This is a genomic window from Paucibacter soli, assembly GCF_037482845.1.
Classification (GTDB): Bacteria; Pseudomonadota; Gammaproteobacteria; order Burkholderiales; family Burkholderiaceae_C; genus Paucibacter_B; species Paucibacter_B soli.
This window is the reverse complement of record NZ_JBBHJW010000014.1, coordinates 54430-106110: the sequence shown is the minus strand read 5'-3', so window position 1 is coordinate 106110 and position 51681 is coordinate 54430. Positions and strand designations below refer to the sequence as shown.

The 51681-nt window shown below is 65.5% G+C and carries 51 protein-coding genes and 1 tRNA gene; 16 read left to right on the top strand and 36 right to left on the bottom strand.

Annotated elements, in window-relative coordinates:
- Both WG898_RS24055 and WG898_RS24050 read right to left on the bottom strand, forming a co-directional pair.
- A partial coding sequence (locus WG898_RS24055; RefSeq protein WP_339605310.1) for a calcium-binding protein occupies positions 1-1775 on the bottom strand: 1775 nt, incomplete at its 3' end.
- Between the two features lie 477 nt (positions 1776-2252).
- On the bottom strand, positions 2253-3518 hold the full coding sequence (locus WG898_RS24050; RefSeq protein WP_339605309.1) for an IS256 family transposase: 1266 nt from the start codon (positions 3516-3518) through the stop codon (positions 2253-2255).
- 57 nt (positions 3519-3575) lie between these two features.
- Here WG898_RS24050 and WG898_RS24045 point away from each other — a divergent pair, with 57 nt between their 5' ends.
- Positions 3576-3887, top strand: a complete 312-nt coding sequence (locus tag WG898_RS24045; RefSeq protein ID WP_339605308.1) for a hypothetical protein — start codon at positions 3576-3578, stop codon at positions 3885-3887.
- Between the two features lie 236 nt (positions 3888-4123).
- Here WG898_RS24045 and WG898_RS24040 read toward each other — a convergent pair.
- From WG898_RS24040 to cysS, 6 genes are all read right to left on the bottom strand, one after another.
- Positions 4124-4216: transfer RNA gene (locus tag WG898_RS24040), tRNA-Ser, on the bottom strand.
- A gap of 69 nt (positions 4217-4285) precedes the next feature.
- A complete protein-coding gene (locus WG898_RS24035; protein WP_339605307.1) occupies positions 4286-5554 on the bottom strand; it encodes an aspartate kinase in 1269 nt (422 codons plus the stop codon).
- 121 nt (positions 5555-5675) lie between these two features.
- Positions 5676-7004, bottom strand: a complete 1329-nt coding sequence (gene tilS / locus WG898_RS24030; protein ID WP_339605306.1) for a tRNA lysidine(34) synthetase TilS — start codon at positions 7002-7004, stop codon at positions 5676-5678.
- A complete protein-coding gene (locus WG898_RS24025; RefSeq protein WP_339605305.1) occupies positions 6973-7944 on the bottom strand; it encodes an acetyl-CoA carboxylase carboxyltransferase subunit alpha in 972 nt (323 codons plus the stop codon). The genes tilS and WG898_RS24025 overlap by 32 nt, the downstream gene beginning before the upstream one ends.
- 110 nt (positions 7945-8054) lie before the next feature.
- Positions 8055-8708: a DNA-3-methyladenine glycosylase family protein gene (locus WG898_RS24020; protein WP_339605304.1), complete on the bottom strand. Its 654-nt coding sequence runs from the start codon at positions 8706-8708 to the stop codon at positions 8055-8057.
- Entirely contained in the window at positions 8708-10081 is a 1374-nt protein-coding gene (cysS, locus tag WG898_RS24015; RefSeq protein ID WP_339605303.1) for a cysteine--tRNA ligase, read from the bottom strand. The genes WG898_RS24020 and cysS overlap by 1 nt, the downstream gene beginning before the upstream one ends.
- Before the next feature lie 206 nt (positions 10082-10287).
- Here cysS and WG898_RS24010 point away from each other — a divergent pair, with 206 nt between their 5' ends.
- From WG898_RS24010 to WG898_RS23990, 5 genes are read left to right on the top strand one after another with little or no spacing between them, the layout of a single operon-like run.
- Positions 10288-10806, top strand: a complete 519-nt coding sequence (locus WG898_RS24010) for a tetratricopeptide repeat protein (RefSeq protein ID WP_339605302.1) — start codon at positions 10288-10290, stop codon at positions 10804-10806.
- 36 nt (positions 10807-10842) lie between these two features.
- Positions 10843-11400, top strand: a complete 558-nt coding sequence (locus tag WG898_RS24005; RefSeq protein WP_339605301.1) for a peptidylprolyl isomerase — start codon at positions 10843-10845, stop codon at positions 11398-11400.
- On the top strand, positions 11397-11900 hold the full coding sequence (locus WG898_RS24000) for a peptidylprolyl isomerase (RefSeq protein WP_339605300.1): 504 nt from the start codon (positions 11397-11399) through the stop codon (positions 11898-11900). Before WG898_RS24005 ends, WG898_RS24000 begins: the two co-directional genes overlap by 4 nt.
- Complete coding sequence (locus WG898_RS23995; RefSeq protein ID WP_339605299.1) at positions 11893-12657, top strand: UDP-2,3-diacylglucosamine diphosphatase; 765 nt, start codon at positions 11893-11895, stop codon at positions 12655-12657. Before WG898_RS24000 ends, WG898_RS23995 begins: the two co-directional genes overlap by 8 nt.
- Positions 12657-13424 (top strand): M90 family metallopeptidase, encoded by a 768-nt coding sequence (locus tag WG898_RS23990; protein ID WP_339605298.1) that lies wholly within the window; start codon positions 12657-12659, stop codon positions 13422-13424. Before WG898_RS23995 ends, WG898_RS23990 begins: the two co-directional genes overlap by 1 nt.
- Positions 13425-13436: 12 nt before the next feature.
- Here WG898_RS23990 and clpA read toward each other — a convergent pair whose 3' ends face one another.
- On the bottom strand, positions 13437-15758 hold the full coding sequence (clpA, locus tag WG898_RS23985; protein WP_339605297.1) for an ATP-dependent Clp protease ATP-binding subunit ClpA: 2322 nt from the start codon (positions 15756-15758) through the stop codon (positions 13437-13439).
- Positions 15755-16123: an ATP-dependent Clp protease adapter ClpS gene (gene clpS, locus WG898_RS23980; RefSeq protein WP_339605296.1), complete on the bottom strand. Its 369-nt coding sequence runs from the start codon at positions 16121-16123 to the stop codon at positions 15755-15757. Before clpS ends, clpA begins: the two co-directional genes overlap by 4 nt.
- A gap of 212 nt (positions 16124-16335) precedes the next feature.
- Between clpS and WG898_RS23975 the strand changes: the two genes are divergently transcribed.
- Positions 16336-16587 carry a cold-shock protein gene (locus WG898_RS23975; protein ID WP_285232740.1) on the top strand — a complete coding sequence of 84 codons (252 nt, stop codon included), beginning with the start codon at positions 16336-16338 and terminating at the stop codon, positions 16585-16587.
- 91 nt (positions 16588-16678) lie between these two features.
- On the opposite strand, the gene icd is transcribed toward WG898_RS23975, so the two are convergent.
- The 4 genes from icd to hemN all read right to left on the bottom strand — a co-directional run bounded on the left by icd (position 16679) and on the right by hemN (position 22409).
- A complete protein-coding gene (icd, locus tag WG898_RS23970) occupies positions 16679-17932 on the bottom strand; it encodes an NADP-dependent isocitrate dehydrogenase (protein WP_339605295.1) in 1254 nt (417 codons plus the stop codon).
- A 16-nt stretch (positions 17933-17948) separates the two neighbouring features.
- Positions 17949-20186, bottom strand: coding sequence for an NADP-dependent isocitrate dehydrogenase (locus WG898_RS23965; RefSeq protein ID WP_339605294.1), 2238 nt, complete (start codon positions 20184-20186; stop codon positions 17949-17951).
- Between the two features lie 122 nt (positions 20187-20308).
- On the bottom strand, positions 20309-20995 hold the full coding sequence (locus tag WG898_RS23960; protein WP_339605293.1) for a sulfite exporter TauE/SafE family protein: 687 nt from the start codon (positions 20993-20995) through the stop codon (positions 20309-20311).
- Between the two features lie 4 nt (positions 20996-20999).
- Entirely contained in the window at positions 21000-22409 is a 1410-nt protein-coding gene (hemN, locus tag WG898_RS23955; RefSeq protein ID WP_339605292.1) for an oxygen-independent coproporphyrinogen III oxidase, read from the bottom strand.
- A 180-nt stretch (positions 22410-22589) separates the two neighbouring features.
- On the opposite strand from hemN, the gene fnr reads away from it, so the two are divergent.
- Positions 22590-23324, top strand: a complete 735-nt coding sequence (gene fnr / locus WG898_RS23950) for a fumarate/nitrate reduction transcriptional regulator Fnr (RefSeq protein WP_285232745.1) — start codon at positions 22590-22592, stop codon at positions 23322-23324.
- Positions 23325-23346: 22 nt separating this feature from the next.
- On the opposite strand, the gene WG898_RS23945 is transcribed toward fnr, so the two are convergent.
- From WG898_RS23945 to WG898_RS23880, 14 genes are all read right to left on the bottom strand, one after another.
- Positions 23347-23571, bottom strand: coding sequence for a hypothetical protein (locus WG898_RS23945; protein ID WP_339605291.1), 225 nt, complete (start codon positions 23569-23571; stop codon positions 23347-23349).
- 90 nt (positions 23572-23661) lie between these two features.
- Positions 23662-23916, bottom strand: a complete 255-nt coding sequence (locus WG898_RS23940) for a hypothetical protein (RefSeq protein WP_339605290.1) — start codon at positions 23914-23916, stop codon at positions 23662-23664.
- A gap of 31 nt (positions 23917-23947) precedes the next feature.
- Positions 23948-25405 (bottom strand): cytochrome c oxidase accessory protein CcoG, encoded by a 1458-nt coding sequence (gene ccoG, locus WG898_RS23935; protein WP_339605289.1) that lies wholly within the window; start codon positions 25403-25405, stop codon positions 23948-23950.
- A 24-nt stretch (positions 25406-25429) separates the two neighbouring features.
- Positions 25430-26344, bottom strand: a complete 915-nt coding sequence (ccoP, locus tag WG898_RS23930) for a cytochrome-c oxidase, cbb3-type subunit III (protein ID WP_339605288.1) — start codon at positions 26342-26344, stop codon at positions 25430-25432.
- Positions 26341-26517: a cbb3-type cytochrome oxidase subunit 3 gene (locus tag WG898_RS23925; protein WP_339605287.1), complete on the bottom strand. Its 177-nt coding sequence runs from the start codon at positions 26515-26517 to the stop codon at positions 26341-26343. The genes ccoP and WG898_RS23925 overlap by 4 nt, the downstream gene beginning before the upstream one ends.
- 9 nt (positions 26518-26526) lie before the next feature.
- Positions 26527-27150, bottom strand: a complete 624-nt coding sequence (gene ccoO, locus WG898_RS23920; protein ID WP_339605286.1) for a cytochrome-c oxidase, cbb3-type subunit II — start codon at positions 27148-27150, stop codon at positions 26527-26529.
- An 18-nt stretch (positions 27151-27168) separates the two neighbouring features.
- Positions 27169-28608, bottom strand: a complete 1440-nt coding sequence (ccoN, locus tag WG898_RS23915) for a cytochrome-c oxidase, cbb3-type subunit I (protein ID WP_339605285.1) — start codon at positions 28606-28608, stop codon at positions 27169-27171.
- Positions 28609-28650: 42 nt separating this feature from the next.
- Positions 28651-28833 carry a cbb3-type cytochrome oxidase assembly protein CcoS gene (gene ccoS / locus WG898_RS23910; RefSeq protein ID WP_339605284.1) on the bottom strand — a complete coding sequence of 61 codons (183 nt, stop codon included), beginning with the start codon at positions 28831-28833 and terminating at the stop codon, positions 28651-28653.
- 4 nt (positions 28834-28837) lie between these two features.
- A complete protein-coding gene (locus tag WG898_RS23905; protein ID WP_339605283.1) occupies positions 28838-31195 on the bottom strand; it encodes a heavy metal translocating P-type ATPase in 2358 nt (785 codons plus the stop codon).
- 39 nt (positions 31196-31234) lie between these two features.
- Positions 31235-32638: a sensor histidine kinase gene (locus WG898_RS23900; protein ID WP_339605282.1), complete on the bottom strand. Its 1404-nt coding sequence runs from the start codon at positions 32636-32638 to the stop codon at positions 31235-31237.
- On the bottom strand, positions 32628-33329 hold the full coding sequence (locus WG898_RS23895; protein WP_339605281.1) for a response regulator: 702 nt from the start codon (positions 33327-33329) through the stop codon (positions 32628-32630). Before WG898_RS23895 ends, WG898_RS23900 begins: the two co-directional genes overlap by 11 nt.
- Before the next feature lie 81 nt (positions 33330-33410).
- Positions 33411-33992 (bottom strand): superoxide dismutase, encoded by a 582-nt coding sequence (locus WG898_RS23890; protein WP_339605280.1) that lies wholly within the window; start codon positions 33990-33992, stop codon positions 33411-33413.
- An 82-nt stretch (positions 33993-34074) separates the two neighbouring features.
- Positions 34075-35376, bottom strand: a complete 1302-nt coding sequence (gene xseA, locus WG898_RS23885; protein WP_339605279.1) for an exodeoxyribonuclease VII large subunit — start codon at positions 35374-35376, stop codon at positions 34075-34077.
- Positions 35377-35505: 129 nt separating this feature from the next.
- Positions 35506-35769 (bottom strand): hypothetical protein, encoded by a 264-nt coding sequence (locus WG898_RS23880; RefSeq protein WP_339605314.1) that lies wholly within the window; start codon positions 35767-35769, stop codon positions 35506-35508.
- On the opposite strand from WG898_RS23880, the gene WG898_RS23875 reads away from it, so the two are divergent.
- The 7 genes from WG898_RS23875 to WG898_RS23845 all read left to right on the top strand — a co-directional run bounded on the left by WG898_RS23875 (position 35756) and on the right by WG898_RS23845 (position 40470).
- Positions 35756-36397 (top strand): MotA/TolQ/ExbB proton channel family protein, encoded by a 642-nt coding sequence (locus WG898_RS23875; RefSeq protein ID WP_339605278.1) that lies wholly within the window; start codon positions 35756-35758, stop codon positions 36395-36397. The genes WG898_RS23880 and WG898_RS23875 overlap by 14 nt on opposite strands.
- The gene (locus tag WG898_RS23870) at positions 36394-36816 is read left to right on the top strand and encodes an ExbD/TolR family protein (RefSeq protein WP_339605277.1); all 423 of its coding nucleotides are present in this window, start codon (positions 36394-36396) and stop codon (positions 36814-36816) included. Before WG898_RS23875 ends, WG898_RS23870 begins: the two co-directional genes overlap by 4 nt.
- Before the next feature lies 1 nt (position 36817).
- Positions 36818-37852, top strand: a complete 1035-nt coding sequence (gene lpxK, locus WG898_RS23865) for a tetraacyldisaccharide 4'-kinase (protein ID WP_339605276.1) — start codon at positions 36818-36820, stop codon at positions 37850-37852.
- A gap of 5 nt (positions 37853-37857) precedes the next feature.
- Positions 37858-38070 (top strand): Trm112 family protein, encoded by a 213-nt coding sequence (locus tag WG898_RS23860; protein WP_339605275.1) that lies wholly within the window; start codon positions 37858-37860, stop codon positions 38068-38070.
- Positions 38070-38825, top strand: coding sequence for a 3-deoxy-manno-octulosonate cytidylyltransferase (gene kdsB, locus WG898_RS23855; RefSeq protein WP_339605313.1), 756 nt, complete (start codon positions 38070-38072; stop codon positions 38823-38825). The genes WG898_RS23860 and kdsB overlap by 1 nt, the downstream gene beginning before the upstream one ends.
- A 132-nt stretch (positions 38826-38957) precedes the next feature.
- Positions 38958-39611, top strand: coding sequence for an adenylate kinase (gene adk, locus WG898_RS23850; RefSeq protein ID WP_339605274.1), 654 nt, complete (start codon positions 38958-38960; stop codon positions 39609-39611).
- 100 nt (positions 39612-39711) lie between these two features.
- Positions 39712-40470 carry a 3-hydroxyacyl-CoA dehydrogenase gene (locus WG898_RS23845; protein ID WP_339605273.1) on the top strand — a complete coding sequence of 253 codons (759 nt, stop codon included), beginning with the start codon at positions 39712-39714 and terminating at the stop codon, positions 40468-40470.
- Positions 40471-40557: 87 nt separating this feature from the next.
- On the opposite strand, the gene WG898_RS23840 is transcribed toward WG898_RS23845, so the two are convergent.
- From WG898_RS23840 to WG898_RS23820, 5 genes are all read right to left on the bottom strand, one after another.
- Positions 40558-41811 carry a hypothetical protein gene (locus tag WG898_RS23840; RefSeq protein WP_339605272.1) on the bottom strand — a complete coding sequence of 418 codons (1254 nt, stop codon included), beginning with the start codon at positions 41809-41811 and terminating at the stop codon, positions 40558-40560.
- A 69-nt stretch (positions 41812-41880) separates the two neighbouring features.
- Positions 41881-42312, bottom strand: a complete 432-nt coding sequence (locus tag WG898_RS23835) for an ExbD/TolR family protein (RefSeq protein ID WP_339605271.1) — start codon at positions 42310-42312, stop codon at positions 41881-41883.
- Positions 42313-42327: 15 nt separating this feature from the next.
- Positions 42328-42756, bottom strand: coding sequence for an ExbD/TolR family protein (locus WG898_RS23830; RefSeq protein WP_285232767.1), 429 nt, complete (start codon positions 42754-42756; stop codon positions 42328-42330).
- 22 nt (positions 42757-42778) lie between these two features.
- Complete coding sequence (locus WG898_RS23825; protein ID WP_339605270.1) at positions 42779-43600, bottom strand: MotA/TolQ/ExbB proton channel family protein; 822 nt, start codon at positions 43598-43600, stop codon at positions 42779-42781.
- 92 nt (positions 43601-43692) lie between these two features.
- On the bottom strand, positions 43693-44349 hold the full coding sequence (locus WG898_RS23820) for an ABC transporter substrate-binding protein (RefSeq protein WP_339605269.1): 657 nt from the start codon (positions 44347-44349) through the stop codon (positions 43693-43695).
- 653 nt (positions 44350-45002) lie between these two features.
- Between WG898_RS23820 and WG898_RS23815 the strand changes: the two genes are divergently transcribed.
- Entirely contained in the window at positions 45003-45200 is a 198-nt protein-coding gene (locus tag WG898_RS23815) for a hypothetical protein (protein WP_339605268.1), read from the top strand.
- Between the two features lie 126 nt (positions 45201-45326).
- On the opposite strand, the gene WG898_RS23810 is transcribed toward WG898_RS23815, so the two are convergent.
- The 3 genes from WG898_RS23810 to WG898_RS23800 form a co-directional block, all read right to left on the bottom strand.
- Positions 45327-48107 (bottom strand): TonB-dependent receptor domain-containing protein, encoded by a 2781-nt coding sequence (locus tag WG898_RS23810; RefSeq protein WP_339605267.1) that lies wholly within the window; start codon positions 48105-48107, stop codon positions 45327-45329.
- 267 nt (positions 48108-48374) lie between these two features.
- On the bottom strand, positions 48375-50216 hold the full coding sequence (locus WG898_RS23805; RefSeq protein ID WP_339605266.1) for an ABC transporter ATP-binding protein: 1842 nt from the start codon (positions 50214-50216) through the stop codon (positions 48375-48377).
- 2 nt (positions 50217-50218) lie between these two features.
- Positions 50219-51676, bottom strand: a complete 1458-nt coding sequence (locus WG898_RS23800; protein ID WP_339605265.1) for an ABC transporter permease — start codon at positions 51674-51676, stop codon at positions 50219-50221.
- Between the last annotated feature and the right edge of the window lie 5 nt (positions 51677-51681).

Genomic DNA, 51681 nt, shown 5'->3' with positions numbered 1-51681 from the left:
CCATCGCCACCCTCCAGCACGTCGATCCCCGCCCCACCCGAGAGGGAATCGTTGTCGCCCTGCCCGTTCAGTTGGTCGTCGCCGACGCTACCTGTCAAGGAATCATTGCCCCAGCCCCCGTTGAGCACGTTAATCGTCCCTGGCGCATCACTGCCAGCAACACCAGGCCGATCATTGCCCTCCGCATAAAGCGAGTCACTGCCGCTACCACCGTCCAAGGTGTCGGCACCGCTTCCACCATAAAGGTAGTCATTACCGTCGCCACCGCTCAGCGTGTCGTTGTCAGCTCCTCCGTAGAGCTGATCACTGCCCAGTCCGCCGTCCAGCGTGTCGTTGCCCCCCAACGCGTAGGCAATGTTGTCCGCGCCGATGTTGATGCCCGGCGTGGCGGCGCCGAAACTGTCGCCGTTGTCGGTGCCGCGCCAGGCGACGAAGTTGTCGACGAAATCGCTGCCGCTCAGGCTGGTCTTGCCCGTGAGGCTGCTGTCGAGAATGACAAAGGTATCGACCTCGCTGAACTGCCCATCATCGTTGCCATCGACCCAGACCTCGATGTGGTTGAGCCCCGGTGAGTAACGCCACAGCACGTCCACAAAGCCGTCGCCGGGGTTTGATCCTGGGCGCACACCCAGGCTACCCGAGCTGAACGCTTGATCATCGGTTCGGAACGGTGTCTCGGCAGCCACCGTGGCCAGCGGCAGGCCGTTGATGTAGTTGGTGCCTGGAAGATCGAGCCGGTCGCCATTGGTGAAGTCGGTGATGGTGTCGATCGTGGTCTGCGAAGACTCGGTGCGTGGCGTGCCAAAGTCGAACCGGAAGGTGTCGTTACCACTGCCTCCGGTCAGCGTGTCGGCATCCATGCCACCAGCAACGGCATCGTCACCGGCGCCGCCGACGATCACGTCGTTGCCGGCACCGCCGTTCAGCGAATCGTTGCCATCGCCACCGTCGATCTGGTCGTTGCCGTCGTTGCCGTAGATGGTGTCTTGGCCCAGTTCACCGAATAGTTGATCGTTGTCTGTGCCGCCAAAGAGGGAGTCGTTGTTGGCGCCACCGCGCAGGACATCATCGCCCGCTCCACCATTGAGATGGTCACTGCCCGCGCCGGCATAGAGCGTGTCGTTGCCGGCACCACCGATGATTTGCAGATTGCCGTAGTACGGCGTGGGCAGCGGCACGCCCAGCAGGCTGGCGTCAAAGACGAAGGCGTCGCCCACCCCTTGCGCCGAGGCGTCGAATCGAAGTGAACTGGTCACACTAGTGAACACACCGGTGTCATTGAGCGTGAGCCTGACCGTGCCCGCGCCAATTTGGAATTGCTCGACGCCAGTCACCGTGGCGGCGCCAAGCACGACCGAGGATGCATAGGTCCCTGAAAGCCGCAAGGTGTCGGTGCCCGTTCCACCCGAAATACTGTCCAAGGCCGTCAGGGCATCGCCCAACACAAAGGTATCGTCACCATCACCACCCGATGCGCTGTCGTTGCCACCGGCTGCCAGGTCGAAATAGTCCCCATGACTGCCGCCCGTCAGCGCATCGCCGCCCGCCGTGCCTTTGCGAAAGAGCGAGCCATCGGCAAAGTTCAAGTTGCTGGACGTGAGGCTCGCATAGCTGGCGCCGAGCAAGCTCATGTACTGCCCAGCAATGCCTACCTGGAGCGATGCGCCCTGCTGAAACTGAAGGTTTGACGCGCTGTAGCTGGCGGCGAACTGCAAGGTGTCTGTCGCCGCACTAAAACTCGCCGACGTGCTGGGCACGAAGTTGATGATCGCCATGTGCTGCTTCCCCCTGTAGTGGATCCCTACCGGCAAGAACCAGATGCATCCGGCGATGCCAATGCAGGTTCTGCGACCTGCTTGAATGGCTTGGCGACCCAGCATCCGACTCGGGCTGCACGAATCTACGTTGAAGCAAATGCCGCGGTGAACCCCTAAGCTGCCCTCTAATTCATCAACTCAGATGAAGGAGTTGCGCTGCGCGGCCGAGCCAATCAGCAGAAACCCTAAATGCATCAGCGTATCGGTCGACGGATCAGGCACGCGACGTCATTGAACACGTCCATCGGCACGCGACTGACCTATGCTGAATGGAGACGAAATGCCCGCCATCGGGCCGTCAGTGGTCAAACCGCACCTCCATGACGCATCTCGTCCAATTGCATTCGCACGTAGGCAATGAACGCGGACCTGTCCGAATTTCTGTGTGTGAGGCTCATTGAACCTTCACCGAATTCGTGAAGCTGGTGGGCGATCTTACGGCGTCAACTTCGTGAACCTGTCTTCGTAGAGGATCGCGAATTGATTCATCGCGGCCTTCCGGTTGTGCGCAGCACGCCCCCAGTCCTCGGTGATGTTGCGCAGCGCCAGCCAGATCAGCTTGGTCGCCGCGTCGTCGCTGGGGAAGTGCCCACGCGTCTTGATGATCTTGCGCAGCCGCGCGTTCACGCTCTCGATCGCGTTGGTCGTGTAGATCACCCGCCTCACCTCGGGCGGGAAGGCGAAGAACGGAATGACCTTGTCCCAGGCTCGGCGCCAGGCGCTGACGACGGTCGGGAACTTCTGCCCCCAAGGCCCGGCCTCAAACGCGTCCAGTTCGGCCTCGGCGGCCTCGGCGTTCACCGCCGTGTAGATCGGCTTGATGGCCGCGGCCAGCGCCTTGCGGTCCTTCCATGACGCAAAGTCCAGGCTGTTGCGGATCAGGTGCACGATGCAGGTCTGCAGCGTCGTGGCCGGGAACACCGCTCCCAGCGCCTCTGGCATGCCCTTGAGCCCGTCCGTGACGGCGATCAGGATGTCATGGACCCCGCGGGTCTTCAGATCGTTGAAGACCTTCATCCAGAACTTGGCCCCCTCGGTGTTCTCGATCCAGATCCCGAGGATGTCGCGCGTGCCGTCGGGCAGCACGCCCAGCGCCAGGTACACGGCCTTGGACCGCACCACGGCGTCCTCTCGAATCTTGACGCGCAGCGCGTCGAAGAACACGACCGGGTACATCGGCTCCAGCGGCCGGGTCTGCCAGGCCGTGACCTCGCTCATCACCTCGTCGGTCACGCTGCTGATGAGGTCGGGCGAGACGTCCACCGAGTACATCTCGGCGAGGAAGCCCTGGATCTCGCGCACCGTCATGCCGCGCGCGTACATGGCGATGATCTTGTCGTCGAAACCGGTGAAGCGCCGCTCGTGTTTGCCAATGAGTTGCGGCTCGAAGCTGCCCTCACGGTCGCGGGGAACATCAATGCGCAGGGCGCCTGCATCGGTCAACACCGTCTTGGCGCTCTTGCCGTTGCGGTGATTGGCCGCAGTTCCTTCGGGCTTGGCCTGACCGGGCGCATAGCCCAGGTGGTGACTCATCTCGGCGCCCAGGGCGCGCTCCAGCACTGCCTTCTTGAACTGCTGGAAGATGTGTTCCAACTCGGCCGGTGTCACAGGCCCGGGAATCAATTGCTCAAGCAGTTCGGCTGAGAATTGCGGCTGCTCCGCCTTGTCCGGTGCAGCGGTAGTCTTCGTCTTGCGTGGCATTCATGCTCCTTGTCGACATGCTATGCCTCACACACAAAGTTTCTGACAGGTTCGATCGTGGGCGGCTCAGCGCCGAAGCACCGAGCACCGGATGCCAAGCTGATTGCGCTGCTGGCCAAGGCGCACGATTGGGCGGGCAAGCTAACCTCAGGCAAGGCAGCGGGCATCTTGGAGATCGCAACTGCGGAGGGCGTCGGCAGCTCGTATGTGAACCGTGTCGTGCACCTGGCGTTCTTAGCCCCGGACATTGTGCAAGCTATCACCAGGAGTGAGCAGCCGCCGAAGATCAATGCGGCCGGCTTGATCGCAAAAGTGCCGCTGCCGCTGGATTGGGCGGAGCAGCGTCGGGTACTGGGGTTCGATGGCTGAGCACGGCCCCTGGACCACATCAATCAACGAGGCGCTTCGGCGCCCTGCGCTGTTGCGGTCGGCCAAGTCGGCGGGCCAAAGTCGTACTGCCAATCTTCGGCGCAGAGAAAAACGCGCCGTTGGGGCCTATTCATGGTGGCGTGCTCGCTGACAGGGAAATTGCCGCCCGGCGGTAGCCCGCACGGTGCGGGCCAGACAAAGAAAAACCCGCCACGAGGGCGGGTTTCCAGTCTTCTTGGCGGAGTCGGAGAGATTCGAACTCTCGATGCAGGTTTTGCCCACATACTCCCTTAGCAGGGGAGCACCTTCGGCCACTCGGTCACGACTCCAGCAGAGCCTCGCAGTATAGCAGCAGTTTTTGCCTGCTCAAGCGAAACTCCATGTTTCGACGAATTTTCTTAGGCGGCTTGCTGGTCGAGGTCGAAGGCCTTGTGCAGGGCGCGCACCGCCAGCTCCATGTACTTCTCGTCGATCACGACGCTGGTCTTGATCTCGCTGGTGGAGATCATCTGGATGTTGATGCCCTCCTCGCTGAGTGCGCGGAACATCTTGGAGGCCACGCCCACATGCGAGCGCATGCCGATGCCGACGATGGAAACCTTGCAGATCTTGGGGTCGCCCATCACCTTGGCGGCATGGGTGGCCGGGCCCACGGTCTGTTCCAGCAACTCCATGGTGCGCGCGTAGTCGTTGCGGTGCACGGTGAAGGAGAAGTCGGTCTTGCCGTCCTGCGAGACGTTCTGGATGATGACGTCGATGTCGATATTGGCATCCGCCACCGGGCCCAGGATCTGGAAGGCAATGCCGGGCTTGTCGGGCACGCCCAGCAAGGTCACCTTGGCTTCGTCACGGTTGAAGGCGATGCCCGACACGACGGCTTGTTCCATTTTTTCGTCCTCTTCAAAACTGATCAGGGTGCCGGACTTGGCTTCCTCGTTGATATCGATGTCCCAGGGCGTGAAGCTGGAGAGCACGCGCAGCGGCACGCGGTACTTGCCGGCAAATTCCACAGAGCGGATCTGCAGGATCTTGGAGCCCAGCGAGGCCATCTCCAGCATCTCTTCGAAGCTGATGGTGTGCAGGCGGCGTGCCTCGGGCACGATGCGCGGATCGGTGGTGTAGACGCCGTCCACATCGGTGTAGATCAGGCATTCGTCGGCCTTCATCGCGGCGGCAATCGCCACCGCCGAGGTGTCCGAACCGCCGCGCCCAAGGGTGGTGATGTTCTTGTCCTCATCGATGCCCTGGAAGCCGGCGATCACCACCACCTTGCCCCGGGCCAGATCGGCACGCACCTTGGCGTCGTCGATGCTCTCGATGCGCGCCTTGGTGTAGGAGGAATCGGTGGCGACCGGGACTTGCCAGCCGGTGTAGCTGACCGCCTCCATGCCCTCGGCCTGCAGTGCGATGGCCAAGAGGCCCACCGACACCTGTTCGCCGGTGGAGGCGATCATGTCCAGCTCGCGCATCAGCTCGGGGCTGGTGGAAGCGGGCGAAAGTTCCTTGGCCAGGCCCAAGAGGCGATTCGTCTCGCCGCTCATCGCCGAAGGCACCACCACCATCTGGTGACCGGCACGCGCCCATTTGGCGACGCGCTTGGCCACGTTGCGGATACGGTCGGTCGAGCCCATCGAGGTGCCGCCGTACTTGTGAACGATCAAAGCCATGGGATGTCTTGTTGCATGCGCGGTGGGTTCGGAAAAGCTCGGGTGTGCGCCGCGGTCGCAGCCGGCGATTCTAAGCGCCGCTTCCCGGAAAAACCCTAGCCTTGCGGGTTACAGAGCTGCGTCAAACAGAGCTGGCATCAGCATGCCAAACGATGCTGAGCTGGGGCTGACCGGTCTCCGCCCAGCAGCGCGCATCCAGCCCCAGGCCCGGCACATGGAGCAATTGCGCCCCCGCATAGAGCAAGGGCCCATGCCGCGCCGCCTCGGGCACGCCGGCCGCCTGCCAAGCCTTCTTGAGACTGCGAGTCACCCTTTTCGGATGAGAAAGGAATTGCTCGCCGCCCTGGCGAGCGCGCACCTGCACGTGGGCCAGCAAAGACGGCGCCACCCCGCCCTGCTCCACCGCGCAGACCTGCCATTCGCCGGGCCATTGCGCACTGCGGTAAAGACCCGGCTGGCTGAGGTCCAGCAGCTCGGGCCGCGGCGTCACGAGAGCCACTTGCGTGGGAAGCAGGCTCAGCCGCCCGCGATAGAGCTGTAAGCGCCCGCCCGGCACCGGCCAGTAGCCCGAGCTGGCCGTCGGCAGCTCGTCAAGCAGGCGCTGTACCAAGCTGGCAGGCGCGGCCCGGCCCAGGCCTTGCAGCAGCCAGGCGCGCAGCAGATTGCTGGCGCGCGCCGGCGAGAGCGTGCTCAGCGCGGCCTGCTGCAGGCCGGCAGCGTCGGCCCAGCGCGCCAGGTCCTCGGCGGCGATCTCCTGCTGCAGGCTCAGGCTCTGCTGCGCCCAGGCGGCGGCCCGGGCCAGGCTGGCCTCGGCCTGCGGAAAGGCCTCGCTCAAGCCATGCCAGAGCTGCAAGCGGATGCGGTTGCGCGCATAACGCGCATCCTGGTTGCTGTCGTCCTCGATATGCGTGAGCCCATGGGCCGCCACATAGGCCTCGATGGCGGCGCGGGGATGGTCAAGCCAGGGCCTGGCCCAGACCAATCCGGCACGCAACTGCTCGCGCGGCATGCCCGCCAGCCCGGCGCTGCCGGCACCGCGCAGGGCCTGCAGCAGCCAGGTCTCGGCCTGGTCGCGGCGATGGTGGGCCAGCAGCAGCAGGCTGCAGCCCTGCTGCTGCGCCATCTCGGCGAGGGCCTGGTAGCGCCCGGCACGCGCCCAGGCCTCGGTACTTTGCCCGGGCGCGGGCGCACCGCTCAGGCGCCGGGCATGGAAACTGACGGGTAGGCCAGCCGCGGCCCATTGCCCGCATTGCCGCTGGCCATGCGCCAGCCAGGCATCGGCCTGCGGGCTCAGCCCATGGTGCACATGCAGAGCGCAGACATGCAGGCCCCAGCCCAGGGCCTGAGCGGCCGTGGCATGCAGCAAGGCGGTGGAATCGCGCCCGCCGCTATAGGCAACGGCGACGCGGCGGGCTGGATCAGCGGTTCTTGGTGTCGCTGAAACGTCCATAGGCCTGCAGGCGCTCGTAGCGGCGCTCCAGCAGTTCCTTGACCTTCAGATCGCTGACCTGGCGCAGCGCATCGGAGAGCGCGCGCTTCAGGTTGGACGCCATCTGCTTGGTGTCGCGGTGTGCGCCACCCACCGGCTCGTTGACGATTTTGTCGATCAGGCCCATGGCCTTCAAGCGGTGGGCGGTGATACCCAGCGCATCGGCGGCCTCGGGCGCGCGCTCCGAGGTCTTCCACAGGATCGAGGCACAGCCTTCCGGCGAGATCACCGAATAGGCCGAGAACTGCAGCATCAGCACCTGGTCGGCCACGCCGATGGCCAGGGCGCCGCCCGAACCGCCCTCGCCGATCACGGTGGCGATGATGGGCACTTCCAGCTGCGCCATCTCGAAGATGTTGCGGCCGATCGCTTCCGACTGACCGCGCTCCTCGGCACCGATGCCGGGATAGGCGCCCATGGTGTCGATGAAGGTGAACACCGGCAGGCCGAACTTCTCGGCCAGCTTCATCAGGCGCAGGGCCTTGCGATAGCCCTCGGGGCGCGGCATGCCGAAGTTGCGCAGCGCACGTTCCTTGGCGTCGGCGCCGCGCTGGTGGCCTATCACCATGCAGGCCTGGCCATTGAAGCGGGCAATGCCGCCGACGATGGCGGCATCGTCGGCGAAATGGCGATCACCGTGTAGTTCCTGGAACTCGGTGAAGATGTCGGCGCAATAGTCCAGCGTCTGCGGACGCTGCGGGTGGCGCGCGACCTGGTAGGTCTGCCATGGCGCCACGCTGGAGTAGATGTCCTTGGTGAGCTGCTGGCTCTTCTTGGAGAGACGGTCGATCTCCTCCGAGATGTCGACCGCCGACTCGCTCTGCACATAGCGCAGCTCTTCGATCTTGCTTTCGAGCTCGGCGATCGGCTGCTCGAATTCTAGGAAGTGTTTTTTGCTCATCAGTTGTGTTCCTGACATGAGATTTGACCGCGCGGGGCGCGAGGATCCGGCTGAGCCGGTCCTCCGCGCCCGCCCCCTTGAGGGGGCCGGCGAAGCCGGTAGGGGGTGGGTCAGTACTCCACCGGCAGCGGGTCCAAACTGCGCCAAATGTACCATGTGGCTACCGAGCGGTAGGGGGCCCAGGCCTCGCCCACCTCGCGCGCCTCAGCACGCGATACCGGTTCGCCGGAAAAGTAGTTCTGGCTGATGCCCTTGAGCAGACCGAGGTCGTCCAGCGGCATCACGTTGGGGCGCATGAGGTGGAAGATCAGGAACATCTCGGCCGTCCAGCGGCCGATGCCACGGATCGCGATCAGCTCGTCGATGATGGCTTCATCGTCCATCTGCGTCCATTGCTTCACATGTACGCGGCCGGCCTCGAAGCTTTCGGCCAGGTCGCGCAGGTATTCCACCTTGCGCGCCGACAGGCCGGCGCCGCGCTGCAGCTCCACGGTCAGCGCCAGCACCGCCTGCGGCGGCACCTTGTGGCTGGGGCCGCTGATCAGGGCGCAGAACTTGTCCCACACCGATTGGGCGGCCTTCACCGAGATCTGCTGGCCGACGATGGAGCGCGCCAGGGTGGTGAAGGCATCGCCCTTGCTCTGCAGCCGCGCCTCGCCGAACTGCGGGATCAGCTTTTTCATCACGCGGTCGCGCTTGCTCAGATGGCGGCAAGCCTCGTCCCAGTAATCCGGGGTCACCCCGGCGGCTGGCGCGCGCCCCATCAGGCCTTCATCCAGGTGGTGCCGCTGGGCGAATCCTGCAACACGATGCCCTGGGCCAGCAGCTCGGCGCGGATGCGATCCGCCTCGGCGAACTGGCGCGCGGCCTTGGCAGCCGCGCGGGCCTCGATTTGCGCCTGGATGGCCGCCTCGTCCAGGCCGCTGCCGGCCTGCAGGTACTGGCGCGGCGCCTGCTGCAGGATGCCCAGCGTGGCGCCCAGACCCTTCAGCAGGGCCGCGTCGGCGCCCGAGCGGCTGCGGTTCACCGCATTCGCCAGCTCGAACAGCACCGAAACCGCGCCCGGGGTGTTGAAGTCATCGTCCATCGCGGCCTTGAAGGCCGCGGCTTGCGGCTGCGCCCAGTCGATCTCACCATCCGGCACCTCGACGCCGTCCAGCGCGGTGTAGAGGCGGCGCAGTGCGGCGCGTGCGTCGTCCAGGTTCACGTCGCTGAAATTGAAGGGGCTGCGGTAATGGGTGCGCAGCATGAAGTAGCGCAGGGTCTCGCCGTCGTAGCGCTTGAGCACGTCCTGGATGGTGAAGAAATTGCCCAGGGACTTGGACATCTTCTCGTTGTCCACATTCAGGAAGCCGTTGTGCATCCAGACATTGACGAAGGGATGGCCCAGCGCGCCCTCGCTCTGGGCGATCTCGTTCTCATGGTGAGGGAACTGCAGGTCCATGCCGCCGCCATGGATGTCGAAGCGCTCGCCCAGCAGGGCGCAGGCCATCGCCGAGCATTCGATATGCCAGCCCGGGCGGCCGGGGCCGTAGCCGCTGGCCCATTTGGCGTCCTCGGGCTCGCTCTCCTTGGCCGACTTCCACAGCACGAAGTCCAGTGGGTCCAGCTTGCCGTCATCCACCGCCACGCGCTCGCCCGCGCGCAAATCGTCCAGCGACTTGCCGCTGAGCTTGCCGTAGCCAGGGAACTTGCGCACCGCAAAGTTCACATCGCCATTGCTGGCGCGGTAGGCCAGGCCCTTGCCTTCCAGCGTGCCGATCAGGTCCAGCATCTGGCCCACATAGTCGGTAGCACGCGGCTCATGCGTGGGGCGCTCCACGCCCAGGGCGCCGATGTCGCGGTGCATCGCCGCGATCATTTCGTCGGTGAGCGCACGGATGCTGATGCCACGCTCCACCGCACGCTTGATGATCTTGTCCTCGATGTCGGTGATGTTGCGCACATAGGTGACGCGCAAGCCCGAAGCCTTGAGCCAGCGCTGCGCCACATCGAAGGCCATCATCATGCGGGCATGGCCCACATGGCAAAGGTCGTAAATCGTCATGCCGCAGACATACATGCGCACATGACCGGGTTCGATGGGGGCAAAGGGCTCGACCGCACGGGTGAGCGAGTTGTAGATGCGCAGAGTCATGGATGGGGCTGGGCTTGGATGCAAGATAGGCTGCTGCGCGCCCCACTGATCATGCCGGTGGTGGCACGGGCGGTTGACCGGCGCCGGGCAGCGATCAGGCACTCTAGAATGGCCCGAAGTATACCGGCTCGACTTCCAGCGAGGCATGAGGGCCGGCCCTCAGACGAGCACCCACGGCAGCCGCCGCACTCCAACACCCCCGACCCATGTACCGTCAACGAACCCTGGCCCTGCTGCTGAGCATGCTGCTGGCGAACGCCGCCCAGGCCGGCGTGCTGGAACAGGCCCAGGCCGACTGGTTGGCAGGCAAGCGCGAGCAAGCCCTGCAGAGCGTGCAGGCCGCATTGAACGAATCGCCGCAGGACGCGCGCCTGCGCTTTGCGTTGGCGGTGATGCAGATGGAGTCCGGCCGCGCAGATGCCGCCGAGACCTTGCTGCTGGGCCTGACCCAGGACTTCCCGGATCTGGCCGACCCCTACAACAACCTGGCCGTGATACGCGCCGGCCGCGGCGAGCTCGAAGGCGCGCGCCGCGCGCTGGAGCAGGCGCTGGCGCTGCAACCCGAGCATCTGCAGGCGCAGGAAAACCTCGGCGATGTGCTGCTGCGCCTTGCGCTGCAGTCCTATGAGCGGGCGCACAAGCTCAGCGTCAGCACGCGCCCTGCCCTCGAACTCAAGCTCGGCCGCACGCGCGAATTGGCGCGCCTGCTCGCGCCCGGCCGCTGAGACACAATATCCACCCTCTCGAAACGCAACCGCGACATGAACAGCAAGCTCCTAGTTCTTTGCGCCGCCCTGCTGTGCGCCGGCGCGACGGCGCAGACCGTCAAGCTCAGCACCACCGAAGGCGATATCCGCGTCCAGCTGGACGCCGAGAAGGCGCCCAAGACCGTGGCCAACTTCCTGCAGTATGTGAAGGCCGGCCACTACGACGGGGTGATCTTCCACCGGGTGATCGACAACTTCATGATCCAGACCGGCGGCTACACCGTGAAGCTGGCGCAAAAACCCACCAAGCCGGCGATCCCGCTGGAGAGCAACAACGGCCTGCTCAACACGCGCGGCACGCTGGCCATGGCCCGCACCAACGACCCGAATTCGGCCACCGCCCAGTTCTTCATCAACGTGGCCGACAACGCCTTCCTCGACGCGGCCAACGCGCGCGACGGCAAGGGCTATGCGGTGTTCGGCCAGGTCATCGAGGGCATGGACGTGGTCGACAAGATCAAGTCCATCCCGACCAGCCCCCAGGGCATGCACCAGAACCTGCCCACCAAAACCGTCCTCATCACCAAGGCCATTGTGGAGTCCAAGAAATGACCAAGACCGTAGAACTGCAGACCAACCATGGCGTGATCCGCGTCGAGCTGGATGACGCCAAGGCTCCCATCAGCGTGGCCAATTTCCTCAGCTATGTGAACAGCGGCCATTACAACGGCACGGTGTTCCACCGCGTCATCAAGGGCTTCATGGTGCAGGGCGGCGGTTTTGAGCCCGGCATGAAACAAAAGCCCACCGAGGCGCCGATCCAGAACGAGGCCAACAACGGCCTGAAAAACGAGCACTACACCCTGGCGATGGCGCGCACCAATGCGCCGCACTCGGCATCCGCCCAGTTCTTCATCAACACCACCAAGAACGACTTCCTCAACTTCAAGTCCGAGAGCCCCTCGGGCTGGGGCTATGCTGTATTCGGCAAGGTCGTCGCCGGCACCGAGGTGGTGGATGCGATCGAGAAGGTCAAGACCGGCCGCTCCGGCTTCCACGACGACGTGCCGCTGGAAGATGTGGTGATCGAGCGCGCGGTCGAAATTGGCTGATCTGCTGAGCAGGGTGCAGGCGCCGTCCGACTGGACGGCGATCGACTTCATCTCCGACCTGCACCTGGCCCCCGAGACGCCACACACCCTGGCCGCGCTGCGGCGCTATCTGCGCGCCACGCCGGCCCAGGCGGTGTTTCTGCTGGGCGACATCTTCGAGGTCTGGATCGGCGACGATGCGCGCGGCGACGCCTTCGAGGCCGAATGCACGGCGCTCTTGCAAGCCGCCAGTCAAGACCTGACCCTGTTCTTCATGGCCGGCAACCGCGACTTCCTGGTCGGCGACGAGATGGCCGCCGCCGCCGGCTTCCAGCGGCTTGCGGACCCCTGCCTGCTGGAGGCGTTTGGCCGGCGCTGGCTGCTCAGTCACGGCGACGCGTTATGCCTGGACGACAAGCCCTACCAGCAGTTCCGCGCGATGTCGCGCAACCCTGCGTGGCAGGCCCAGATGCTGGCGCAGCCGGTCGAGCGCCGGCGCGAGCAGGCGCGCCAGCTGCGCCTGCAGAGCATCGCCAATCAACAGGCCATGAAGCCCGAGAACTGGGCCGACCTGGATGCCGGGGCCACACGTGCCTGGCTGCGCCAGGCAGCCGCACCGGTGCTGATCCACGGCCACACCCACCGCCCTGCCGAGCACGACCTGGGCCAAGGCCTGAGCCGCTGGGTGCTGCCCGACTGGGACTGCGAGCATGGCGCGCCGCGCGGCGGGCCGCTGCGCCTCACGGCCGCCGGCCCTTCGCGCCTGGGCATAGACTGATGCTGGGCGCCTGGTGGCGCCGCTGGCGCGCGCGCCACGAGCGCCAGATCCCCGAGCCGGTCTGGCAACTCACCCTCGCCCGCTACCCCTTCATCGCGGCGCGCTCGGTCTCCGAGCTCAGCGAGCTGCGCCAGCTCTGCTCGCAGTTCCTGGCCCGCAAGGAATTCCACGGCGTGGCCGGCTTCCAGGTCAGCGACGAGGTGGCCGTGGCCGTGGCCGCCCAGGCCTGCCTGCCGGTGCTGCGCCTGGGGCTGGACTGGTACGACGACTTCGTCGGCATCGTCATGCATGCGCATGAGGTGGTGGCCGCGCGCGAGTTCATGGATGAGGACGGCGTCGTGCACGAATACGACGAGGTGCTGGCCGGCGAGGCTATGGAAGGCGGCCCGCTGATGCTGGCCTGGAGCGAACTGGCGCCCGAGCCCACCGCGCTAACGGCCTGCGAGAGCGTCTACAACGTGGTGATCCACGAATTCGCCCATGTGCTGGACATGCGCGATGGCATCGCCGATGGCGTGCCGCCGCAAGGCAGCGCGGCGGCACGCGCGCAGTGGCTGCGGGTGCTGGACGCCGAATGGCTGGGCTTCTGCGAGCGCGTCGATGCCGGCGAAGCCACCCTCATCGACCCCTACGGCGCCGAGGCAATTGAGGAATTCTTCGCCGTCGCCAGCGAGGCCTTCTTCGTCGCCCCAAGAGAACTGCTGGACGAGCAGCCGGTACTGTACCGGCTGCTCAGCGGCTTCTACAGGCAGGACCCGGCCGGCTGAACAAGCTTATTCTCAGCTGGTGGTGGCCGGCTCGGCCTTGGGCTTGTTGTCGCTGCGCTTGAGCGGCTGGATCTCCAGCAGCACCTCGCCAGCGTCGTCCACGTCCACGCCCAGGCGGCCTCCATCGACCAGGCGGCCGAACAAGAGCTCGTCTGCCAGTGCGCGGCGTATGGTGTCCTGGATCAGGCGCTGCATCGGGCGCGCGCCCATCAGCGGATCGAAGCCCTTCTTGGCCAGATGCTTGCGCAACTTGTCGCTGAAGGTGACCTCGACCTTCTTTTCCTGCAGCTGGCTTTCCAGTTGCAGCAGGAACTTGTCGACCACGCGCATGATGATTTCTTCATCCAGCGCACGGAACGAGACGATGGCGTCCAGGCGGTTGCGGAACTCGGGCGTGAACAGGCGCTTGATATCACCCATCTCGTCGCCGCGTTCGCGCGAGTTGGTGAAGCCTATGGTCGACTTGTTCATCGTCTCGGCGCCCGCATTGGTCGTCATGATGATGATGATGTTGCGGAAGTCGGCCTTGCGTCCGTTGTTGTCGGTGAGCGAACCATGGTCCATCACCTGCAGCAGCACATTGAAGACATCCGGATGCGCCTTCTCGATTTCGTCGAGCAGCAGCACCGCATGCGGCTTCTTGGTGACGGCCTCGGTCAGCAGGCCGCCCTGGTCGAAGCCCACATAGCCTGGGGGCGCGCCGATCAGGCGGCTGACCGCATGGCGCTCCATGTACTCCGACATATCGAAGCGGATCAACTCGATGCCCAGGATATAGGCGAGCTGCTTGGCCACCTCGGTCTTGCCCACGCCGGTGGGGCCGGAGAACAGGAAGGAGCCGATCGGCTTGTCGGGCTTGCCCAGGCCCGAGCGCGCCATCTTGATGGCGGCCGCGAGCGCGTCGATGGCCGGCTCCTGGCCGAACACCACGCTGTTGAGGTCGCGGTCCAGGCTCTTGAGCTTGCCGCGGTCGTCGGTGGACACCGAGGCCGGCGGGATGCGCGCGATCTTGGCGACGATGTCCTCCACCTCGGCACGCGTGATGGTCTTCTTCTGCTTGCTCTTGGGCAGGATGCGCTGCGCCGCACCGGCCTCGTCGATCACGTCGATGGCCTTGTCGGGCAGGTGACGGTCGTTGATGTACTTAGCCGAGAGCTCGGCCGCGGCCTGCAAGGCACCGAGCGCGTACTTGACGCTGTGGTGCTCCTCGAAGCGCGACTTCAGGCCCTTGAGGATCTCGACGGTCTGCTCCACCGAGGGCTCCACCACGTCAACCTTCTGGAAGCGCCGCGACAGCGCGGCGTCCTTCTCGAAGATGCCGCGATACTCGTTGAAGGTGGTCGCACCTATGCACTTCATCGCGCCCGACGACAGCGCCGGCTTGAGCAGATTGCTGGCGTCCAGCGTGCCGCCCGAGGCGGCGCCCGCGCCGATCAGGGTATGGATCTCGTCGATGAACAGGATGGCGTTGGGCTGGTCCTTGAGCTGCTTGAGCACGGCCTTGAGGCGCTGCTCGAAATCGCCGCGGTACTTGGTGCCCGCCAAGAGCGCACCCATGTCCAGCGAATACACCACCGCCTCGCTCAGCACGTCGGGCACCTCGCCCTCGGTGATGCGCCAGGCCAGGCCCTCGGCAATGGCGGTCTTGCCCACGCCGGCCTCGCCCACCAGCAGCGGGTTGTTCTTGCGCCGACGGCACAGCACCTGCACCACGCGCTCGACCTCATGCTCGCGGCCGATCAGCGGATCGATCTTGCCATCTTTGGCGAGCTGGTTGAGGTTCTGCGTGAACTGCTCCAGCGGCGAGCCCTTTCCACCGCCGCCGCTGGCGTCCGCCTCCTCGCGCTCGGCCTCTCCGCCACCGCCCTCCTGTCCCTTGGGTGGCTCGGGCGGCTCGCTCTTCTTGATGCCGTGGGCAATGTAGTTCACCACGTCCAGCCGCGTCACGCCCTGCTGGTGCAGGTAGTAGACGGCGTGCGAATCCTTCTCGCCGAAGATCGCCACCAGCACGTTCGCGCCGGTAACTTCCTTCTTGCCGCTGCCGGTGGATTGCACATGCATGATGGCGCGCTGGATCACGCGCTGAAAGCCCAGTGTCGGCTGGGTGTCCACCTCGTCGCTGCCGCCCACCGTGGGCGTGTTGTCCTTGATGAACTGCGCCAGGCTTTTGCGCAGATCGTCGATATTGGCCGAACAGGCCCGCAACACCTCGGCCGCGGACGGGTTGTCCAGCAAGGCCATCAGCAGATGCTCCACGGTGATGAACTCGTGGCGCTGCTGGCGCGCTTCGACAAACGCCATGTGCAGGCTGACTTCAAGCTCTTGGGCAATCATGCGGCCTCCATAATGCACTGCAAAGGATGGCCGGCACGCCTTGCGGCGGCCAGCACCAACTCGACCTTGGTGGCCGCCACGTCCTTGGTGAACACACCGCAAACGCCTCGGCCATCGTGATGGATTTTGAGCATGATCTGGGTGGCCGTATCCAGGTCATGGCGGAAATATTCCTGCAGCACCATCACCACGAATTCCATCGGGGTGAAATCGTCATTGAGCATCAGCACCTGGTACAGGCGCGGGGGCTCGGTCTTCTGCGGCACCCGCTCCAGAATCGTGGTGCCGTCTGCGTCGTCGCGCCCCGGCACGGCGCCCGGCGTCTGACCGGGTGGCGTGGGTGGCTTCTTGGGAAGATCAGGCATGCCGCGATTCTATCGACAGGGGCTACTCCCCACATGGGGCCGGTCCATCTTCCGACAAGTCCGGCGCCTACATTGCGCGATATGGCCCCGGGCCGTGCAGCATTTCTCGACCCTTGCTTTCGACACCCCCGGGCAGGCCCTGAATTGACATCCGGGAGACAGTGGAGAGAATCCGCGGCTGGTGCGTCAGACACCGGGATGGAGAAGGAATAATGCCACTAGGAACTGTCAAGTGGTTCAACGATGCCAAGGGCTTTGGCTTCATCGAACCCGAGCAAGGCGGAGAAGACGTGTTCGCCCATTTTTCGGCGATACAGATGGAGGGCTTCCGCACCCTCAAGCAGGGCGGCCGCGTGAACTATGAGCTGGTGCAGGGTCCCAAGGGGCAGCTGGCTCAGAACATCACGCCGCTGGAAGCGGCCGCCGCGGCCCAGCAGGAGGCCTCGCTGAGCGGCGCTGCATAGGCAGCGGGTTTCAGCAGCCAGCAAGACAAAGGCCCGCTTTGCAGCGGGCCTTTTTGCTTGCCGACGCAGGGCATTGGCCCCCGCTTGTCGCTCACATCTGGTCGATCATGACCTGGCCGAAACCGGAGCATGAGACCTGGGTCGCGCCATCCATCAGGCGCGCGAAGTCATAGGTGACCTTCTTGCTGGCGATGGCCTTCTCCAGCGCACTGATGATCAGATCGGCGGCCTCGAACCAGCCCATGTGGCGCAACATCATCTCGGCCGAGAGGATTTCCGAACCGGGGTTCACATAGTCCTTGCCGGCGTACTTGGGCGCGGTGCCATGGGTGGCTTCGAAACAGGCCACCGAGTCCGACAGATTGGCGCCCGGCGCGATGCCGATGCCACCGACTTGCGCCGCCAGCGCGTCGGAGATGTAGTCGCCGTTCAGGTTCAGCGTGGCCACCACCGAGTATTCGGCCGGACGCAAGAGGATCTGCTGCAGGAAGGCATCGGCGATCGAATCCTTGATGGTGATGTGCTTGCCATTCTTCGGATTCACGAGCCGGCACCAGGGGCCACCGTCGATCGGCTCGGCACCGAATTCCTTCTGCGCCAGGGCATAGGCCCAGTCACGGAAGCCACCTTCGGTGTACTTCATGATGTTGCCCTTGTGCACGATGGTGACGCTGGGCTTGTCGTTGTCGATCGCGTACTGAATGGCCTTGCGCACCAGACGCTCGGTGCCTTCGCGCGAGACCGGCTTGACGCCGATGCCCGAGGTGTTCGGGAAGCGGATCTTCTTCACGCCCATCTCGTCCTGCAGGAACTTGATCAGCTTCCTGGCCTTGTCGCTCTCGGCCTCGAACTCGATGCCGGCGTAGATGTCTTCCGAGTTCTCACGGAAGATCACCATATGGGTCTTCTCGGGCTCCTTCAGCGGCGAGGGCACGCCCTTGAAGTACTGCACCGGGCGCAGGCAGACATAGAGGTCGAGTTCCTGGCGCAGCGCCACGTTCAGCGAACGGATGCCGCCGCCCACCGGCGTGGTCAGCGGGCCCTTGATGGAGACCACGTATTCGCGCAGGGCCTCGAGCGTCTCAGCCGGCAGCCACACATCGGGGCCATAGACCTTGGTCGACTTCTCGCCGGCATAGACCTCCATCCAGTGGATCTTGCGCTTGCCGCCATAGGCCTTGGCCACGGCCGCGTCGACCACCTTGAGCATCACCGGCGTGATGTCGACACCCGTGCCGTCGCCCTCGATGAAGGGGATGATGGGCTCATCAGGCACCGTCAGCGACATGTCGGCGTTGACGGTGATCTTGCTGCCCTGCTCGGGGCGCTTGATGTGCTGGTACATGGTGCGGTCTTTCTGATCAGGATGCGACGGACGCCAGCGCCACGTTGAAGGTCGCGCTCGGGCGCATCACGGCTTCCAGCTTGGCCATGTCGGGCATGTAGTAGCCCCCGATGTCCACCGGCTTGCCCTGCACCGCGGCCAGCTCGGCGACGATGGTGGCCTCCTTGTCGGCCAAGGCCTTGGCCAGCGGTGCGAACTTCGCGGCCAGCTCGGCGTCATCGCCCTGCTCGGCCAGCGCCTGGGCCCAGTACAACGCCAGGTAGAACTGGCTGCCACGGTTGTCCAGCTGGCCGGTCTTGGGGCTGGGGTTCTTGTTGTTGTCCAAGAGCCGGCCGGTGGCGGCGTCCAGGGTCTTGGCCAGCAGCTTGGCGCGCGGGTTGTTGTTCTTCAGGCCCAGATCTTCCAGGCTCACCGCCAGCGCCAGGAACTCGCCCAGCGAATCCCAGCGCAGATGGTTCTCCTCCACCAGCTGCTGCACATGCTTGGGCGCCGAACCACCGGCACCGGTCTCGTACATCCCGCCGCCGGCCATCAGAGGAACGATGGACAGCATCTTGGCCGAGGTGCCCAGCTCCATGATGGGGAACAGATCGGTCAGGTAGTCGCGCAAAATGTTGCCAGTGGCGCTGATGGTGTCCAGGCCGCGGATCACGCGCTCCAGCGTGTAACGCATGGCACGCACCTGGCTCATGATCTGGATGTCCAGGCCGGCGGTGTTGTGCTCGTGCAGGTACATCTTGACCTTGGTGATCAGCTGCGCCTCATGCGGGCGGTACTGGTCGAGCCAGAACACCACCGGCATGCCCGAGTTGCGCGCGCGGTTGACGGCCAGCTTGACCCAGTCGCGGATGGCGGCGTCCTTGCACTGGCACATGCGCCAGATGTCGCCCTGCTCCACGTCCTGGCTCATCAGCACCTCGCCGCTGTCCAGGTCGGTGATGTTGGCCGTACCGTCCTCGGGGATCTCGAAGGTCTTGTCGTGCGAGCCGTATTCCTCGGCCTGCTGGGCCATCAGGCCGACGTTGGGCACCGTGCCCATGGTCTTGGGGTCGAAGGCGCCGTGCCACTTGCAGAAGTTGATCATCTCCTGGTAGATGCGGGCGAAGGTCGACTCCGGCATCACGGCCTTGACGTCCTTCAGGCGACCATCGGCACCCCACATCTTGCCGCCGTTGCGGATCATGGCGGGCATCGAGGCGTCCACGATGATGTCGTTGGGCGAATGGAAGTTGGTGATGCCCTTGGCCGAATCGACCATGGCCAGCTCGGGGCGGTGCTCATGGCAGGCGTGCAGATCGCGCTTGATCTCGTCCTGCTTGCTCTGCGGCAGCGTGGCGATCTTGTTGTAGAGATCGACCATGCCGTTGTTGACGTTGATGCCCAGCTCGTCGAACAGCTTGCCGTGCTTGTCGAAGGCCTCGCGGTAGAAGATCTTCACGCAATGGCCGAACACGATCGGGTGCGAGACCTTCATCATGGTGGCCTTGACGTGCAGCGAGAACATCACGCCGGTCTGGCGCGCATCCTCGATCTCGCGCTCGTAGAACTCCAGCAAGGCCTTCTTGCTCATGAACATGCTATCGATGACCTCGCGGTCCAGCAAGGCGACCTTGGGCTTTAGCACGATGGTCTTGCCGCTCTTGGTGATCAGCTCCATCTTGACGTTGCGCGCGCGGTCCAGGGTCATGGACTTCTCGCCGTGGTAGAAGTCGCCGGCATGCATGTGCGAGACATGCGAGCGCGAGGCCTGGCTCCAGTCGGCCATGCTGTGCGGGTTCTTGCGCGCGTATTCCTTGACGGCCTTAGGCGCGCGGCGGTCCGAATTGCCCTCACGCAGCACCGGGTTCACGGCCGAGCCTATGCACTTGTTGTAGCGCGCCCGGATGTCCTTTTCCTCATCGGTCTGCGGCTTCTCGGGGAAGTCGGGAATCTTGTAGCCCTTGTCCTGCAGCTCCTTGATGGCAGCCTTCAACTGCGCGACCGAGGCGCTGATATTGGGCAGCTTGATGATGTTGGCCTCGGGTTTCAGGGTCAGCTTGCCCAGTTCGGCCAGATGGTCGGGCACGCGCTGCGCCTCGCTCAAGGCTTCCGGGAACTGGCCCAGGATGCGACCGGCGACCGAGATGTCGCTGGTCTCGACATGCACGCCGGCGGGCGCCGTAAAGGCGCGCACGATGGGCAGGAAGGACGCCGTCGCCAACAGCGGCGCTTCGTCGGTCAGGGTGTAGATGATGGTCGGTTGCTGAGTAGTCATGAGGTATCCAGATCGGCCCATCAATCAGGCCCGCAGGGGTGGACAAATAGAGCGGTGATTCTAGGGCAGGCACGCCGGCTGGGAAGCCAAGTCTTATAGAAGTCTTGGCCTTGATCAGTTTCTCAGTTGGGCAAGCCGCAGAGCGCGGCAAGCTGCAACCAGACACCATGCCCCAGGGCCCATCCGGAGGCCGTGATCAGGGCCAATCCGGCCAGACGCACCGCCCAGGCCATGCCGTGCGCGCCCAGGGCTTTCAGCAGCATGCCGGGGCCGAGTGCCAGGCCTGCCCCGGAACCCAGGGCGAAGACCACCATCACCAGGGCGCCGGCGGGTGGGCCGCTGGCCAGGCCCGCTGTCAGCAGCGCGGACTGAAGCAAGCCGCAAGGCCAGGCCACCCAGGCCAGGCCGACCAGCCCGGATCGGGCCGGTGCCGACAACACCATCCGCCCCGTACCGGGCATCGCGACTGTGGCCACATTGACTGGCCGACCCAGCTGACCCAGCCAGGCCGGTTGCCGGGCGAACACCAAGAGGTACATGCCCAGCAACAGGGCCGCGCCATGGACAAGCAACCACAGCGGCCGCAACCAGGCCGCCGCGCTGCCTATCCAGGCCAGCGCGCCCACGCTGGCCGCAACCACGGCGCCGCCAAGTGCGTAGCTCAGCATGCGGCCCAGTTGGAAGGCACTCGCCGACTGCCGGCCCGCACGGCCGCAAGCAGCGGCGGCCGGGCCGCACATGGCCAGGCAATGAGGCGTGCCGGCCAGCCCCATGAGCAGGGCCGAGCCGGCGAGCGCGAGGTCTAACATAAGCTCAGATGATGCGCGAGAACTTGGCGCGCGTCTGGTCGGCGCTCAGGTAGCGGTCGAACACCATGGCCACGGCGCGCACGAAATACCAGCCCATCGCGGTGACCTGGATCGCGCCGGGCTCCACCACCACCAGCCCGGTATCGGCCATGGCGCGCAGGCGCTCCAGCTCGGCGCCGAAGTAGTCCTGCACCTTGATCAGATGCGCCAGTTCGATGGACTCAAACTCCACCCGCCCCTGGCACATCAGGGCCATGATCATGGCGCGGCGCACCAGGTCATCGCGCGACAGGGCCAGGCCGCGCTCGATCGGCAGTTGGCCATGGGCCAGCGCGTCGTAGTACTCGGGCAGGGTCTTGGCGTTCTGGCTGTAGGTGGCGCCGATGCGGCCGATCGCTGAAACGCCCAGACCGATCAGGTCGCAATCGGGCTGGGTGCTGTAGCCCTGGAAGTTGCGGTGCAACCTGCCCTGGCGCTTGGCCACCGCCAGGCTGTCGCTGGGCAGGGCGAAATGGTCCATGCCGATATAGGTGTAGCCATGGCCGACAAAGCCGCTGAGCGCTGCCGACAGCATGTGCAGCTTGTCGGCCGCCACCGGCAGCAGCGTGGCGTCGATGCGGCGCTGCGGCTTGAAGCGCTGCGGCAGATGGGCATAGCCATACAGCGCGATGCGGTCCGGCTTGAGTGCCGCCACCTGGGCGATGGTGCGGGCAAAGGACGCGGGCGTCTGCTGCGGCAGGCCGTAGATCAGGTCCACATTGGTGGATTCGAAGCCCAGGGCACGCGCCTGCACCATCAGCGCTTCCACGCTCTCGTAGCTCTGCATGCGATGCACGGCCTTCTGCACCGCCGGGTCGAAGTCCTGCACGCCAAAGCTCAGGCGGTTGAAGCCCAGGCCACGCAAATGCTGCAGGCGCTCGTTGGTGACGGTGCGCGGGTCCACCTCGATGGACACCTCAGCCCCGGGCGCCAGCTTGAAGCGACTACGGATGTCGTCCATCAGCCGCGTCAACTCCGCATCGCTGAGGAAGGTCGGCGAACCGCCGCCCAGATGCAGCTGCGATACCGACGGCGTGCGCCCAAGGTCCGCCAGCGTCAGGTCCATCTCCGTGACTAGCGCGTCCAGGTACTCGGCCGCCTTTTCATGGTGCTTGGTGATGACCTTGTTGCAGGCGCAGTAGTAGCAGACCGACTCGCAAAAGGGGATATGCACGTAGATGGACAAGGGCGCGCCGCCGCCCACCACCCCACCTTGGGCACGCTGTTGCAAGGCCTGACGATATTGGGAGGCCGTAAAGGCCTCGACGAAGCGGTCTGCGGTCGGGTAGGAGGTATAGCGTGGGCCGGAAACGTCAAAGCGGCGCAACACTTCTTCGGTAATGCCGGGCAGGGGTTCAGCGACTCTTGGTTCCATGGGACCGTACTGTGCCAAGCCGGTTGACTCGGCGTTTGACTTGGGTCAATCTTGCAGCGCAAGCATAGAGAAAGAATGGCGTCAATCTTGAGGAGCATCATGTTCAACTCTATGCACACAGGCACGCCGTCGGGCGCGGAATCCGCCCCAGCTCCCGGGCCAGCCACGATAATTCGCCACATGAATGCCAACCACGCCATCAAGATCGAGCCCTTCAAGGTAGCTTGTTCCAGTTGCAACCTGCGGGAGTTGTGCTTGCCCGTCGGCCTGTCCAAGGGTGACCTGGATCAACTGGACGCCCTGGTGGCCACACGCCGCAATGTCGAACGCGGCGACACGCTGTTCCGTACCGGGGACTCCTTCCAGTCGCTCTACGCGGTGCGCACCGGTTTCTTCAAGACCTGTGTGTCGTCCGAAGACGGGCGCGACCAGGTCACCGGCTTCCAGATGGCCGGCGAGTTGCTGGGCCTTGACGGCATCAGCAATGACCGCCACAGCTGCGACGCCGTGGCCCTGGAGGACTCGCAGGTCTGCGTGATCCCCTACAGCCAGCTGGAAGAGCTGTCGCGCGAGTTCACCGATCTGCAGCATCAGTTCCACAAGATCATGAGCCGCGAAATCGTGCGCGACCATGGCGTGATGCTGCTCTTGGGCAGCATGCGTGCCGAGGAGCGCCTGGCGGCCTTCTTGCTCAACCTCACCCAGCGACTGCAGGCGCGTGGCTTCTCGGCCTCGGCCCTGGTGCTGCGCATGACGCGCGAGGAAATCGGCAGCTATCTGGGCCTGAAACTGGAGACGGTCAGCCGCACCTTCTCAAAGTTCCAGGAAGACGGCCTGCTGGAAGTGAAGCAGCGCCAGATCCGCATCATGGATCAGCCGGGGCTGCAGAAGCTGGTCAACAGCACCACCTGCTGAGCGGCTTCGCCGCAGACCGACGCTAGCCCGCCTCCGGCGGGCTTTGTTGTTTGGACAGGTACAGCGACATCGCCGCTGCGATGCTGATGAGCAGCCAGAAGATGAAGAAGCTGAGCGTGTAGATCGCCGCGCGCGGCAGCGCCATCGGCGCCGCACCGAACCAGCTCAGGTCGCTCGGGTCCACTACCGCAAACACCAGCGCCAAGGTCACCCCGGCCATGAAGAAGGCCGGCCAGAGGATGAGCATGGCCGAACGCACCAGCCCCGGCCGGTCACCTGGTCTGCGCTCCAAAGCTGCATCGTCCATGCGTCCCCCTCGGCTTGCGAGTTTGCGGCCTCAGTGGCCGCCCGTCGCCGCATGGTTGCGGGCCTTGATCGCGGGCTGCAGGGCCGCGCCCTGCTCTTCGGCACTGTCGGCCGACGGACGGGCCTTGGTCTCGATGACCGGATCCGGGAAGCGGATTGCCAGCGTCAGCGTGGCGATGCAGGCAACGATCACCACCGACGGGCCGCCCACCACCAGCCACATCATGCGTTCACGCCACCAGGGCGCAGGCTTGTCGGCCGGGGTCAGGTCTTGCTGTTTGCTCATGGCTTGCTCTTTCTGGTCGCTTGGCCGCCGCTCAACGCGGCAGCACAAAGGTTGATTTTTCCATCAGGCTACCGGCGTCGGTACCCGGGCTGGCGAGGCGGCGGATTTCGAACTGGATCGCATGGGCGCCGGCGCCCGCGCTGGCCGCGACCTCGGGCGGCACACGCAGCGCCACCGAGATCCAGCGCGCTTCGGCGGGCCCGACCGCCACAACCTCCGGCGCGGGCTGCATGCGCAGGCCCGGCAGGCCGGAGGCCGCCAGCGTGAAGCGCTGTTCCTGCTCGGTGGCATTCATGATCTGCAGGCGGTAGACGTTTTCCACATAGCCGTCCTCGACCTGCCGCGCCAGCGCGGCCCGGTCGCGCACCACGTCCACCTTGAAGGTGGTGCGCAGCGCAATGCTCGCCATCAATGCCGTGCTGACGACGAGAAGGATGGCGGTGTAGATCAGCACGCGCGGACGGAACATGCGCGCCAGCAGCTGGCTGCGGGTCAGGTGCTGCGCCAGGCCGTTCTGGGTGTCGTAGCGCACCAGGCCACGCGCATAGCCCATCTTGTCCATCACGCCGTTGCATACATCGACGCAGGCGGCGCAGCCTATGCATTCGTATTGCAGGCCACGGCGGATGTCGATGCCGGTGGGGCAGACATGCACGCACAGATTGCAGTCTATGCAGGCGCCCAGCCCGAGCTGCTGCGGGTCGGCCTTGCGCCCGCGCGCGCCGCGCGGCTCGCCGCGCTCGGCGTCGTAGCTGATGATCAACGTGTCCTTGTCGAACATGGCGCTCTGGAAGCGCGCATAGGGACACATGTATTTGCAGACCTGCTCGCGCATATAGCCTGCGTTGCCATAGGTGGCAAAGCCGTAGAACAGCACCCAGAACCATTCCCAGGGCCCGAAGCTCAGCGCCAGGGCCTCGCTGCCCAGCAGCTTGATGGGCGTAAAGTAGCCGACAAAGCTGAAGCCGGTCCACAGGCCCAGGCTCAGCCAGACCAGCTGCTTGCCGCCCTTGCGGGCCAGCTTCTCGGCATTCCAGGGGCCAGCGTCGAGCCGAATGCGTGCGGCGCGATCGCCTTCGAAGCGCTGCTCCACCCACATGAAGATCTCGGTGTAGACGGTCTGCGGGCAGGCGTAGCCGCACCACAGCCGCCCCGCCACCGCGGTGAAGAGGAACAACGCATAGGCCGAGATCAGCAGGATCCCGGTCAGGAAGATGAAGTCCTGCGGATACAGGACCAGTTCGAAGATATAGAAACGGCGCGCGCCCAGGTCGAAGAGCACGGCCTGGCGGCCGTTCCAAGTCAACCAGGGCAGGCCGTAGAACAGCAGCTGCGTGATCCAGACCAGGCTCCAGCGCCAGGTCGCAAACCAGCCTGTGACGGCGCGGGGGTAGATCTTCTTCTGTGCCTGATAGAGCGAAACCATCTCCACGGCGGCATCACCGCCGCGCTGGCTGGGCTGGGTCGTGGCGCTGGCTTCGCTGCTCATCAGTTGCTGCTTTTTCCCTGCTTCTTACTTCGCGGCCACTGCGGTGGTTTGCGACAGGCTCCACACATAGGCCGCCAGCACCCGGATCTGCTCGGGGCTCAGGCGCGCGGCGTGGGCGGGCATGACGTTGTTCTTGCCGTTGTTGATCATCGCCGTCACCGCATCTTCGCCCCAGCCATGCAGCCAGACCTTGTCGGTCAGGTTGGGCGCACCCAGGGCCTGGTTGCCCTTGCCGTCCGGGCCATGGCAGGCCGCGCAAGCACCGAACTTGGGCTTGCCCAGCTGGGCCGCGATCGAGTTGTGCGGGCTGCCCGACAGGCTCAGCACATAGTTGGCCACATTGCGCACGTCTTCCGGCGTGCCCACCGCGGCGGCCATCGGCGGCATCACGCCGTTGCGGCCCTTGCTGATGGTTTCGATGATGGTGTCATGGGCACCGCCATAGAGCCAGTCGCTGTCGGTCAGGTTGGGGAAGCCCTTGGAGCCCTTGGCGTCCGAGCCATGGCAGCCGGCGCAGTTGTTGGCGAACAGGCGCTCACCAATGCCCATCGCCTGCGGGTCCTTGGCCAGGGCCTCGGCCGGCATGGCCGCGTACTTGGCGTAGACGCCCTCGAGTGCGGCGCGCGCCTTGGCCTGCTCGGCCTCGTACTGGCCGGTGCTGGTCCACTTCAGGCTGCCCTCGGTGCTGCCCAGACCCGGATACATGGCCAGGTAGATGCCAGCGAACAGCACCGTCAGCACGAACAAGCCCATCCACCAGCGCGGCAGCGGGTTGTTCAGTTCACGCAGGTCCTCGTCCCAGATATGGCCGGTGGTGTTGTCGTTGGCCATGATGCGGCGGCGGCTGGCGATGATCAACAGCACCAGGCACAGCAGCAGGCCAAGGATGGTGGCGCCGGCCACGAAGACCGACCAGCCATGGGAGAAAAAGTCACTCATTCAGGCCTCCTGGAGAGCTTGGGTTCGGCTGGCACGTCATCGTCCAGCAAGGGGACGGCGGCCACCTCATCGAAACGGTGCAGATTGCGCTTGGAGTAGGCCCACAGGGCAATGCCCACAAACATCAGCAGCGACAGCAGGGTGAAGCCCGCTCTCAGGTCATTGATATCCATGGTCACTCCTTACTTGAGCGCGGTGCCCATGACCTGCAGGTAGGCGATCACCGCGTCCAGCTCGGTCTTGCCCTTGACCTCATCGCCAGCCTTGGCGATGTCGTCTTCGGTATAGGGCACGCCCACCGTGCGCAGGGCGCGGAACTTGGGCGCCATGTCGGCCGGGTTGACGCTGGCCTTGGCCAGCCAGGGGTAGGCCGGCATGTTCGACTCGGGCACCAGGTCGCGCGGATTGGTCATGTGGATACGATGCCATTCATCGCTGTACTTGCCGCCCACGCGCTGCAGGTCCGGCCCGGTGCGCTTGCTGCCCCATTGGAAGGGGTGGTCGTAGACGAATTCGCCGGCCACCGAGTAATGGCCGTAGCGCATGGTCTCGGCGCGGAAGGGGCGAATCATCTGCGAGTGGCAGTTGTAGCAGCCCTCGCGGATGTAGATGTCCCGGCCGGCCAGTTGCAGCGCGGTATAGGGCTTGAGACCTTCCACGGCCTGCGTGGTGGAGCGCTGGAAGAACAGCGGCACGATTTCGACGATGCCGCCGACGACCACCGTCAGCAGCACCAACACGATCATCAGGAAATTGCTGGTTTCAATCTTCTCGTGACCAGCGACGGCGTGATTGCTATTTGCCATTTGTTGACTCCGTCTGCTTCAGGCGTGGGCGGCCACGGCGGGGATGGTCACGGCCTGAGCCTTGCCCACCTGCATGGTCTTCACCACGTTCCAGCCCATGATCAGCATGCCGCTCAGGTAGAGCAGGCCGCCGCCGAGGCGGATCACATAGAAGGGATAGGTGGCCTTGACGCTTTCCACGAAGGTGTAGACCAGGGTGCCGTCGGGGTTGACCGCACGCCACATCAGGCCCTGCATCACGCCGGCGATCCACATCGCGGCGATGTAGAGCACGATGCCGATGGTGGCGACCCAGAAGTGCAGCTCGATGGCGCGCTTGGAGTACATCTCCACGCGGCCGAACATGCGCGGGATCAGGTGGTAGAGGCAGCCCATCGAGATCAGCCCCACCCAGCCCAGGGCACCCGAGTGCACATGGCCAATGGTCCAGTCGGTGTAGTGCGAGAGCGCGTTCACCGTCTTGATCGACATCATCGGGCCTTCGAAGGTCGACATGCCGTAGAAGGACAGCGAGACGATCAGGAACTTCAGGATCGGGTCGTCACGCAGTTTGTGCCAGGCACCCGAGAGCGTCATGATGCCGTTGATCATGCCGCCCCAGCTGGGCGCCAGCAGCACCAGCGAGAACACCATGCCCACCGATTGCGCCCAATCGGGCAGCGCGGTGTAGTGCAGATGGTGCGGGCCCGCCCACATATAGGTGAAGATCAGCGCCCAGAAATGCACGATCGACAGGCGGTAGCTGTACACCGGGCGGCCGGCCTGCTTGGGGATGTAGTAGTACATCATGCCGAGGAAGCCCGCGGTCAGGAAGAAGCCCACGGCGTTATGGCCGTACCACCACTGCACCATGGCGTCCTGCACGCCGGCATAGGCGGAGTAGCTCTTCGTCAGGCTGACGGGGATGGCGGCACTGTTGACCAGGTGCAGCAAGGCCACGGCAATGATGAAGGCGCCGAAGAACCAGTTCGCCACATAGATGTGGCGGATCTTGCGGGTGCCCACGGTGCCGAAAAACACGATGGCATACGAGACCCACACGACGGTGATGAGGATGTCGATCGGCCATTCCAGCTCGGCGTATTCCTTGCCCTGCGTGAAGCCCATTGGCAGGCTGATCGCCGCCGCCAGGATCACCAGCTGCCAGCCCCAGAAGGTGAACCAAGCCAGGCCGGGCGCGAACAAGCGCGTCTGGCCGGTGCGCTGCACCACATGGTAGGCGGTCGCAAACAGCGTGCAACCGCCGAAGGCGAAGATCACCGCGTTCGTGTGCAATGGGCGCAAGCGGCCATAGCTCAGGAAAGGGATTCCCAGATTGAGTTCGGGCCAGGCGAGTTGGGCGGCGCAAATGACGCCGACCAGCATGCCGACCACGCCCCACAGGACGGCCGCAAGCGCAAACGCGCGTACGACGCCGTCCTCATACACCGGCCCACCCGGTTGCGAGACACTAGCCATTGACGTGCTCCTTACACATTTTCTAGATAAACCCGGCGATTCTTAGGGTTGTTGCGGCGGCCGAGCTTGATCGCCGTCAACCACCACGGTTTCATCCTCCAGAATGCGCCCGCCCTCGCGCTCCAGATCGTCCAACTGCCCGTTGTTGATGGCCCAACCGAACACGCCCACGATCAGCAGCACCAGCACCACCGACAGCGGGATCAGCAAATACAGGATTTCCATGGTGTCAGGTCTTGCCCAGCTCTTGGCCCAGCGCTTGCGATAGCCGTAGCGCGTTGAGGATCACGAACAGCGAACTCGCCGCCATGCCGATGCCGGCAGCCCAGGGCGGCAGATAGCCCAGCAGGGCCAGGGGGATGCAGGCCGCGTTGTAGGCCGCGGCCCAGCCCAGGTTCTGGCGTATCACGCGACGCGTGCGCAGCGCCAGTTCGCGCGCCAGCACCACATCGCCGAGCCGTGTCGACAGCACGATGCCATCCGCCTGCGCCTTGGCGACCAGGGCGCCTTGCCCCATCGCCAGGCTGGCGTCGGCACGCGCCAGCACCGGCGCATCGTTGATGCCGTCGCCCACCATCAGCACGCAGCGCCCCTGGGCCTGCAGCTCGGCCACCGCGGCCAGCTTGCCCTCGGGGCTGACGCCGCCGCGCGCCGCCTGCACACCGGCCTGCCGCGCCACGCGCTCGGCGCGCGCCGGCAGATCGCCGGACAGCAGCAGGGTCCCCAGGCCCTGTGCGCGCAGCGCCTGCATCGCGGCCGCGGCATCGGGGCGCAACTGCTCGTCAAAGGCCAGCATCAGGCGCACGCCGTCCTGCGGGCCCTCGCTTCCCTCGCTTCCCTCACGTCCAAACGCGAGCTGCGCCTCGGGCAGCAGCGCAGCGTCCGCACCCAACCAGTCCAGGCTGCCCAAGCGCCATTGCCGACCCTGTGCATCGCGCGCCTGCAGACCGCGCCCGGACAGCTCCTGCACGTCCTGCCACTGCGCCTTGGCAAGCTCGTCCACCGGATGCGCCGCCGCCAGCGCCAGCGCCATCGGGTGGCGCGAGTGGTGAGCCAGCGCGGCAGCCTGGGCCAGCAACTCGGCATCGGGCCGCGCCGGCCAGTTGCCCGCCAGCACCAGCCGGTCTTCGGTGAGCGTGCCGGTCTTGTCCAGCACCACCATGTCCACACGCGCCAGGGTTTCAAGCGCTTCCAGGCGGCCCAGCAGGATGCCGCGCCGCGCCAGCGCGCCCGCCGCGGCCAGCCAGGCCGAGGGCCCGGCCAGCGAGAGCGCGCAGGGGCAGGTGACGATCAGCACCGACACCGCCACCCAGATGGCGCGCTCGGGCGCGACGAAATGCCAGGCCAGCGCCGCCAACCCGGCCAGCAGCAGCACGCCCCACAGAAACGGCCCGGCGATGCGATCGGCCATGCGCAGCTCGCGCGGGCGTTGCGTCAGCGCGCTGCGCATCAGCTGCACGATGCCCTCGTAGCGCGTGTCCGCGCCTACGCGCAGCACCCGCAGCAGCACCGGCGCATGCAGGTTCATGCTGCCCGCCACCAGCTCGTCTCCAACTCGCTTGGGCACCGGCAGCGACTCGCCGCTCAGCAAAGCCTCGTCGGCCTCGGTGACGCCCTGCTCCAAGCGCCCGTCGGCCGGAAAGGCCTGACCGGCGAACACGCGCACCAGGTCCCCGGCACGCAGGCGCTGCGGGCTCACCTGGCTGCAGCTGCCGTCCGGCTCCAGGCGCTCGACGCGATCCGGCAGGCGTGACATCGCCTGCTCCAGGCTTTGCGCCACGCGGTGCCACGCGCGCAACTCCAGGAATCGCCCGGCCAGCAGAAAGCTGACGAACATGGTGAGCGAATCGAAGTACACCTCGTGGCCGAAGGGGCCAGCGGGATCGAAGGTGGCACCGGTGCTGGCCACAAAGGTCACCAGCAGGCCCAGGCTCACCGGCACGTCCATGCCCAGCTGGCGGGCACGCAGCTGGCGCCAGGCAGAGCTGAAGAATGGCCCGGCCGAGAACAGCATCACCGGCAGGCTCAGCACCCAGGAGCCCCACTGCAGCAGCTGGCGCAGGTCGGCGCTCATATCGCCGGGATCTGCCACATAGATGGGCGTGGCCAGCATCATCACCTGCATCATCAGGAACGCCGCAACGAACAAACGCCACAGCGCCTGGCGGCGCTCGCGCTCGCGCTGCTCGCGTGCCGGCGCGGCGGCATCCGGCGCGGCGCCATAGCCTGCCGCGGCGATCGCCTGCACCAGGGTGCTGATGCGGGTGCGCGCCGGGTCCCAGTGCAGCTGCAGGCGCTCGGCCGCAGCGTTCACCTGGGCGCCAAGCACGCCGGCCTGCGCCCTCAGGGCGGACTCGATGATGCCGGCGCAGGCCGCGCAATGCATGCCGGTGAGCTGCAGCTGCGAGACGCCGATGCGCACACCATCGGCTGGGGTCTGCCAATGCGTATAGCTGGCAAGCAGATCAGGATCATCGAACGCGTCCAGCCCCGAGACGGGGCCGGCAGCACTGGCGGCGGTGGTGGACATGAGCAAGGTCTGGCGCCGCGAGGCGCGCGGCAGGCCGTAATCTACGCACAAACGCATCGGACGTCATGACTAATGTCAAGCGCTCCCCAGGTAAGCCTAGGGTAGGCGCCAGCGGATGCGAAAGCCCTGCAACTCGGGTCGGGTGAAAGCGGCCCAGTTGCCGCCCAGCCGGCTGATGATTTCATGGGCAATCGCCAGGCCCAGGCCGGTGCCACCGTCGTTGCGTGTGTCGGCACGCGCGCCGCGCCAGAAGGCTTCGCTCAGGCGCGGCAGATCTTGCGGCGCGACGCCCTCACCGTCGTCCTCGATATCGAGCTGCGCCTGCCCCTCCACCAGACCCAGTCGCAGCACAATGTGCGGGCCGCCATAGCGCAGCGCGTTGTCCAGCACGTTCACCAGCGCCTCGCCCAGCCACAGTGGATGGGCCTGGGCCAGCACCGGCCGGATCGGCATTTCCAGGCTCAGGCTCTTGCCCTCGCGCGCCGCGCGCAGGGCCAGCGGTGCGGCGGCCTCGCGCAGGATGGGGCGCAGGTCCATGCGGCCTTGCTCGCCGTCGAAGGCCAGCGCCGCTTCCGAGCGCGCCAGACTCAGCAACTGACCTGTTAGGCGGGCGAGGCGCTCGCTGGACTGCAGCATCGCCCGCAGCACCGGCTCCCAGGCCGGCGCGCTGCCAGCCGCCATGGGCAAGGCCTTGAGTTCCTGCTCCAACTCCTGGGTCAGCACGCGCAGGCCGGCCACCGGGGTGCGCATCTGGTGTGCGGCGTCGGCCACAAAGCGCCGCTGCAGGGCCACCGAATGCTGCACGTCGCTGAGCAAGGTGTTGATGCGCTCGATCAACGGCACCGCCTCGGCCGGCACGCCCTCGATCGGCAGCGCGCGCAGATCGCTGGAGGCGCGCTGCGCGACCTCACGCGCCACCTCGCGCAAGGGCTGCAGACCGCGCCGTATGCCCCAGGCCAGCAACACCATGCTCAGCCCGCCCAATGCCAGGGTTGGCAGTGCCATTGCTACCAGCACGTCGCGCACCAGGCGCTGGCGCTTGCCGCGCGTCTCGACCACGATGATGGAAACCGAACGATCCAGCATCGGCGAGGTCAGCGAGAACATCGCACCACGCACCGACTGGCCCTGGAACTCGCCATCGAACAGCAGTGGTCTGGCAAAGCTGTGGTGGCGCAGCTCGGGCCGCGGCACCTCGCCGTCGCCCGCCAGCACGCGTCCGGACTCGTCCAGCACCACGAAGGCGTTGCGCTCGGTGCTGTCCCAGGTCAGCAGTTCCAGGGTCTGCGGGCTCATGTCGAGCAAGGGGCCGCGATCGGTCCATGCGATCTTGGCGGCCAGCGCGCTGGTCTCGTCCTGCAGCCCGCGGTCGAAGGCGGCATTCGCGCTGCTGCTGGCCAGGCCATAGGCGCCGGCCGCAGCCAGCACGATGGCCAGCGCCCAGATCCAGACCAAGGGCGCCAGCAACTGCCGGCGCAGGCTCGGCGGCCTAGCTGGCATATGGCGCGTCCGTGCCAGGCGGCTGCGAACCAGGCTCGAGCACATAGCCGAAGCCGCGCACCGTGCGTATCTCCACCCCCAGCTCGGCGAAGCGCTTGCGCAGGCGATGCACATAGACCTCGACCGAGTTCTCGCTGAAATCCGCCTCCCAGCTGGACAGGCGCGCGACGATAGCGTCCTTGCCCACTACGCGGCCGGCGCGCTGCATCAACATCTCGGTGAGCGCGAATTCACGCTGGCTCAGGCGCACCGGCTCGCCGCGGAACAAGAGCTCTCGGTGCGTCAGATCAAGCAGCAGCTCGCCGAGCTGCAAGGTATCGCTGACACGCCCCTGGGCGCGTCGCTGCAGGGCGCGCAGGCGCGCGATCAGCTCGGGCAGATCGAAGGGCTTGACGAGATAGTCGTCGGCACCGGCATTGAGCCCGCCGACGCGATCCGCCAGCTCGTCGCGGGCGGTCAGCAGCAGCACCGGCAGCTTGGCGCCCTGGGCACGCCAGGCGCGCAGCACGCCCATGCCATCCAGCCCGGGCAGGCCCAGGTCCAGCACCGCCAACTCGAACTGCGCCACCAGGCCGGCCGCGGCCGCCTGGCGCCCGTCGGCCAGCACATCCACCTGCCAACCCTCGCGCTCCAGCGCGCGCGCCACGCCCAGGCTCAGCGCGGCATCGTCCTCGACCAGCAACACTCGCATCGGGGCCCTCCAAGGTGGCCGGCATTGTCGGCCATGAAAAAGGCCGGTCAGCGACCGGCCTCGGCAAGGACAAAGCCTGGCTCAGGCGAAGTTGGCCTGCGCGAACTCCCAGTTCACCAGATGGTTCAGGAAGGCCTCGACGAACTTCGGGCGCAGATTGCGGTAGTCGATGTAGTAGGCATGCTCCCACACGTCGATGGTCAGCAGCGCCTTGTCGGCCGTGGTCAGCGGCGTGCCGGCCGCGCCGGTGTTGACGATGTCCACCGAACCGTCGGCCTTCTTCACCAGCCAGGTCCAGCCCGAGCCGAAGTTGCCCACCGCGCTCTTGGTGAACGCTTCCTTGAAGGCGTCGAAGCTGCCCCACTTGGCGTTGATTGCGTCCGCCAGCGCGCCGCTCGGTGCACCGCCGCCATTGGGCTTCATGCAGTTCCAGAAGAAACTGTGGTTCCAGATCTGGGCCGCGTTGTTGTAGATCGGACCGCTGGACCTCTTGACGATCTCTTCCAGCGCCATGGCCTCGAACTCGGTGCCCTTTTGCAGGTTGTTCAGGTTCACCACATAGGCGTTGTGATGCTTGCCGTGGTGGAACTCCAGCGTCTCGGCGCTGTAGTGGGGGGCCAGTGCGTCCTTGGCATAGGGCAAGGCGGGCAAGGTATGTTCCATGGAGACTCCTCTGATTCGCAAGTGGGGCTAAAGACCGGCGCGATTGTAGGCAGCTTGGGCCGACCTTTTCCGGTGCGGGGATTCAGTTCTGGGGGTCCGGACTGAGGGCCAGCACCTGCAGTTCGGCCTGGCCGTCCGCCAGTACCGCATGCACGGCCGCGCCGAGCTGCAGTTGCCGCACCGAACTCAGCGCCCTGCCCTGCCCGTCGTCCAGCCAGGCATAGCCGCGTGCCAGCACCTGGTGCGGGTCCAGCGCGGCAAGGCGCTGCGCCAAGGCATCGAGCCGGTGCGCCTGCCGTTCGAGCTGCTGCGGCAGCACGCGCGCAAGCCTTTGCTGCTGATGCCTGAGCGTCTGCGCCTGCAGGCCTTGCAGCCGCGGCAAGACCTGACCCCAGCGCTGCGCCAGCAGGGCCAGGCGCCGGCGCTGGCGCGTCAGGCTGTCGCTGGGCCGCGCCAGCCGCAGGGCGACGCGGTCCAGGCGCTGGGCGGCGGCGTCCAGGCGCTGCTCCAGCCGGCGCCGCAGCGTGCGTGCCAGTGCGTCCAGCGCATCCAGACAGGATGAGCGCGAGGGCGTCGCCAGTTCCGCCGCCGCGGTGGGGGTGGGCGCGCGCAGGTCGGCGGCCAGATCGGCCAGGCTGAAGTCGGTCTCGTGGCCGACGCCACAGATCACCGGCAGCGCCGAGGCGGCCACCGCGCGCACCACGCGCTCGTCGTTGAAGGCCCACAGGTCCTCCAGCGACCCGCCGCCGCGGCACAGCAGCAGCAAGTCGGCATCGCCACGCTCGTTGGCGCTCTGCAGCGCGCGCACTAGGCTGTCGGGCGCCTCGGGCCCCTGCACCAGGCTCGGATAGACGAACACCTCGACATGCGGCGCACGCCTTTGCAGCGCCGTCAGCACGTCATGCAGGGCCGCACCGGCGCTGGAGGTGATGACGCCGATGCGGCGCGCATAGGCCGGCAAGGGCCTCTTGCGATCGGCATCGAACAGGCCCTGCGCCTCCAGCTTGGCCTTGAGGCGCAGGAACTGCTCATAGAGCGCTCCGGCGCCGGCGCGGCGCATCGCCTCGACGACGAATTGCAGCTCGCCGCGCGGCTCGTAGAGCGCCAGCCGGCCGCGCACCTCGACCCGGTGGCCATCGCCCGGCGCAAAGTCCACCAGACTGGCGGCGCGCCGGAACATGGCGCAGCGCAGCAGCGCCGTGGCACCGTCGGCATCCTTGAGGCTGAAATAGCAATGGCCGCTGGCGGCACGGGTGAACCCCGACAACTCGCCTTCGACGGTGCAGTTGGCATAGCGGCTGGCGAGGCTGTCGGAGACCGCTGTCAGCAGCGCCTGCACGCCCCAGACCAGCCGTGTTGGAGCGGGTTTGAAGGGCTCAACCATGCGCAAACCCAATGCTGGCGCGGGTCCAGAACTCCACAGCCGCGCCAACACTGGCCTGGCGGCCCATGCGGGCCGTCACGAGACCGTCACAGAGCCATAAACGCTTGAATTTCAAGAGCTTTTTCCTGCTTAAAAATGAGGCAATTTGTCCTTGGGCCCGATTCTGTGTGCTCCGCAACCGATGCCGACCCAGTTACGCACAAAGTTATCCACAGCAAAAGTGGATGACTTCGGAGGCACAAACCCTGACCAAAATCCGCCCAGCCGCATGTCTTGGAGCACCGGGCTTGGGGCCATAATCGCCCCCGCAGTGCGGCACGCCTGTTGCGCGGCGCCGAGCACCATGAACAAGCCGACCAAGTCCTGAGAGGGGTAGCCTTTGTTTTCGATCATACAAGCCGCCGGTTGGCCGATCTGGCCCCTGCTTCTGTGCTCCGTCGTGGCCCTGGCCCTGGTGATTGAACGCTTCTCCAGCCTGCGCGCCGCGCGCGTCGCACCCGGCCAGCTGCTGGACGAGGTGCTGGGCGTCACCAGCCAGCAACTGCCCAGCCTGGACGTGGTCAGCAAGCTGAGCGAGAACTCGCTGCTGGGCCAGGTGCTGGCCAGTGGCCTGCGCGCCGTGATCCTGGAGCCGCGCATTCCCGAGACGCGCCTGCGCCAGAGCTTCGAGCTGTCGGGCCGCCATGCCATCCACCAGATGGAGCGCTACCTCAACACCCTGGGCACCATCGCCACCGCGGCGCCGTTGCTGGGCCTGCTGGGCACGGTGGTGGGCATGATCGAGATCTTCGGCAGCCAGAGCCCCACCGGCAACAACCCGACGCTGCTGGCGCACGGTATTTCGGTGGCGCTCTACAACACCGCCTTCGGCCTCATCATCGCCATCCCCTCGCTGATGTTCTACCGCTACTTCCGCGGCCGGGTGGAAGCCTATGTGGTGGAGATGGAACAGGCCAGCGAGCGCTTTCTCTCGCACCTGAGCCGCTTTTGCCTGCCGCCGTTGCAGCCCGCCAGCAAATGAAGTTCCGCCGCCGCGGCTCGGAGGAGCCGGAGATCAACCTGATCCCCTTTATCGACGTGCTGTTGGTGATCCTGATCTTCCTGATGCTGTCCACCACCTACTCGCGCTTCACCGAGTTGCAGATCACCCTGCCCACGGCCGATGCCGAGAAGATGAAGGAGCGGCCGGGCGAGGTCATCGTGGCCGTGTCGGCCGAGGGCCGCTACGCCATCAACCGCCAGGCGGTGGATGGCCGCACGGTCGAGGTGCTGGCCAGCGCCTTGCGCGCCGCCGCCGCGGGCCGCAGCGATGCGGTGGTGATCGTCTCGGCCGATGCCGCCACACCGCACCAGGCGGTGATCAATGTGATGGACGCCGCGCGCCGCGCCGGCCTGCCACGCCTGACCTTCGCCAGCCAGGCCACTGCCGGCAGCCCCTGAAATGGGCTGGGCCGAGCGCATCCAGGCGGCCTGGCGCGACGATAGGGACTGGCTGGCCCAGGCCCTGCGCCCGCTGGGCGCTCTGCACGCCGCCCTGTTGCGCCTGCGCGTGCTGCTCTACCGGCTGCGGCTCAAGCGCAGCGCCAGCCTGCCGGTGCCGGTGATCGTCGTCGGCAACTGGATCGTCGGCGGCGCCGGCAAGACCCCCACCACCCTCTACCTGCTGGAGCAACTGGCGGCGCTGAAGCTGCGCGCCGGCGTGATCTCGCGCGGCTACGGCCGCGCCGAGACGCAGCCGCTGGCCCTGGTGAGCGCGGCATCATCGGCGCGCGAGGTGGGCGACGAGCCGCTGCTGATACATCTGCGTGCGCGCGTGCCGGTGGCGGTGGGACGCGACCGCAGCGCCGCCGCACGGGCGCTGCTGCAAGCCCACCCGGAGTTGCAGATCCTGATCAGCGACGACGGCCTGCAGCATTGGTGCCTGCCGCGCCAACTCAGCGTGCTGGTATTCGACGAGCGCGGCCTGGGCAACGGCCGCCTGCTGCCCGCCGGGCCCTTGCGCCAGCGCGGCCCCCTGCCGGCGCCGCCGGGCAGTGCCACGACGCAGCTGGTGCTCTACAACGCGGCCAGGCCCAGCACCGCCCTGCCGGGCTTCGTGGCGCAACGGCGCCTGCGCGGCGCGGTCAGCCTGGCCGACTGGTGGCGGGGCGCGCCCGCCAGCGCCGCGGCCCTGCAAGCCCTGCGGGGTCAGGTCTTGCTGGCGGCGGCCGGCATGGCACAGCCGGCGCGCTTCTTCGCGATGCTGCGCGAGGCGGGCCTGAGCTTCGACGAGCTGCCGCTGCCGGATCATTACGACTTCGCTACCCTGCCCTGGGCGGGCCGCAAGGCGGCGGTGCTGGTGACCGAGAAGGATGCCGTCAAGCTGGACCCGGCGCGCTGCGGCGCCACGCCGATCTGGGTGGTGGCGCTAGACTTCAGCCCCGAACACGCTTTTCAGCAGGCCTTGCACACCGCGGTGCAGGGGCTGCTGCGCTAGAGATCATGGATACAAGATTGCTGGAAATGCTGGTCTGCCCCATCTGCAAGGGCCCGCTGGAACTTCTGCGCCACGAAACCGGCCGCGAGCTGGTCTGCCACGCCGATCGCCTGGCCTTCCCGGTGCGCGACGGCATTCCGGTGATGCTGGAAAACGAGGCACGTGCCATCGATCCCGCGTCCGCCGCGCCGACGCGGCCGAGCATGCCCGCGGCATGATGAAGTTCAGCGTCATCATCCCGGCGCGCCTGGCCTCGACGCGGCTGCCCAACAAGCCGCTGGCCGACATCCATGGCCTGCCCATGGTGGTGCGGGTGGCGCAGCGCGCCGCCCTCGCCGGCGCCGAGCAGGTGGTGGTGGCAAGCGATGCGCCTGAGGTATTGGCAGCCTGCGCCGCGCATGGCGTGCGTGCCCTGCTGACGCGCGCCGACCACCCCAGCGGCAGCGACCGCCTGGCCGAGGCCTGCTCCCTGCTTGGCCTGGACGGCCAGGACCTGGTAGTGAACGTGCAGGGCGACGAGCCGCTGATCGAGCCGGCCATGATTCGCGCCTGTGCGGCCCTGCTGGCCGAGCGGCCCGACTGCGTGATGAGCACGGTGGCGCATGCCATCCACGACGCCGAGGAATTTGCCAACCCCAATGTGGTGAAGCTGGTGACCGATGCGCGCCAGACGGCGCTGTACTTCTCGCGCGCGCCGATTCCCTGGTGGCGCGATGCACCCGGCGGCGGCGCGCAACCGCATGCCGGTGCGGTGCTGCGTCACGTCGGCCTGTACGGCTACCACGCTGGCTTCCTGCGGCGCTTTCCCAGCCTAGCGGTGAGCCCTTTGGAGCAGATCGAGGCGCTGGAGCAACTGCGCGTGCTCTGGCATGGCGAACGCATCGCGGTGCACATGAGCGAGCAGCAGCCGGGGCCGGGTGTCGACACCCCCGAGGATCTGGCACGCGTGCGTGCGCTGCTGGCGCACGCCTGAACCCTCGGGTTACACCCCATCCTCAGCCCAGCGCGCGTCAGCGGCCAGTAGGCTTGCCCATGCTATCCTCGCCGGCAGTGTCTGGGGCCGACCCGCCGTATGGGCAGCCCTTGTTGAGTATTGAGGAGACCCATGCGACTGATTCTTCTTGGCGCGCCCGGCGCCGGTAAAGGCACACAAGCGGCCTACATCTGCCAGAAATTCGGCATCCCGCAAATTTCCACCGGCGACATGTTGCGTGCCGCCGTCAAGGCCGGCACCGAAATGGGTCTGGCCGCTAAGAAGATCATGGACGCCGGCGGCCTGGTCAGCGACGAGATCATCATCGGCCTGGTAAAGGAACGCATTGCCCAGCCCGATTGCGCCAAGGGTTTTCTGTTCGACGGCTTTCCCCGCACCATCCCGCAGGCCGACGCCATGAAGGCGGCCGGCGTGAAGCTGGACTTCGTGCTCGAGATCGATGTACCCAACAGCGCCATCATCGAACGCATGAGCGGCCGGCGCGTGCATGTGGCTTCGGGCCGCAGCTACCACCTCAAGTTCAATCCGCCCAAGGTCGAAGGCAAAGACGACCTCACCGGCGAGGAACTGATCCAGCGCGACGACGACAAGGAAGAAACCGTGCGCAAGCGCCTGGACGTCTACCAGGCGCAGACGCGGCCGCTGGTGGACTACTACTCGAACTGGGCTGCCCAGGGAGATGCGCAGGCACCCAAATACCGCCGCATCGAAGGCATAGGCTCGGTGGACGAGATCACCCAGCGTGCCCTGGCAGCATTGAGCTGACTCGGCGCAAGCCGCAAAACCAACAAGCCGCTTCTCAGCGGCTTTGTTTTTACCCGACAATTGACGTTTACGTTAACGTCACTCAGCTGGAGAAAGCATCATGGAGATCGCAGGCAAGGTATTCATCGTCACGGGCGGCGCCTCGGGCCTGGGCGAAGGCACGGCACGCATGCTCACGCGCGAAGGCGCCAAGGTCGTGATCGCGGACTTGCAGGCCGAGCGCGGCGAGGCCCTGGCGGCCGAACTGGGCGGCGCGTTCGTCAAGTGCGATGTGAGCCAGGAGGCCGATGGCCAGGCAGTGATCGCCAAGGCGCTGAGCCTGGGCAAGCTGATGGGCCTGGTGAACTGCGCCGGTATCGCACCGGCGGTGAAGACGGTGGGCAAGGATGGTGCGCATCCGCTGGCACTGTTTGCCAAGGTCATCAATGTGAACCTGGTGGGCAGCTTCAACATGATCCGCCTGGCCGCCGAGGCCATGTGCAAGAACGAACCCGAGGCCACCGGCGAGCGCGGCGTGATGATCTCCACCGCCTCGGTGGCCGCCTACGACGGCCAGATCGGCCAGGTGGCCTACGCTGCGTCCAAGGGCGGCGTGGTGGGCATGACACTGCCGATCGCGCGTGACCTGGCGCGCAACGGCATCCGCAACATGACCATCGCCCCCGGCATTTTCGGCACACCGATGTTGTTCGGCATGCCGCAGGAGGTGCAGGATGCGCTGGCCGCCAGCGTGCCCTTCCCCTCGCGCCTTGGCCGTCCCGAAGACTATGCCAAGCTGGTGCACCAGATCGTCACCAACGAGATGCTCAACGGCGAGGTGATCCGTCTGGACGGCGCGATCCGCATGGCGCCGAAGTAATCCTGCGCAGACGAGCCAGACAAAAGGCCCCGGAGTGTTGCCACTCCGGGGCCTTTCTCATGCGGGCTCAAGGAATTCAGCCGCGCATCACTTCTTGCTGGTACGCGCCTGCACGCTCCACAGACGCGCCAGATCGGCGACACCGTCCGTGCCCTTGACACCGCGCCAGGTGGCTTGCGCCTTGACCACATCGCCGCCGATGAACTGGGCCAGACCCAGGTAAAGCTTGGCATCTTCGGGGCGCTTCAGATTGCCCTTCTCGATGCCCTGCTCGATCAGCTTGACGCCCTTGGCGGCCTCGCCACGATGAGCAAAGGCCAGGCCCAGGGTGATCAGCGCATTGCCGTCCTTGGCCTCCTGAGCGTCCTTCTCGGCGCCCGTCTGGGCGGCCTTGGCCTCGGCGATCTTCTTGGCCAGCAGGTCGGACAGGCGCTTGTGGCGAGCGCCCTCGGCACCCTGGCCCAGCACATTGGCAGCCAGGCCTTTATCGACCACCTGCTTGCCCTCGTCGGGATAGCCGGCCTGGGCAGCGAGCTGCGCCATTTCCATGTAGTCGTTGGCGTCGCGCATATTGCCGGTGACCAGCTTGAGACGGTAGACGTCCAGGGCGAAGCGGTCCGAGAAACCCTTCTTGCTCGGCAGGCTGCCGAGCAACTGGGCCCACAGCTGCTTGGTGGGGTAGTAGTTCAGCAGCTTCTCGGTGGCAAAGGCCTCAGCGCCGGCGTCGTTCTTCTTTTGCGCCGCGTACAGCAGCAGGTTCAGCTTGTCCTGGGTCGGCACCTTGCCGGCCTTCTCGTCCGCCTGAAGCTCGGCCAGCGTGTCCTTCAACACGGCACCCATGTCGCCGGACTTGAACTGTGCCTGGCTCTGCACCTGCTTCATGGTCGGGCTGCTGCCGCCGGCCGCGAAGTATTTGTTGGACCATTCCAGCGCCTTGGCGGCATTGCCAGCGCGCAGATAGGTGCCGGCGATCGACTCCATCATCTGCAGCTGGTTGGGGCCGGCCAGCTTGCCGGCGGCCTTCAGGGCCTCGAAGCCTCGCACCATGGACTCGGCGTCGCCCGCGCCCGAGGCAGCGGCCACGCGCATGCCCTCGATCGCATTGTTCTCGGCGGCGGTCCGACCCGCCACGGCCTCGGCATCACGCACCTTGGCAAGCGCTTCCTTGTACTTGCCGCCCTTGATGAAGGCCGAGGCATCCTTCAGATGCTTGCCCACTTCGGGGCGCACGGTTTCGGCCTGCGCAACCGCTTGAGCAAACCCGAGTTCGCCCTGCGGGCTCAGGCTGAACACCAATGCCGCGGCACCCAGGGTTGCCGAGGCCAAGCTTTTGAGCTTCATTCGTCTATCTCCTACGAAGAAAAACGCGCCGGCCTTGCGGACAGCGCGTTCAATTCAATCAAGCGGTCATCAGTTCAGGAACTGTTCGTTGCCGACCATGCCCATCTTCTTGACACCGAGTCGCTGCGCCGCGGCCATCACTGCGGCCACATTACCGTACTCGACCAATTTGTTGGGCTTGATGTGCACCTCTTCCTGGTCAGGCATGGCAGCGATTTCGGCCAGCTTGGCTTCCACGCTGGCCTGATCGGCCAGCGCCACGCCATCCCAGCTCACCGTGCCATCGAAATCGATGAAGACTTCATGCACCACCGGCTCCTTGAGCGGAGGCGGCGGGTTGCCCGCGGGCATGTCCAGATTCACCGAATGCAGCTGGATCGGGATGGTGATGATCAACATCACCAACAGCACCAGCATCACGTCGATGAGGGGCGTCGTGTTGACGTCCATCATCACTTCCGGTTCGTCCGAGCCGCTCGAACTACCAACATTCATTCCCATGCTGTTCTCCTGGGCTCAACCACCGCGGGCCGGAGGCTCGGTGACGAAGCTAATCTTCAGGATACCGGCACGTTGGCAAGCCACCATCACGCGGCCCACCGATTCGTAACGAGCCTTGTCGTCGCCGCGAATATGGACTTCGGGCTGCGGATTGAGCACCGAAACCTTCTTCAGGCGTGTGACCAGGGCCTCGTTGTCCGGCACCAGGGCGGTGTACCAGTAGACGTCGCCGTCCTTGGTCACCGCGATTTCAATGTTTTCCGGCTTGGTAACGCGGACTTGGTTGGTCTCCTTGGGGAGATTCAACGCCACCGACTGCGTCACCACCGGGATGGTGATGAGAAAGATGATCAGCAGCACCAACATCACGTCCACGAGTGGCGTGGTGTTGATGGCCGAGACCACTTCATCATCGCCGGAAGATGATCCGACGTTCATGCCCATGATGGTGCTCCGGGGCTATTGATTAGCGCTTGACTTGACGGTTGCCCATCAGCACGCCATGCAGGTCGCCAGCAAAGGCACGCACTTGCGCGATCACCGACTTGTTGCGGTTCACCAGCCAGTTGTAACCCAGCACGGCCGGCACAGCCACAGCCAGACCAATGGCGGTCATGATCAGGGCTTCACCCACGGGGCCAGCCACCTTGTCGATCGATGCCTGGCCGGCCACACCGATGGCGGTCAGCGCTTGCAGAATGCCCCACACCGTACCGAACAGGCCGATGAACGGAGAGGTCGAACCCACGGTTGCCAGGAAGCCCAGGCCGCCTTGCACACGAGTCTGCACATCGGCCACCGAGCGATCGATGTTCATCGTCACCCAGGTGTTGTGATCGATGTTCTCGGTCAGCGCGCCTTCATGGTGCTCGGAAGCCTCAATGGCGCTCTGAGCGATGTAGCGGAACGCACCGGTTTCGTTCAGACCCTTGACACCTTCGGCCAGGCTGGCCTTCTTGAAGAAGGTGGCACGGACTTCCTTGGCTTCATTGCTGAGCTTCTGGGTATCCCAAAGCTTGGTGAAGAGGATGTACCACGAACCCATGGACATGATCAGCAGCAGGCCCAGCACGCCCTTGGACACCATGTCGCCGTGCGACAGGGTATGCATCAGACCGTAGGGGTTTTCTTCCTTCTTCGCCGCGGGAGCAGCGGCGGGAGCGGGGGCGGCATCAGCAGCCACTGCGGAAGCGGCATCAGCAGGAGCTTGAGCTTGGGCCATGGGCGAAACGGCCAGGGTCGCAGCAAAGGCGATTGCCGCAAACAAGGCGGAGATACGAGAGATCATGGAGTCAACTCCTACGCAAAAGAGATCGGGAACTCAGGTTAGACAGAACGGGATGGGTCCCAGCCACATCCCGGTATTCGGAAAGTAGGGGATCAGTTGATGCGGAACAGGAATTCCTGCTCGAACACATGATCGCCCGGGCATTCATAGGTGTCGCGCAGGGTGGCTTCGATCGCACCCAGCATTGCGCGCTGCGCCTTGCGGTCATTGCCACCTTGCATCTTCACGCTGGTGACTTCGATGGCCGTGACGCGACCCGACTTGACGGTCGCCAGCACCCTGAACAGCGCCTCACCACTCCAGCTCACGCCAGGCACTTCGGGCTGCCCCATCTTGGTACAGACCATTGCAGCCTTGATCGGGCCTTCGCGCTTCACTGGCGCCGGTGGCGCTTCCACGGGCCTGGGCGGAGGCGTGGCAGACACTTCGCGCGTCGGGGGCGGCGTGTTGCTCTGGACAGAAATCGTTTGTTGCGGCGGCGTCGGCGCGGTCACCTGAACCTCAGGCGGCGGCACGAACGGCGGCGGCGGAGCCTTCATGTCGGGCGGAGGCGGCAACAGCTTCTCCACCGGCGGCGGCGGCTTAACCTTCTCCTCCACCACCTTCACATCGATCGGGCCCTTGATGGCCTCGACGGCCTTGCGGGCCAAACCGCTTGCCAGCGCCCAGATCAGGAATACGTGGATCAACACCACGACACCGAAACCTGTCACGCGCGACGAGCCGTTGTTCTCCTGCGCAAAGTTCATGCGCGCTCCTTCATAAGACTGCGAAACTCATTCATCAAGACACGTGGGGGAGTACGACTCTTCACAGCGCCTGCACGAGGGACGCCTCCTGACCCAGCATTCCAAGACTTGCGATCGAGGAAAACACTGAGCACGACGGAAACCCGACTCAACAAAAAATGCCCGCTGGCTTGCGGCCACGGGCGCAACGAAGATCGGTCCAGGCATGTAGTTCCACTACATGCAAGCCCTGCTTCGTCGGGCGAGATCATAACCGAGATGGGAATCGCCCCTGACATGGGGCTTACCCCAGCCTGAAGCCCCTAACCACTCGGCGCCGACGCCGCCTACGCTGCCAGCAGCGTGGCTCGTTGCCCACATTTGGTATCTTACTGGTATTTGATCGGCGCGATGCAAACAGCGCTTCCGTGTTTACCCTCGGCGTCACGCGCTTGCATCTCCCCGGCCAAGCCGGCCCCCATGGATTGGTGCCCGCTTGGGCCTTCGAGCCAGTCCATGGCCAACGATCGGCGTGCTGATCGTCTACACCACGAAGAGCCAGGAGCGCCGAGGTCGCCGGGGGTGCATACGCAAGCAGAGAGTCAAAGACCCAGCCCTTGGTCTCGGCAGTAGGCCAGGGTCGCAGTGTCTATGCCCGCTTCCGCGTCCTGGCCATGCATGATCGAGAGTTCTTCACGCGGATTCACGCCGACGCCGCCAATCGACTGTGGCAGGACAAACCGCTTCGTAGCGTGCTCAAGCCAGCGCATTGGCTGTCGCTACGCAACCGCAGTTCACCATGTTCGCCGCAGCAGGTACATATGAACGAAGTGCTGGCAGCGGCGGCCGGTCACATCAAGCGCACGGCATAGGACTGCCGCAAGGACGACCATGCCCGGCTCAAGATACCCACTACGATCTCCCGTAAGTAAGGCACGAACAACAAAAAAAAGGGCGGGAGAATCTCCCGCCCTTCACCTCACAAGAGGAAGTCAATATCAGAACTTGTAGTTCGCAGACACGTAGACGAAACGCGAGCGCGGATCGTACAGACTGATGTCGTAACCGGCCTGGAACTGATTGCTAACCGGCACGTAGATCGGCGGATTCTTGTCAAAGACATTCTTCACGCCAGCAGCCAGACGCAAGCCCTTGAAGCCCGAGTAGCTCAGGTTCATGTCGTAGATCGCCTGGGCGGGCACGAAGTTCTGCTCGCCATCCACTTGCCTGTCACCCGTACGATAGCCGGTGTAGTAGTTCTGGGCACCCGTGATGCTCCACGCGCCGGTGGTGTAGGTCACCGAGAGCTTGTGCTTCCAGCGCAGCACCACACCGCCGCCATCGGCCTCAAGCACCGGATCGCCGTTCGGCTCAACCATGGTACCGACCTTGCGGGAGATAGAGCCACCCGGGCTGGTTTGGTCGTACTTGATCATGTAGGTGCCATTCAGGGTGGCATCCAAACGACCACCAGGCACCTTGAAACGGCCCGTCACATCGACGTCCAGGCCCGACAGCTTGGCGCTACCGACGTTGGCGTTGATGGCCTTGGTCAGATCAACGTCACCGGTCGGGCTCAGCGTCACCAGGTTGGCATAGGCCGGATCGCCCGCACGGTAACGGCTGACGATTTCCTGGGTCGAAGGTGCGGTAATGATGCCGTTGACCTTCAACTGCCAAAGGTCAGCACCGATCGAGATCTCGTCAACCGGCTGGAACACCACGCCGAGCGAGTACTGCTTCGACTTCTCGGGGGCGAGATCCGGATTGCCGCCCGAAAGCTCGTTGACCTGCAGATTGGGGTTGTTCGGGAACTTCGGATCAGTGAACTGCGCCGAGGTGCCGACCGTCTGCGGAATCCACAGCTCGACCAAGGTCGGCGCACGGAAGCCAGTGCCCACGCCGCCGCGCACAACCACTTGCTTGCTCGGCTGCCAACGCAGATTGGCCTTGTAGGTGTTGGCAGGACCCACGTCGTTGTAGCGGTCACGGCGCACTGCCACACCACCCTCCAGCGTCTTCAGCACCGGAACGATCACCTCAGCAAACACCGAGTCGATCTTGCGGTCCTTGTCAACGGGCTCCTGGGCACCGCCAAGACCGGCGATGTCACCGGAGAAGAGCGCGGCACTCGGGCGAGTCTGGTAGGACTCCTCGCGATGCTGCAAGCCCACGGCATAAGCCACGGCGCCAGCCGGCAGGTTGAAAACCTCACCGCTCATCTTGGCGTCAAGAACCTTGGACTTGGTCGTACCGTCAAGCGTGGCGCCGGTGTACTTGGCGGGTGCAATGGCGGACTGGAAAGCCGCACTTTGCGTCAGGGACCAGGGGTTCCAGTCGGTGCTGTTGCGGATCGCCTTGGCATAAGCAACCTGGGAGAAGTAACCGTCCGGCACGGTGCCGCTGAGTTCGTACTTGCTGTCCGAATATGCGACCTCGTAGTTCTGGCCCATCACCTCGCCGCGCCCACCCACGACAAAGCGGGACTGCTCGGTGATGTCCTTGCTGGTGCGAGGGCCGAAATCGAACACCCGGGCCGTGATGGCCAGAGGTTGGCCAACCAGGGCACCGAAGCCGTTCGCATTCAGATAGTTGGCGGCAATCTGGTAGTTGGGATTGCTGGGCAGCAGCAGCAGCGCGGGATCGACACCCTGCTTCTTGAACTCGGCATCCGAGGTCAGGAAACTGCGACGCACCGGGCTGGGTTGGAAGCGCTGAGTCTGCTCGTTCCTCGAGAACAGCACGTCACCAAAGACCTCCAGCGCGTCCGATGCACGGAACACCCCGTTCAGGGTCAGGTTCGAGGTTTTGCGCTCAGGAATCAGGCCAACGAAGGCATTGCTGTCGAACGTGCAGTAGGGCGTGCCCTTGGCCGTGTTCGTCAGATTCTTGAACATGTTGATGTCGCCGCACTTGCCGGTCGCGGCCAAGGGATTGCCGTAGCCAGCGCCGGGGCTGCCGCCGAAGCCGGCCTGACGCGAGCCTTCCTTCCAAACGCCATTGACCAGCGTGCCGGGTGTGTAGGCGCCTTCGATATTGCCCTGCCCGGTGGCGCCGGCCACGATATAGGGTGCCACATTGCCGGTCTTGGCGAACTCACGGTCCTTGGCGAACAGCGCATCTTCCGATTCGGCCGAGAACGATGCTGTGAGGTTGAATCGATCGTTCAACACATTGCCAATGCCGCCCACCAAGGTGGCCTTCTTGGTCTTGCCGCCGCCATCACGGGTGGGCATGCCTCCACTGACGCCGATATCCACGCCATTGAAGTCCTTGGCCAGGATGAAGTTGATCACGCCAGCCAGTGCTTCTGAACCGTAGATGCTGGAGGCACCATCCTTGAGCACTTCGATGCGGTCAATGGCCGCCATCGGAATGTTGTTCACGTTCACCGAGCCACCCGCACCACCGGCGGCAGGCGCCAGGCGACGACCGTTGACCAGCACCAGCGTACGGCCTCCGCTCAAGCCACGCAGCGACACGGTCGAACGACCGGCAGTGGAAGAGCCTGCACCAGTGGCGTTGGTGATACCACCAATCGAGCTGACGGCTGCAACAGAGTTCAGCAGCTCTTCGGTATTGACGGCGCCGCTGCGTGCGATTTGTTCACGGGTGACGGTCGTCACAGGCAGCGAGCCCTCAGCATCCAGGCGCTTAATGGCCGAGCCGGTGATCTCAATGCGCTCTAGCTTTTGCGTATCCTGGGCAATTGCGGCAATCGGAAAGCCGACGCCCAGCGCGAGCAGGGCGGCGACGTTGATGGTCTTCCTTTTAAACATATAAGGACTCCTTTGTGAGAAACATTCGCGTACTGAAACTGGGCACGCTTGGCGAGCCACGATAAGGCTCGACCTTGGCCTGAGCATCCATCTCAGATTGGGGTCGTGCGAGTGTCAATTCAGTCACGCGTCAGCCTCCCCCGTAGTGTCCCTAGGCTCTTCCGCTAAGTGCTGTAAGTCATTGAAAACACTGCAGAAGCCGGCATTGGGCTCGACCCCTTCGTTGCGGTAACGCCACGCCAGAACACCCACTTGAACAAGGGCTTGTCAACTGCCCAAGGTCATGGGCGCCGAGCCCAGCCGCGGCACGGCCTGTAGCAGGCTGCGTGTGTAGGCGTGCTGCGGCCGTTCAAGCACCGAATCGGTGCGTCCCGCCTCGACGATCGCACCGCCCTGCATCACCGCCACGGCGTCGGCGATGTACTCCACCACGCCGATGTTGTGGGTGATGAAGAGAAAGGCCAGACCCTGGCTGCGCTGCAGTTCGCGCAGCAGATTGAGGATCTGGGCTTGCACCGAGACATCCAGTGCCGAGGTCGGCTCGTCGCAGACGATCAGCCTGGGCCGGACCGCCAGCGCACGCGCGATCGCGATGCGCTGGCGCTGGCCGCCCGAAAACTCGTGCGGAAAACGCTCCAGGGCATCGCGCCGCAGGCCCACCTGGTCCAGCAGCGCCAGCAGCAGCTCGCGCCGCGCCGGCGCGTCCAGCTCGGGGCGCAGCGCCAGCAGGCCCTCCTCCAGCACCTCCATGACGCGCATGCGCGGGTTCAGAGAGGCGAACGGGTCCTGGAAGATGATCTGCACCTGGCGGCGCGCCGCGCGCAAGGCCTGACCCTGCAGACCGAACAGGTCCACCCCATCCAGCAAGGCCTGACCCTCGACACGCGCCTGCTGGCGCAGCAATTGCACGATGGCCTTGCCCGAGGTGGTCTTGCCGCAGCCCGATTCGCCCACCAGGGCCAGGGTCTGGCCGGCCGCGATATCGAAGGACACGCCGTCCACCGCCCGGAACTCGCGCCGGCCACCGCGCCGCAGCCCACCGTAGACGACGCGCAGATCGCGCACCGCCAGCAGGGGCTGCGCGCCAGGCGCTGGCGCCGCGGCCGGGGCGGTGTCGGGCCGCGCCGGTGCGGTAGTCGGCAGGGCCTCGCCGGGCGCGCTGTAGAGCAGGCAACGCACTTCATGCGTCGCTGCCTGTTGGCTCAGCAGCGGCGGCTGCGCGGCGCAGTGCCGCATGGCGCGGTCGCAGCGCGGCGCAAAACGGCAGCCCTCGAACTGCAACCACAGCGACGGCACCGTGCCGGCGATAGCCGCCAGGGCCGCGCCGCGCTTGCCGGCATCCGGCAAGGCCTGCAGCAGCAGCCGCGCATAGGGATGCTTGGGCTCGGCAAAGAACTGGGCAGCGGGTGCCAGCTCGACGATCTGGCCCGCATACATCAGCGCCACCTGATGCGCCATGCCGGCCACCACCGCCAGATCATGGGTGATGAGCAGCAGGCCCAGGCCACGCTCGCGCTGCAGCTCCATCAGCAATTGCAGGATCTGCGCCTGTATCGTCACGTCCAGCGCGGTGGTGGGCTCGTCGGCGATCAGGAAATCCGGCTCTGCGGCCAGCGCCATCGCGATCATGACGCGCTGCTTCTGCCCTCCCGACAGGCGGAACGGGTATTCGTCGATGCGACGCTCGGGCTCGGGAATGCCGACCCGCCTCAGCCAGGCTATCGCCTTGGCGCGCGCCTGGGCGCCGCGCAGGGCGGTGTGCGCCTCGATCGCCTCGACGATCTGTGCGCCCACCCGCATGACCGGATTCAGGCTGGTGGCGGGCTCCTGGAAGATCATGCCGATGCGACCGCCACGCACGCCGCGCATCTGCGCCTCGCTGAGCCCGAACACCTCGCGCCCGTCCAGCTCCAGCCGGCCCGCCGTGATGCGGCCGTTGTCGGGCAGCAGGCGCATCAGCGCCAGCGCCGTCATGCTCTTGCCGCAACCCGATTCGCCCACCAGGGCAAAGGTCTCGCCGCGCTGCAGCGTCAGCTGCATGCCGTCGATGGCGCGCACCAGGCCGGCATCGGCATCCAGGGTGACATTGAGATCGTCGATGTGCAGCATGCTCAGGCCTTGCGCGTCTTGGCCAGGCCCAGCACGCGCGGGCGCAGACTGCGGGCGCGCGGGTCGAAGGCATCGCGCACGCCATCGGCAAACAGGTTGGCGGCCAGCACCAGGCTCACCATGAAGCCGAAGGCCGCGGCAAAGCTCCACCACACCAGCGGGTCGCGCGACATCTCGGCGCGCGCCAGATTGATCATGCCGCCAAAGCTGTTCATGCCCGGGTCCACGCCCACCCCCACATAGGTCAACACCGCCTCGTAGAGGATCAGGTCCGAGAAGCTCAGCACCGTGGTGATCAGCACCAGGTGCATCACATTGGGCACGATGTGGCGCCACATGATGCGCAGCGACCCGACGCCGAAGGCGGTGGCGGCCTGCACATAGTCCAGCTCGCGCAGCTTGAGCGTCTCGCCGCGGATCAGCCGGCACAGCGTGGCCCAGCCCGTCACGCCCAGGATCAGGCACAGCAGGAACATCTTCAGGTCCGCGCGCTCCACGCTGGTCTCGAACAGATCGGGGTTCTTGTCGAGGAAGACCTGAACCATCAGCACGCAGGCGGCGATCAGCAGCACATTGGGCACCGAGGTCAGCAGGGTGTAGAGGTACTGGATCAACTCGTCCACCCAGCCCTTGAAATAGCCGGCCAGGATGCCCAGCACCAGGGCCAGCGGCAGGGTCGCGAGGGTGGAGAGCGCGCCGATCACGAAGGCGGTGCGTATGCTCTTGAGCGCCTGATAGAGCACGTCGTTGCCAGTGCGGTCGGTGCCGAACACATGGTAGTGATCCATCAGCGCGATGCTGGGCCCGCTCAGCAGCGCGGTGACCGCCAGGGTCAGCAGCACCGCGCGCAGCGGGTAATGCGTGCGGTCGCGCAGCAGGTCCTGCAGCGCCCTCCGCCATCCGCCATGGCCGGCGGCGAGCGCGGCCACCAGGCCTAAGCCCAGCAGCAGCACGGCCAGCAGGCCCCAGGCCAGCCCGCGCAGGGCGCGGCCCAGCACATCGCCGGCCCATTGCTCGGCCGGCAGGCGCAGATGGGCGCCGCCGAACTGCAGGCGCGGGTAGTCGCGGCGCAGCTCGCCGCCCTCGCTGATGTTGTCCTTGTTGAAACCCTGGTAGGCCAGCGGCGCCGAATAGCTGGTCTCGCGCATCGCCACCTGGCGCGCCAGCAGCAGGTCGAGCAGCGATTCGGTGCGGGTGCTGTAGAAGGGCTGGCCGGTCGCGCCGGCGCCCTCGACGCCATCCAGGGCGCGGCGGAAATGCAGGCTGTCCAGCAGCGTCACCGCCATGAACAGCAGCAGCACCACACCGGCACAGCAGGAGGCCGCATCGCGCAGCACGCGCGCCCAGGTGACGCGCACATGGGGCTGGCGCAGGATGCGCAGCAGATAGCCCAGCAAGGCGGCGAACATGGCCCACAGGGCCACATCGGTCCAGAGCACGACGATCTTGAACGATGACATGATTC

Bases quoted from the DNA above. Each gene is read 5' to 3' on its own strand.
- WG898_RS24050 (WP_339605309.1), bottom strand. From the start codon at position 3,518: ATGCCACGCAAGACGAAGACTACCGCTGCACCGGACAAGGCGGAGCAG.
- WG898_RS24035 (WP_339605307.1), bottom strand. From the start codon at position 5,554: ATGGCTTTGATCGTTCACAAGTACGGCGGCACCTCGATGGGCTCGACC.
- tilS (WP_339605306.1), bottom strand. From the start codon at position 7,004: ATGGACGTTTCAGCGACACCAAGAACCGCTGATCCAGCCCGCCGCGTC.
- WG898_RS24025 (WP_339605305.1), bottom strand. From the start codon at position 7,944: ATGAGCAAAAAACACTTCCTAGAATTCGAGCAGCCGATCGCCGAGCTC.
- WG898_RS24020 (WP_339605304.1), bottom strand. From the start codon at position 8,708: ATGGGGCGCGCGCCAGCCGCCGGGGTGACCCCGGATTACTGGGACGAG.
- cysS (WP_339605303.1), bottom strand. From the start codon at position 10,081: ATGACTCTGCGCATCTACAACTCGCTCACCCGTGCGGTCGAGCCCTTT.
- WG898_RS24010 (WP_339605302.1), top strand. From the start codon at position 10,288: ATGTACCGTCAACGAACCCTGGCCCTGCTGCTGAGCATGCTGCTGGCG.
- WG898_RS24005 (WP_339605301.1), top strand. From the start codon at position 10,843: ATGAACAGCAAGCTCCTAGTTCTTTGCGCCGCCCTGCTGTGCGCCGGC.
- WG898_RS24000 (WP_339605300.1), top strand. From the start codon at position 11,397: ATGACCAAGACCGTAGAACTGCAGACCAACCATGGCGTGATCCGCGTC.
- WG898_RS23990 (WP_339605298.1), top strand. From the start codon at position 12,657: ATGCTGGGCGCCTGGTGGCGCCGCTGGCGCGCGCGCCACGAGCGCCAG.
- clpA (WP_339605297.1), bottom strand. From the start codon at position 15,758: ATGATTGCCCAAGAGCTTGAAGTCAGCCTGCACATGGCGTTTGTCGAA.
- clpS (WP_339605296.1), bottom strand. From the start codon at position 16,123: ATGCCTGATCTTCCCAAGAAGCCACCCACGCCACCCGGTCAGACGCCG.
- WG898_RS23975 (WP_285232740.1), top strand. From the start codon at position 16,336: ATGCCACTAGGAACTGTCAAGTGGTTCAACGATGCCAAGGGCTTTGGC.
- icd (WP_339605295.1), bottom strand. From the start codon at position 17,932: ATGTACCAGCACATCAAGCGCCCCGAGCAGGGCAGCAAGATCACCGTC.
- WG898_RS23965 (WP_339605294.1), bottom strand. From the start codon at position 20,186: ATGACTACTCAGCAACCGACCATCATCTACACCCTGACCGACGAAGCG.
- WG898_RS23960 (WP_339605293.1), bottom strand. From the start codon at position 20,995: ATGTTAGACCTCGCGCTCGCCGGCTCGGCCCTGCTCATGGGGCTGGCC.
- hemN (WP_339605292.1), bottom strand. From the start codon at position 22,409: ATGGAACCAAGAGTCGCTGAACCCCTGCCCGGCATTACCGAAGAAGTG.
- fnr (WP_285232745.1), top strand. From the start codon at position 22,590: ATGAATGCCAACCACGCCATCAAGATCGAGCCCTTCAAGGTAGCTTGT.
- WG898_RS23945 (WP_339605291.1), bottom strand. From the start codon at position 23,571: ATGCTCATCCTCTGGCCGGCCTTCTTCATGGCCGGGGTGACCTTGGCG.
- WG898_RS23940 (WP_339605290.1), bottom strand. From the start codon at position 23,916: ATGAGCAAACAGCAAGACCTGACCCCGGCCGACAAGCCTGCGCCCTGG.
- ccoG (WP_339605289.1), bottom strand. From the start codon at position 25,405: ATGAGCAGCGAAGCCAGCGCCACGACCCAGCCCAGCCAGCGCGGCGGT.
- ccoP (WP_339605288.1), bottom strand. From the start codon at position 26,344: ATGAGTGACTTTTTCTCCCATGGCTGGTCGGTCTTCGTGGCCGGCGCC.
- WG898_RS23925 (WP_339605287.1), bottom strand. From the start codon at position 26,517: ATGGATATCAATGACCTGAGAGCGGGCTTCACCCTGCTGTCGCTGCTG.
- ccoO (WP_339605286.1), bottom strand. From the start codon at position 27,150: ATGGCAAATAGCAATCACGCCGTCGCTGGTCACGAGAAGATTGAAACC.
- ccoN (WP_339605285.1), bottom strand. From the start codon at position 28,608: ATGGCTAGTGTCTCGCAACCGGGTGGGCCGGTGTATGAGGACGGCGTC.
- ccoS (WP_339605284.1), bottom strand. From the start codon at position 28,833: ATGGAAATCCTGTATTTGCTGATCCCGCTGTCGGTGGTGCTGGTGCTG.
- WG898_RS23905 (WP_339605283.1), bottom strand. From the start codon at position 31,195: ATGCGTTTGTGCGTAGATTACGGCCTGCCGCGCGCCTCGCGGCGCCAG.
- WG898_RS23900 (WP_339605282.1), bottom strand. From the start codon at position 32,638: ATGCCAGCTAGGCCGCCGAGCCTGCGCCGGCAGTTGCTGGCGCCCTTG.
- WG898_RS23895 (WP_339605281.1), bottom strand. From the start codon at position 33,329: ATGCGAGTGTTGCTGGTCGAGGACGATGCCGCGCTGAGCCTGGGCGTG.
- WG898_RS23890 (WP_339605280.1), bottom strand. From the start codon at position 33,992: ATGGAACATACCTTGCCCGCCTTGCCCTATGCCAAGGACGCACTGGCC.
- xseA (WP_339605279.1), bottom strand. From the start codon at position 35,376: ATGGTTGAGCCCTTCAAACCCGCTCCAACACGGCTGGTCTGGGGCGTG.
- WG898_RS23880 (WP_339605314.1), bottom strand. From the start codon at position 35,769: ATGATCGAAAACAAAGGCTACCCCTCTCAGGACTTGGTCGGCTTGTTC.
- WG898_RS23870 (WP_339605277.1), top strand. From the start codon at position 36,394: ATGAAGTTCCGCCGCCGCGGCTCGGAGGAGCCGGAGATCAACCTGATC.
- lpxK (WP_339605276.1), top strand. From the start codon at position 36,818: ATGGGCTGGGCCGAGCGCATCCAGGCGGCCTGGCGCGACGATAGGGAC.
- WG898_RS23860 (WP_339605275.1), top strand. From the start codon at position 37,858: ATGGATACAAGATTGCTGGAAATGCTGGTCTGCCCCATCTGCAAGGGC.
- kdsB (WP_339605313.1), top strand. From the start codon at position 38,070: ATGAAGTTCAGCGTCATCATCCCGGCGCGCCTGGCCTCGACGCGGCTG.
- adk (WP_339605274.1), top strand. From the start codon at position 38,958: ATGCGACTGATTCTTCTTGGCGCGCCCGGCGCCGGTAAAGGCACACAA.
- WG898_RS23845 (WP_339605273.1), top strand. From the start codon at position 39,712: ATGGAGATCGCAGGCAAGGTATTCATCGTCACGGGCGGCGCCTCGGGC.
- WG898_RS23840 (WP_339605272.1), bottom strand. From the start codon at position 41,811: ATGAAGCTCAAAAGCTTGGCCTCGGCAACCCTGGGTGCCGCGGCATTG.
- WG898_RS23835 (WP_339605271.1), bottom strand. From the start codon at position 42,312: ATGGGAATGAATGTTGGTAGTTCGAGCGGCTCGGACGAACCGGAAGTG.
- WG898_RS23830 (WP_285232767.1), bottom strand. From the start codon at position 42,756: ATGGGCATGAACGTCGGATCATCTTCCGGCGATGATGAAGTGGTCTCG.
- WG898_RS23825 (WP_339605270.1), bottom strand. From the start codon at position 43,600: ATGATCTCTCGTATCTCCGCCTTGTTTGCGGCAATCGCCTTTGCTGCG.
- WG898_RS23820 (WP_339605269.1), bottom strand. From the start codon at position 44,349: ATGAACTTTGCGCAGGAGAACAACGGCTCGTCGCGCGTGACAGGTTTC.
- WG898_RS23815 (WP_339605268.1), top strand. From the start codon at position 45,003: ATGCATGATCGAGAGTTCTTCACGCGGATTCACGCCGACGCCGCCAAT.
- WG898_RS23810 (WP_339605267.1), bottom strand. From the start codon at position 48,107: ATGTTTAAAAGGAAGACCATCAACGTCGCCGCCCTGCTCGCGCTGGGC.
- WG898_RS23805 (WP_339605266.1), bottom strand. From the start codon at position 50,216: ATGCTGCACATCGACGATCTCAATGTCACCCTGGATGCCGATGCCGGC.
- WG898_RS23800 (WP_339605265.1), bottom strand. From the start codon at position 51,676: ATGTCATCGTTCAAGATCGTCGTGCTCTGGACCGATGTGGCCCTGTGG.